53 protein-coding genes, 1 pseudogene, 2 riboswitches and 2 other annotated features (1 of these 58 running past the window's edge) are annotated in these 57,671 nt (G+C 38.5%); of the genes and pseudogenes, 36 read left to right on the top strand and 18 right to left on the bottom strand.

Annotated features, from left to right (window positions below; all coding sequences use genetic code 11):
* A protein-coding gene (locus J2Z81_RS08850) for a long-chain-fatty-acid--CoA ligase (RefSeq protein ID WP_226371176.1) crosses the window boundary here: on the bottom strand, positions 1 to 1,170 show its 5' portion. It extends 393 nt beyond the left edge of the window; only the first 1,170 of its 1,563 coding nucleotides appear in the window; the start codon lies at positions 1,168 to 1,170; the stop codon falls past the left edge of the window.
* A 394-nt stretch (positions 1,171 to 1,564) separates the two neighbouring features.
* On the opposite strand from J2Z81_RS08850, the gene J2Z81_RS08845 reads away from it, so the two are divergent.
* Positions 1,565 to 2,632, top strand: a complete 1,068-nt coding sequence (locus J2Z81_RS08845) for a DUF5105 domain-containing protein (protein WP_029269166.1) — start codon at positions 1,565 to 1,567, stop codon at positions 2,630 to 2,632.
* A 2-nt stretch (positions 2,633 to 2,634) separates the two neighbouring features.
* The gene (locus J2Z81_RS15820) at positions 2,635 to 3,768 is read left to right on the top strand and encodes a TcaA second domain-containing protein (RefSeq protein WP_226981299.1); all 1,134 of its coding nucleotides are present in this window, start codon (positions 2,635 to 2,637) and stop codon (positions 3,766 to 3,768) included.
* Positions 3,769 to 4,537: 769 nt separating this feature from the next.
* On the opposite strand, the gene J2Z81_RS08835 is transcribed toward J2Z81_RS15820, so the two are convergent.
* Positions 4,538 to 6,076 (bottom strand): AbgT family transporter, encoded by a 1,539-nt coding sequence (locus J2Z81_RS08835; protein ID WP_029271122.1) that lies wholly within the window; start codon positions 6,074 to 6,076, stop codon positions 4,538 to 4,540.
* Between the two features lie 201 nt (positions 6,077 to 6,277).
* Between J2Z81_RS08835 and J2Z81_RS08830 the strand changes: the two genes are divergently transcribed.
* On the top strand, positions 6,278 to 6,877 hold the full coding sequence (locus tag J2Z81_RS08830) for a trimeric intracellular cation channel family protein (RefSeq protein ID WP_029271123.1): 600 nt from the start codon (positions 6,278 to 6,280) through the stop codon (positions 6,875 to 6,877).
* A gap of 221 nt (positions 6,878 to 7,098) precedes the next feature.
* Here the strand turns inward: J2Z81_RS08830 and J2Z81_RS08825 are convergent, their stop codons facing one another.
* Complete coding sequence (locus J2Z81_RS08825) at positions 7,099 to 8,067, bottom strand: LLM class flavin-dependent oxidoreductase (protein WP_226371175.1); 969 nt, start codon at positions 8,065 to 8,067, stop codon at positions 7,099 to 7,101.
* Positions 8,068 to 8,516: 449 nt separating this feature from the next.
* On the opposite strand from J2Z81_RS08825, the gene J2Z81_RS08820 reads away from it, so the two are divergent.
* Positions 8,517 to 9,122 carry an alpha/beta hydrolase gene (locus J2Z81_RS08820; RefSeq protein ID WP_226371181.1) on the top strand — a complete coding sequence of 202 codons (606 nt, stop codon included), beginning with the start codon at positions 8,517 to 8,519 and terminating at the stop codon, positions 9,120 to 9,122.
* Positions 9,123 to 9,167: 45 nt separating this feature from the next.
* The gene (locus J2Z81_RS08815) at positions 9,168 to 9,566 is read left to right on the top strand and encodes a VOC family protein (protein WP_226371174.1); all 399 of its coding nucleotides are present in this window, start codon (positions 9,168 to 9,170) and stop codon (positions 9,564 to 9,566) included.
* Between the two features lie 102 nt (positions 9,567 to 9,668).
* Here the strand turns inward: J2Z81_RS08815 and speG are convergent, their stop codons facing one another.
* The 3 genes from speG to sph all read right to left on the bottom strand — a co-directional run bounded on the left by speG (position 9,669) and on the right by sph (position 11,680).
* A complete protein-coding gene (gene speG / locus J2Z81_RS08810; protein WP_029265948.1) occupies positions 9,669 to 10,181 on the bottom strand; it encodes a spermidine N1-acetyltransferase in 513 nt (170 codons plus the stop codon).
* 300 nt (positions 10,182 to 10,481) lie between these two features.
* Positions 10,482 to 10,640 (bottom strand): hypothetical protein, encoded by a 159-nt coding sequence (locus tag J2Z81_RS08805; protein ID WP_156947648.1) that lies wholly within the window; start codon positions 10,638 to 10,640, stop codon positions 10,482 to 10,484.
* 56 nt (positions 10,641 to 10,696) lie between these two features.
* Positions 10,697 to 11,680 carry a sphingomyelin phosphodiesterase gene (sph, locus tag J2Z81_RS08800; protein ID WP_029265947.1) on the bottom strand — a complete coding sequence of 328 codons (984 nt, stop codon included), beginning with the start codon at positions 11,678 to 11,680 and terminating at the stop codon, positions 10,697 to 10,699.
* Positions 11,681 to 12,086: 406 nt separating this feature from the next.
* Here sph and J2Z81_RS08795 point away from each other — a divergent pair, with 406 nt between their 5' ends.
* The 10 genes and pseudogenes from J2Z81_RS08795 to J2Z81_RS08750 all read left to right on the top strand — a co-directional run bounded on the left by J2Z81_RS08795 (position 12,087) and on the right by J2Z81_RS08750 (position 19,428).
* The gene (locus tag J2Z81_RS08795) at positions 12,087 to 12,608 is read left to right on the top strand and encodes a type 1 glutamine amidotransferase domain-containing protein (protein WP_226371173.1); all 522 of its coding nucleotides are present in this window, start codon (positions 12,087 to 12,089) and stop codon (positions 12,606 to 12,608) included.
* Between the two features lie 303 nt (positions 12,609 to 12,911).
* Positions 12,912 to 13,235: a PadR family transcriptional regulator gene (locus tag J2Z81_RS08790; RefSeq protein WP_029265943.1), complete on the top strand. Its 324-nt coding sequence runs from the start codon at positions 12,912 to 12,914 to the stop codon at positions 13,233 to 13,235.
* Positions 13,228 to 13,788 (top strand): HAAS signaling domain-containing protein, encoded by a 561-nt coding sequence (locus tag J2Z81_RS08785; RefSeq protein ID WP_029265942.1) that lies wholly within the window; start codon positions 13,228 to 13,230, stop codon positions 13,786 to 13,788. Before J2Z81_RS08790 ends, J2Z81_RS08785 begins: the two co-directional genes overlap by 8 nt.
* The gene (locus tag J2Z81_RS08780; protein WP_226371172.1) at positions 13,781 to 14,626 is read left to right on the top strand and encodes a DUF4097 family beta strand repeat-containing protein; all 846 of its coding nucleotides are present in this window, start codon (positions 13,781 to 13,783) and stop codon (positions 14,624 to 14,626) included. Before J2Z81_RS08785 ends, J2Z81_RS08780 begins: the two co-directional genes overlap by 8 nt.
* A 123-nt stretch (positions 14,627 to 14,749) precedes the next feature.
* Positions 14,750 to 15,652: a nucleoside hydrolase gene (locus J2Z81_RS08775; RefSeq protein WP_029265938.1), complete on the top strand. Its 903-nt coding sequence runs from the start codon at positions 14,750 to 14,752 to the stop codon at positions 15,650 to 15,652.
* A gap of 271 nt (positions 15,653 to 15,923) precedes the next feature.
* Positions 15,924 to 16,913, top strand: a complete 990-nt coding sequence (locus J2Z81_RS08770) for a LacI family DNA-binding transcriptional regulator (protein ID WP_319023835.1) — start codon at positions 15,924 to 15,926, stop codon at positions 16,911 to 16,913.
* Positions 16,906 to 17,805, top strand: coding sequence for a ribokinase (rbsK, locus tag J2Z81_RS08765; protein ID WP_226371170.1), 900 nt, complete (start codon positions 16,906 to 16,908; stop codon positions 17,803 to 17,805). Before J2Z81_RS08770 ends, rbsK begins: the two co-directional genes overlap by 8 nt.
* Positions 17,771 to 18,163: pseudogene (locus J2Z81_RS08760) on the top strand (substrate-binding domain-containing protein); the annotation flags it as partial. The gene rbsK and the pseudogene J2Z81_RS08760, both read left to right, overlap by 35 nt.
* A 592-nt stretch (positions 18,164 to 18,755) precedes the next feature.
* Positions 18,756 to 18,950, top strand: coding sequence for a helix-turn-helix transcriptional regulator (locus J2Z81_RS08755; RefSeq protein WP_029265926.1), 195 nt, complete (start codon positions 18,756 to 18,758; stop codon positions 18,948 to 18,950).
* Between the two features lie 31 nt (positions 18,951 to 18,981).
* Complete coding sequence (locus J2Z81_RS08750) at positions 18,982 to 19,428, top strand: hypothetical protein (RefSeq protein WP_029265924.1); 447 nt, start codon at positions 18,982 to 18,984, stop codon at positions 19,426 to 19,428.
* A gap of 203 nt (positions 19,429 to 19,631) precedes the next feature.
* Here J2Z81_RS08750 and J2Z81_RS08745 read toward each other — a convergent pair whose 3' ends face one another.
* The 6 genes from J2Z81_RS08745 to J2Z81_RS08720 all read right to left on the bottom strand — a co-directional run bounded on the left by J2Z81_RS08745 (position 19,632) and on the right by J2Z81_RS08720 (position 27,185).
* A complete protein-coding gene (locus J2Z81_RS08745; RefSeq protein ID WP_029265922.1) occupies positions 19,632 to 20,117 on the bottom strand; it encodes a small multi-drug export protein in 486 nt (161 codons plus the stop codon).
* 14 nt (positions 20,118 to 20,131) lie between these two features.
* Positions 20,132 to 20,848 carry a MerR family transcriptional regulator gene (locus tag J2Z81_RS08740; RefSeq protein ID WP_226371169.1) on the bottom strand — a complete coding sequence of 239 codons (717 nt, stop codon included), beginning with the start codon at positions 20,846 to 20,848 and terminating at the stop codon, positions 20,132 to 20,134.
* A gap of 12 nt (positions 20,849 to 20,860) precedes the next feature.
* Positions 20,861 to 21,196, bottom strand: coding sequence for a DUF4870 domain-containing protein (locus J2Z81_RS08735; RefSeq protein ID WP_029265919.1), 336 nt, complete (start codon positions 21,194 to 21,196; stop codon positions 20,861 to 20,863).
* 411 nt (positions 21,197 to 21,607) lie between these two features.
* Positions 21,608 to 23,761, bottom strand: coding sequence for a peptidase domain-containing ABC transporter (locus tag J2Z81_RS08730; RefSeq protein WP_226371168.1), 2,154 nt, complete (start codon positions 23,759 to 23,761; stop codon positions 21,608 to 21,610).
* 62 nt (positions 23,762 to 23,823) lie between these two features.
* Positions 23,824 to 26,919, bottom strand: coding sequence for a type 2 lanthipeptide synthetase LanM family protein (locus J2Z81_RS08725; protein ID WP_226371167.1), 3,096 nt, complete (start codon positions 26,917 to 26,919; stop codon positions 23,824 to 23,826).
* A gap of 86 nt (positions 26,920 to 27,005) precedes the next feature.
* Positions 27,006 to 27,185 carry a class II lanthipeptide, LchA2/BrtA2 family gene (locus tag J2Z81_RS08720; protein ID WP_029265914.1) on the bottom strand — a complete coding sequence of 60 codons (180 nt, stop codon included), beginning with the start codon at positions 27,183 to 27,185 and terminating at the stop codon, positions 27,006 to 27,008.
* A gap of 343 nt (positions 27,186 to 27,528) precedes the next feature.
* On the opposite strand from J2Z81_RS08720, the gene J2Z81_RS08715 reads away from it, so the two are divergent.
* Both J2Z81_RS08715 and J2Z81_RS08710 read left to right on the top strand, forming a co-directional pair.
* The gene (locus J2Z81_RS08715; protein WP_226371166.1) at positions 27,529 to 29,925 is read left to right on the top strand and encodes a penicillin acylase family protein; all 2,397 of its coding nucleotides are present in this window, start codon (positions 27,529 to 27,531) and stop codon (positions 29,923 to 29,925) included.
* 68 nt (positions 29,926 to 29,993) lie between these two features.
* Positions 29,994 to 31,163 (top strand): pyridoxal-phosphate-dependent aminotransferase family protein, encoded by a 1,170-nt coding sequence (locus tag J2Z81_RS08710; protein WP_226371165.1) that lies wholly within the window; start codon positions 29,994 to 29,996, stop codon positions 31,161 to 31,163.
* A 177-nt stretch (positions 31,164 to 31,340) separates the two neighbouring features.
* On the opposite strand, the gene J2Z81_RS08705 is transcribed toward J2Z81_RS08710, so the two are convergent.
* The 3 genes from J2Z81_RS08705 to J2Z81_RS08695 form a co-directional block, all read right to left on the bottom strand.
* Positions 31,341 to 32,237 carry an AEC family transporter gene (locus J2Z81_RS08705; protein WP_029265909.1) on the bottom strand — a complete coding sequence of 299 codons (897 nt, stop codon included), beginning with the start codon at positions 32,235 to 32,237 and terminating at the stop codon, positions 31,341 to 31,343.
* Between the two features lie 194 nt (positions 32,238 to 32,431).
* Positions 32,432 to 33,370 (bottom strand): HPr(Ser) kinase/phosphatase, encoded by a 939-nt coding sequence (gene hprK, locus J2Z81_RS08700; RefSeq protein WP_029265907.1) that lies wholly within the window; start codon positions 33,368 to 33,370, stop codon positions 32,432 to 32,434.
* Positions 33,371 to 33,481: 111 nt separating this feature from the next.
* Complete coding sequence (locus J2Z81_RS08695; RefSeq protein ID WP_038220798.1) at positions 33,482 to 34,426, bottom strand: c-type cytochrome; 945 nt, start codon at positions 34,424 to 34,426, stop codon at positions 33,482 to 33,484.
* Between the two features lie 280 nt (positions 34,427 to 34,706).
* Here J2Z81_RS08695 and J2Z81_RS08690 point away from each other — a divergent pair, with 280 nt between their 5' ends.
* Both J2Z81_RS08690 and ssuE read left to right on the top strand, forming a co-directional pair.
* Entirely contained in the window at positions 34,707 to 35,699 is a 993-nt protein-coding gene (locus J2Z81_RS08690; RefSeq protein ID WP_319023834.1) for an LCP family glycopolymer transferase, read from the top strand.
* Between the two features lie 160 nt (positions 35,700 to 35,859).
* Positions 35,860 to 35,967, top strand: a riboswitch (SAM riboswitch).
* 171 nt (positions 35,968 to 36,138) lie between these two features.
* A complete protein-coding gene (gene ssuE, locus J2Z81_RS08685; RefSeq protein ID WP_226371164.1) occupies positions 36,139 to 36,693 on the top strand; it encodes an NADPH-dependent FMN reductase in 555 nt (184 codons plus the stop codon).
* A gap of 76 nt (positions 36,694 to 36,769) precedes the next feature.
* On the opposite strand, the gene J2Z81_RS08680 is transcribed toward ssuE, so the two are convergent.
* The gene (locus J2Z81_RS08680) at positions 36,770 to 38,290 is read right to left on the bottom strand and encodes a recombinase family protein (RefSeq protein WP_029265899.1); all 1,521 of its coding nucleotides are present in this window, start codon (positions 38,288 to 38,290) and stop codon (positions 36,770 to 36,772) included.
* The gene (locus J2Z81_RS08675; protein WP_198020893.1) at positions 38,287 to 38,445 is read right to left on the bottom strand and encodes a hypothetical protein; all 159 of its coding nucleotides are present in this window, start codon (positions 38,443 to 38,445) and stop codon (positions 38,287 to 38,289) included. Before J2Z81_RS08675 ends, J2Z81_RS08680 begins: the two co-directional genes overlap by 4 nt.
* A 579-nt stretch (positions 38,446 to 39,024) precedes the next feature.
* Here J2Z81_RS08675 and J2Z81_RS08670 point away from each other — a divergent pair.
* Both J2Z81_RS08670 and thrS read left to right on the top strand, forming a co-directional pair.
* Positions 39,025 to 39,966, top strand: coding sequence for a phage/plasmid replication domain-containing protein (locus J2Z81_RS08670; RefSeq protein WP_318842348.1), 942 nt, complete (start codon positions 39,025 to 39,027; stop codon positions 39,964 to 39,966).
* 131 nt (positions 39,967 to 40,097) lie between these two features.
* Positions 40,098 to 40,323, top strand: a binding site (T-box leader).
* Between the two features lie 44 nt (positions 40,324 to 40,367).
* Positions 40,368 to 40,590, top strand: a binding site (T-box leader).
* Positions 40,591 to 40,644: 54 nt separating this feature from the next.
* The gene (gene thrS / locus J2Z81_RS08665) at positions 40,645 to 42,564 is read left to right on the top strand and encodes a threonine--tRNA ligase (RefSeq protein ID WP_029265895.1); all 1,920 of its coding nucleotides are present in this window, start codon (positions 40,645 to 40,647) and stop codon (positions 42,562 to 42,564) included.
* Positions 42,565 to 42,711: 147 nt separating this feature from the next.
* Here the strand turns inward: thrS and J2Z81_RS08660 are convergent, their stop codons facing one another.
* Entirely contained in the window at positions 42,712 to 43,200 is a 489-nt protein-coding gene (locus J2Z81_RS08660) for a hypothetical protein (RefSeq protein WP_029265893.1), read from the bottom strand.
* A gap of 81 nt (positions 43,201 to 43,281) precedes the next feature.
* Between J2Z81_RS08660 and J2Z81_RS08655 the strand changes: the two genes are divergently transcribed.
* From J2Z81_RS08655 to J2Z81_RS08585, 15 genes are all read left to right on the top strand, one after another.
* A complete protein-coding gene (locus tag J2Z81_RS08655) occupies positions 43,282 to 43,464 on the top strand; it encodes a hypothetical protein (RefSeq protein ID WP_029265891.1) in 183 nt (60 codons plus the stop codon).
* 35 nt (positions 43,465 to 43,499) lie between these two features.
* A complete protein-coding gene (locus J2Z81_RS08650) occupies positions 43,500 to 46,457 on the top strand; it encodes an SIR2 family protein (protein ID WP_029265889.1) in 2,958 nt (985 codons plus the stop codon).
* Between the two features lie 55 nt (positions 46,458 to 46,512).
* Positions 46,513 to 47,865, top strand: coding sequence for an LLM class flavin-dependent oxidoreductase (locus J2Z81_RS08645; RefSeq protein WP_029265887.1), 1,353 nt, complete (start codon positions 46,513 to 46,515; stop codon positions 47,863 to 47,865).
* A gap of 622 nt (positions 47,866 to 48,487) precedes the next feature.
* The gene (locus J2Z81_RS08640) at positions 48,488 to 49,330 is read left to right on the top strand and encodes a MurR/RpiR family transcriptional regulator (RefSeq protein WP_029265886.1); all 843 of its coding nucleotides are present in this window, start codon (positions 48,488 to 48,490) and stop codon (positions 49,328 to 49,330) included.
* A 20-nt stretch (positions 49,331 to 49,350) separates the two neighbouring features.
* Positions 49,351 to 50,490 carry a M20 peptidase aminoacylase family protein gene (locus tag J2Z81_RS08635; RefSeq protein ID WP_029265885.1) on the top strand — a complete coding sequence of 380 codons (1,140 nt, stop codon included), beginning with the start codon at positions 49,351 to 49,353 and terminating at the stop codon, positions 50,488 to 50,490.
* A gap of 3 nt (positions 50,491 to 50,493) precedes the next feature.
* Entirely contained in the window at positions 50,494 to 51,279 is a 786-nt protein-coding gene (locus J2Z81_RS08630; protein WP_226371163.1) for a GNAT family N-acetyltransferase, read from the top strand.
* A gap of 24 nt (positions 51,280 to 51,303) precedes the next feature.
* Positions 51,304 to 52,413 (top strand): o-succinylbenzoate synthase, encoded by a 1,110-nt coding sequence (gene menC / locus J2Z81_RS08625; RefSeq protein WP_038220804.1) that lies wholly within the window; start codon positions 51,304 to 51,306, stop codon positions 52,411 to 52,413.
* Between the two features lie 203 nt (positions 52,414 to 52,616).
* Positions 52,617 to 53,702 carry a YkvI family membrane protein gene (locus J2Z81_RS08620; protein ID WP_029265880.1) on the top strand — a complete coding sequence of 362 codons (1,086 nt, stop codon included), beginning with the start codon at positions 52,617 to 52,619 and terminating at the stop codon, positions 53,700 to 53,702.
* Between the two features lie 84 nt (positions 53,703 to 53,786).
* Positions 53,787 to 54,260, top strand: coding sequence for a PaaI family thioesterase (locus J2Z81_RS08615; RefSeq protein ID WP_226371162.1), 474 nt, complete (start codon positions 53,787 to 53,789; stop codon positions 54,258 to 54,260).
* A gap of 14 nt (positions 54,261 to 54,274) precedes the next feature.
* A riboswitch (Fluoride riboswitch) is annotated at positions 54,275 to 54,338 on the top strand.
* Positions 54,339 to 54,397: 59 nt separating this feature from the next.
* Positions 54,398 to 54,790: a fluoride efflux transporter CrcB gene (crcB, locus tag J2Z81_RS08610; protein ID WP_226981297.1), complete on the top strand. Its 393-nt coding sequence runs from the start codon at positions 54,398 to 54,400 to the stop codon at positions 54,788 to 54,790.
* Positions 54,787 to 55,143: a fluoride efflux transporter CrcB gene (crcB, locus tag J2Z81_RS08605; protein ID WP_226371161.1), complete on the top strand. Its 357-nt coding sequence runs from the start codon at positions 54,787 to 54,789 to the stop codon at positions 55,141 to 55,143. Before crcB (J2Z81_RS08610) ends, crcB (J2Z81_RS08605) begins: the two co-directional genes overlap by 4 nt.
* Before the next feature lie 156 nt (positions 55,144 to 55,299).
* Entirely contained in the window at positions 55,300 to 55,842 is a 543-nt protein-coding gene (locus tag J2Z81_RS08600; protein ID WP_226371160.1) for a phage holin family protein, read from the top strand.
* Positions 55,843 to 56,030: 188 nt separating this feature from the next.
* The gene (locus tag J2Z81_RS08595; protein ID WP_226371159.1) at positions 56,031 to 56,483 is read left to right on the top strand and encodes a GNAT family N-acetyltransferase; all 453 of its coding nucleotides are present in this window, start codon (positions 56,031 to 56,033) and stop codon (positions 56,481 to 56,483) included.
* Positions 56,484 to 56,576: 93 nt separating this feature from the next.
* Complete coding sequence (locus J2Z81_RS08590) at positions 56,577 to 57,023, top strand: ASCH domain-containing protein (RefSeq protein WP_029265871.1); 447 nt, start codon at positions 56,577 to 56,579, stop codon at positions 57,021 to 57,023.
* 34 nt (positions 57,024 to 57,057) lie between these two features.
* Complete coding sequence (locus J2Z81_RS08585; RefSeq protein ID WP_226371158.1) at positions 57,058 to 57,600, top strand: hypothetical protein; 543 nt, start codon at positions 57,058 to 57,060, stop codon at positions 57,598 to 57,600.
* The last annotated feature ends 71 nt before the right edge of the window (positions 57,601 to 57,671 follow it).

Raw genomic sequence — 57,671 nt, 5'->3', positions numbered from 1 at the left:
TTCCTCTTCATTTTTCCAGTATCCTTTCATAACGCCATTGCCTTTGACGATGACTTCTCCGACTTCTTTTCCGTCATTAGCAACATCCTGATGCATATCATTGACAACGCGTACCTTCGTTCCAATCATTTCATAACCCGCCTTTGCTTTCATATAGTAATAGTCATCTCCGGTCAGATCACCGTCTTCGGATGACATATAGGATGCCAGTGTGAGAGGGGAGGATTCGGTCATGCCGTACACTTGGTAGAATTCCCATCCGATTTCCTCTTCCACTTGTTTAATAAACGCTTGTGGCGGCGCAGCTCCTGCAAGCACAATGCGCACATCTTGTTCGATCACCGGTTTCGTTTCCATAAATTTATCAATGATTCCGTTTAGAACCGTTGGTGCCATGTGCATGACAGTTACACCATATTTTTTAACCTTATTTAAGATGGACGCGGAATCCATATACCTTTGCATGACCTGGGTTGATCCATTTGCTGTATAATAGAAAGGGGAGCCCCATCCATTGACATGAAACATTGGCAAAATGTGCATTAATGTATCTTTGTCACTCACCCGGATATGATGCATGCTGGACATCGCGTGCAAATAATTATTCCGGTGGGTGAGCATCACACCTTTTGGCTTTCCGGTTGTACCACTTGTGTAAAGCAGGGTAGCGGTATCATTTTCATCAAGGTCAGCCCGCGGAAAAGCTGTGTCTGGCTGGGAAACGAGCCACTTTGGATAGGCAATAAAGTCGCCCTTAGCTTCTGAAGCTCCGTGGATGATAATTTGTTCTACTGTTTTGAGTTGATCGATAATCGGTTCAATTAAAGAAATAAGTTCATGATCGACAAAAAGAATCTTACTACCGCTGTGATTCAGGATATATAAATAGTCATCAGGTTTCAGTCTAGTATTAAGAGACACCATAATGCCCCCTACCTGAAAAATACCATAAAAACCTTCATACATTTCCAGTGTATTTGGAGCAAGATAAGCAACACGATCTCCCTTTTCCACTCCTAATGAAGCCAGCCCATGAGATAATTGGTTCACGCGTTTATTTATTTCATGATATGTATAACGCGTCCCCTCCTCATCAATAATCGCTGGTTTCTCTCCGTATAAACGTACTGCACGATCCAAAAAATCAGTCAATACCAATGGTGTATTCATTAGAATCTCTCCCCTATCATTTTAAATTGAATGAATTGTTTAAATTATACCATATTTGCAAGCGCATACAAAATGGTATGAAGATTTTTTAGTGGTGCCTGGCACTCCTCGAATTTTGTCGAATGGAATGAAGGAGGACTTCATATTCCTTCCGTCCGTTGTGGGGGTGCTAAATCTTCCATAATTTTCAAAAATAGGATTGACCAGGTAAAGAACCTAAAGTATAGTAAAAATGATGTGCAAAAATATTATGATGATTTGATGAAAAAGGGGAGATTCTATTACGGGATAATATAGAGACTCTTTCCTGATGGTTCTTACTCTTTTTTATCCTAAATCAAGTAATAGTATCTTTGCATATTCACAAAAATCATTACTGAAAGGAAAATGTACGGTGAAAAAAATAGGAATATTTTTATTTTGTTGTTTGCTTACAATAGCATTGATGGCTTGCAGTGGATCAAAGGATAAAGAGGCAGATGCTGACTCATCAGGTAAAAGCAAAACCATTGAGGCTTCGATTGATAATGCATCCTACATATTATCCGGTAAAGATGATGGGGTATCTGAGGATGATGATCAAGATGGTGGTTTATTGATGGTTGATTTGAAAGTGAAAAACGTTTCGGATCAGCCCATTTCGGTTTTTCCTCATGCGGATATTCAGTTGTATGATGGGGACACTCAAACCGATCCTAGTAAAGATACCAACCCAAGCATTGATTTGAAAAGTGAATCGATGGGCGAAATTGGTCCGGATAAACAGAAGAATGTGACTGTCTTATTTGATGTCGACAAAGATACAAAATATGAAATTAATATTGCTCCGAAGTCTTCTGATTTTGAAAAGGACACAGAAGATGTCCAAGTTCCTCTAGACACAAGTAAATATAATGATAGCCTAAAAGCTTTACAAGATCCGGCCAAAGCCCTAAAGGCCTATATTGAGACGATTTATTTCGATAAAGATAATAGTGATTACGAGAAGTATGTCTCAGCTGACAAAGACGGTGTCCAGGATGACGCTAAAAAAGAATTTAACAAAAGCATAGAATCCATTCTCTCTAGAGATGTTTCGGATAGTAAAATGGATAAATATTATAATAGTTTCAAGCAAGCTTCTGCTGAAAAAGATGAATTGGAAGTTGAAGTGAAAGCGAACGCCAATGATAAAGCGAATGTGGAACTTGAATATTCTGCGCTTGCGATCGATGATATATCGAAGAAGGTAAAGGAATATAAAATTAAATACCGAGAAAATAATGATGATTTTGATATAGAAAAGGAACAAGAATATGCTTTATCCAAATTCGATTCTATTCTCGATAAATTGGATGCTAAATCCGCGAGTCGGGAACTAGAAATCCAAATGGTGAAAAAGGATGGAAAATGGATGATTGACGATTCCAGAGATGCAAGTGAGAGATTAATGAGAGCCTTTGCTAAAGGAAGTGTCTATTAACGATGAGTAAGAAATCGCTTATTTCCGCCGGAGGTGCGATTGTCATCATTGCAGCCCTTGTTGTCATATACGCCGTGCTGGCTAACCAGCATAAACCGGAGAAAACGGTGAATGCCTTCAACGAAGCTGTAGAAAAAAATGACACAGATACATTGAAAAAGTTGATCGATCCGGATCAAAAGGACGCGGTCATCAACAAAGAATCTTTATCTGCGTTCGTCAAATATTTGAAAACAAATAATGAGAGCTACCAAGTGATCAAAGACAGCTTGAATAAACAAATAGAAAACGAAGATTTTACGTCGTCAGCGGAACAGGTCAGTCTTGTCGAAGATGGCAAAAGCCTGGGTATGTTTCCAAACTATAAATTGAAGGCAAAGACCGTGAATTTGATAGCCAAAGGACAAGATGATAACGATAAACTTAATTTTGCTATTAAAAATTTTAAGAAATCATTGAATAAAATCGATAAAAACAAAGAAATCTACGGGCCGCTTCTTCCGGGTGAATACAAAGTGAAAGCAACCGTGAAAAACGATCTGGGGACGTTCAATAAAGAGAAAAAGAAAGATGTGTGGGGTAGTGCTGACGTCAGCTTCCTGATTGATGATGAGAAATTGGCCCGTGATAATAAACAAGTGCAAAAAGATATCATCAATGCGGCCAACAAATTTAACGAGGACATGTCGGTCTATGTCACGTCCGGTTTTGACCCCGATAAACTCACGAATGTCACCAACGATTTTAAAAAGAATCTCACCGGGATTGATGCCAACTTTAAGGCGATCAAAGAACATGTCGAAAAAATCGAGTCCCAATTCTTGGAATCGACAGTCAATATGGATGATTTAGATTTGAGTCTATTTGAAGGGGATTGGAAGGCTGAAGTGACCGTACTCGTTTCTTATAATGAAAAGATTAAAATAGAGCAAGGAAAAGATTTCGAAGACGTTTCTTATCAAGAGTTACGTAATTTTACGCTCACGTATGACAAGGATCAAGGCAAGTGGATGGTCGATGATCTTAGCGGCAAGAGTGCTGAAGGATCTGAGGCAGATGATTGGGATAATAAAAAGGAGATAAAGATCGATGATCCACCGGTACGGAAGTGGCCGAAGAAAGATTCTTTCATTTAAAAGCATAGCGAAGATTTTGAGTGGGGGAACCCACTCTTTTTTTATACATGGAATCAGAAATAAGTGGGTCTATCAGAGGTAAGCAGGAACAACGGTATACAAATGCAATAAAAGAATCAAACATATAAACGCTTGAATTGACAGGGTATGATGTTATTAAAATTCCTATGTGGGATCTTGTTTTGGTGAAGCACAATCGTTTACAAGATAATCGAATTTTGGTATAATTCTAAAAATAATAAATGTAGGAATAATATGGTTGGCGATTTGCTTAGGATTCATGACGAATACTTCATGAAAAGTAGCACAAACGGAGGTACAAAGCTTGTATACTTCTAAAATGCATCAGATAAATAGGCAGAAAATCAATGCCTCAATATACGAAAGGAGGAGAGTAGATATGAAAACAGCATTTATTTGGACGATTTTTGCAGGAGTTGTATCAACCGTAACATATAAGTGGTTACACATTCAGGCAAAGGAACGATGGCGATACACTCCATGGATTTAATACGTTGATCATACATCAATCATAATGGGGGGATATTGTTATTTTAGCAGATGGAATAATGCCCTGCGTATGACGTGCTATCAGATATATTTTTCTTCATGAAGCAATTACAAGCTATTTCATCGTTCAGCAAAAGGGAGCCATTCTTGAAAGGGGGAAGTGAGGATTGAATCAATACTTCGGGAACAAGAATGAATGTTCAGATTTGAAATAACGAGGCTCATGATAAAGAGCCCCGTTATTTATCAATTAAGCGAGTTAATATGTTAATGTTGTTCCAGGCCCTACCGGTATACCAAGTAAATACCAAATAGCGAAAAATATTGTCCAACAGATTAAAGTGACAATGGCGTATGGCAACATCAGTGATACCACTGTCCCGACGCCATTTTGTTTACCATATTTTTGTGCAAAGGCAACGATTAATGGGAAGAACGGCATTAATGGTGAGATAATATTTGTTGCAGAGTCTCCAATACGATATGCCACCTGCGTTATTTCTGGAGAAATTCCCAGTTGCATGAACATCGGAATGAAAACAGGAGCCATAATTGCCCATTTAGCCGAGTCTGCAGCTATAAAAATATTAATCATAGCTGTTATGAATATAAGTGCAATGACTAATGGAACTCCCGTCACATGGAACGACTGTAGGAGTTCTGCTCCTTTTACTGCTAGGATGGTACCTAAATTAGTGTAATTGAAAAATGCAACAAACTGAGCAGCAAAGAAAATCAATACAATAAACCCTGCCATTGATTCTAGAGAATAAGTCATTAAATTGGCAATGTCTTTGTCATTTTTGATCGTTTTTGTAATAATTCCGTAAACGATCCCTGGAATTAAGAAAATAAGCATCATAATAAAAATAATTCCGGTCATAAAAGGCGAACTCATAATGCTTCCCTCATCTCCCCGTAATACACCATTTTCGGGAATGACGAATAGTCCAATGACAATGACAGTGAAAAGTATGGAAAGGTTTGCCCAAAACAACCCTTTTTTCTCAATATCTGATATTCTTTCTATCTGTTCTATCGCATTTTCTTGTTCATATTTTCCTAATTTTGGCTCAATGACTTTATCTGTAATAAATGTTCCAATGATAACAATCAAAAAAGTTGATACAAACATAAAAAACCAATTATCGGTTGGATTGACAGTATAATTGACATCTAAAATCCGGGCTGCTTCTGTTGAAATCCCACCAAGTAATGGATCATTTGTCCCTAAAACTAAATTAGCAGAATAGCCACCTGAAACGCCTGCAAACGCGGCTGATAATCCAGCTAGTGGATGTCGTTTAAAGCCTAAAAATAGAATCGCTCCAAGTGGGACGAGAACAACATATCCTACAGAGGCAGCGACATTAGAGAGCACTCCCATGAGCACAACTAATGGTGTTACCAGTTTTCTCGGTGCTTTGGTAACGGTGTTTGTCATTAAGGCACTAATATATCCACTTTTTTCAGCAACACCAACTCCTATCATTGCTACTAGCACAGGCCCAAGCGCAACAAAAGAGGTGAAATTCGTCACTATATTAGAAAATATATAAGCAATCCCTTCAGGTACAAGTAAGCTAACCGCATTTACTGTTAGCATTTCTGTTTCCATCGTTTCCTTGTTAATTCCTTCAAATGTCACACTCGTTCCCATAAGATACAAAATATGAGATAAAATCATAACAATAAAAATAAAGATAACAAAAATAGTAACAGGATGTGGTAATTTATTTCCCTTTTCCTCGATAAGTCGTAACCATTTTATGGAACGTGCGTCTTTATCTTGTTGCATTGTTTCTCCTCCCTTAGCCTAATACCAAGTATATCTATAAGAAATATAAACTTCAATAACCAATATGGATATGCAAAAATTTAGCGACCTTGTTTCATTTCCTAGAGGAATCCATCCCATTTGATGAAAGCGTAACCCGCATTATTTGAATGGATGATCTTTATTCACCTATAATAGAGTTAAAAAGGAAGAAAAGCGTTGATGACATGGGAAGTTCTTAATATCATAGGCACGCTTGCTTTTGCCATTAGTGGTGCCATTATTGCGATAAAAGAAGATTATGACATATTAGGCATCCAAGTGCTGGGGTTCACGACAGCATTTGGTGGCGGTACGATCCGTAATTTATTAATAGGTATACCGATTGAAACCATCTGGACACAGGGTAATTTATTCATTGCCGTTTTCTTGATAAATAGTATTGTATTTATACTACCGACGCAGTGGCTACAATATTGGGATAAATGGGGGATTCTTTTTGATGCGATGGGACTGGCATCATTTGCGATCCAAGGAGCTATTAGTGCTGTTCAAGTCGGTGCACCATTAAGTGCGGTGCTCGTTGCGGCAACCTTGACGGGATCGGGTGGTGGCATGATCCGGGATGTTTTTGCAGGAAGAAAACCGATGATTTTTCGTGAAGAGATTTATGCCCTCTGGGCGACAATGGGCGGATTCGTGATTGGTTTAGGTGTCATCCAAGGACCTTGGACGACAGCAGCTCTTTTTATTGCGATTGTTACCTTGAGGATGTTATCCGTGCATTTCAAATGGAGATTACCACGACACTCCATAACATGAGGAAGATGGACGGAAAAAACGGGAAAAGCGTAGACAAAAAAGTCCGTTTGAAAAGGAAATCAACAAAAATAAAGTGGTTCTCGCGTAAGATCACGTCCCTGTTTAATCTAAAACAGACAAATGATCAAAAGTGAGCTAAATGAAAAAACCACAGAAATGCCTTCAAGGTGCTTTTCTGTGGTTGAAGAAGGTAAACGCTATACACGGCATTTACGATCATCTCATGAAAACAATTCCATGATCCGCCGGTACGACTGTTTCTTTTCTTCAAAGTCATACATATTTGTCAGAATCAGCCAATCGTTACATTGATAACGCTCAGATAGGAGAAGCAGTTCATTTTTTACTTTTTCCGGCCCGCCGATAATCATCCGCTTCCGGTTTTTTCGCATTTGCTCCTTCTCACTATCATGAAAGTACTTTGCTTTTGCTTCCTCGATACTTGGCACGCGGCTGTCGAGGCCTTTTTCCACATGTAGCAGCCAAACATCCTGGCTAATCGCAAGCTCCTGTGCATGTTCATCTGTTTCCCCGCAGATAACAAAAATAGCAGAACGCTTATCTGGATTATTCAAAAACCGTTTTCGGAAACTTGCTCGATAGGTCTGATGTGCTTCTTTCCCTCTATTTGGGTTAATGAAATGACCGTATACATAGCCAATCCCCAGTTCGCCTGCCAGTGCAGCACTATTTTCTCCCAAACCTAATGCAAATAAGTTCGGAGCATCTTCTGTACGTGGTGCGGCACGAACCCTTCCATCTTTACGCAAAAATTTGATGAGATCTTTCAATTTTTCGGGATAGTCAGCTAGTTGATTCACCTTGCCATCGGCCAGTAACGATCGAATCCTTTCCGTTCCTCCAGGAGAACGTCCGACACCGGCCTCTATTCTTCCGGGAAAAAGTGCCTGTAATTGAAATAGCTGGGTAGCAACTTTATATGCACTATACTGTGGAAGCAGGATACCACCACTGCCAACCTTCAATTTGGAAGTTTTAGCTGCGACTGCCGCCATCATAATTTCAGGAGAACTGGATACAAGTCCCTTCGTTGCATGATGTTCCGCAAACCAATAGCGTTCATACCCTAATGCTTCTACATATTGAGCCAATTCAATCGTACGATCTGTTGTCTCTTCTGCAGACACCCCCTTTGGTTGCGCCATCTGATCTAATACACCTAACTTCATTTTCAAATCTCCCCTTTTTTCCCGATAATCTCCATTTTAAATTGGACGACAATATTTTTATGAAACCCTTGATAATCATTATCATCATCATATCATGAAAATGAGATATGCCTTTGTTGTGCAGCACGGCGGAGTAAAATAAATAATGTTCTTCAAAGTACTGAAACATAGAGAGCAATGAAGATGTTTCGCAATCAGGTCATATCGTTGGAAGAGGTATTCATTTATACATCTCATTGACACGGTAAAGGAAACTGATATATAATTACTTCGAAATCGAGATAATTTGATAAAGGTATTTGGCAGGGGTTGGAAGCCGGTTCTAATGATGCGAAAAATCGATGACGTTTTTTCCATAGAGAAACCAAAATAGATTGGGGAACATGTAAAAGAATGTAAAAAGGAATAGGAGAAATAAGCGGCGAAAATAATAAAGAAGAGGAGAATTGATCATGAAACATATTTTCCAAAAAGGAAATGATTCATCCAAACCGACATTACTATTATTACATGGAACGGGAGGAACGGAACAGGACCTTCTGCCTCTTGCAGATAAGGTTGACCCAGATGCAAATATTTTAAGTGTAAGAGGTAATGTTCTGGAGAACGGAATGCCGCGCTTTTTCAGGAGATTAGCGGAAGGTGTATTTGATGAAGAAGATTTGGTTTTCCGTACAAAAGCGTTGAACGAATTTCTAGATGAAGCAGCACAAAAGTATGCATTTGACCGTAATCAGATTCTAGCAATCGGTTATTCCAATGGTGCAAATATCGCAGCAAGCTTACTGTTTCATTATCCAGATGCTATCATAGGAGCCATTCTCCATCATCCAATGGTTCCAAGACGAGGCATGAAGTTGCCGAATTTATCAGGCAGAAATGTATTTATTGCAGCAGGTACCAATGATCCTATTTGTTCACCAGGGGAATCTGAAGAATTGAGATCCTTGCTGGAAGGAGCAGGGGCAAAAGTAGACTTGCATTGGGAAAATAAAGGACATCAGTTAACGTTTCATGAAGTAGAAGCAGCTGGTAAATGGTATAAGCATATTTAAATTTTAAACAAATCAACAATAATGGTAAAGGTGTGAGAAGTAGACATGAAAAGGATAGTACCTCATATTAGGGTAGAGAATTGTAAAGAAGCAATTGAATATTATCAGGGGATTTTTGGCGGTGAAATCAAGAATACGCAACTATCTGATGGTATTGAAATGTTTAAAGGGCATGAAGGCAAGTATATCCATGCTGAATTACATATTAACGAGCATTGCATCCTTTATTTTGCAGATGTATTTGGGGAAAAGACGATAAGTGGAAGTGATATTTTGCTCGGTCCCGATCTCGACAGTGAAGATGAAATCGTTCGAATCTACGATGCTTTATCAAAAGACGGTGAGGTTAAAATGGAACTACAGGATACTTTTTGGGGTGCCAAACATGCGATAGTTACAGACAAAAACGGCATTTCATGGGAATTGAATGTTGTCAAAGGATAACAAAACACACAATTGCTTCACACCAAAAATGCAAGAATCATTTTAAACCCCGTCATCTTTTAGAACGGGAAAGAGTAATTAGTAAAAGAAGTAATAAATGACTTATTTTTTTAAATACTGCTGTTGAAACAGACACATTCGAATAGCGTTATGATAACTGCCCTCAACAAAGAATTCATCTTGTAACTCACATTCAATGGAGAAACCAACTTTTTTGTATATGTGAAGCGCCTTCTCATTTTTCGCATCTACGATCAAATAGAGTTTGTGTAGATTTAATATGGAAAAAGCATAATCCATTGCCAGATTCGTTGCAACCGTTGCATAACCGTTACCTTGTTGCTTAGGATCGATGATGATCTGAAATTCTGCATTGCGATGAATAGCGTCAATATACACTAGCTCGACAAGCCCTATCATTGTGTGCTCTTTTTCTACTATAAAACGACGCTTATCTCGGTCGTGAATATGCTTATCATATAATTCTTGCAGCGCAGCAAAATTTGCATAAGGTTCTTCAAACCAATAAGACATAATGTCGGGGTCATTATGAAGTTTATGTATAAATTTTAAGTCATTACGTTCTAGTGGGCGTAAATGAATATCGTTGCTCATTTTTAAACCTCCGTACTGTATCAAAAGTATTTTAAGCATACAATAATGAAACAAACATGTCTAGAAAAGGTGATTTTAAAGTAGCTTTCACGAACCGATATCAAAAATAACTTTAGCCCTTATTTCACTGAAAAAGGTAAAGTAGCTGGTGATAGCTTTGATTTAAAAAATAGATAATATGCATCCGAAATGCGTGAAAGAAGTATAAACCATCCAATTCCTTTCCTATAAAAAAGATACTGAAATCATTGACTTTTATGAAATACTGTGACGAAAAGATACCGTTGATACTTAAAAGTGCTAACACAAGAAGAAGGCATCAATCCATTTGATGCCTTTGTCAACGATATGAAGTTTGTGTGCGATGCAAAAAATGTGTATCCGACTGTTACTGCAGTTGTATGCTTTCGCGTATTGCTCAGCAGCAAAAATGGCATCCGCAACTTCATTCGATGCCATCTCAAGCCCCCTTTCGTAGAGGTGAATGAGAGCACTAGATGAATAGCTAACCGTTATTATTTCATTGGAACGGTTGAACCGGAGACTGGATAATGATCGGAAAAATCATTATACTTATAGGTTTTTCCCCAGGAAGTAACGGACCATTCCGATGATTTGATTTTTTTTGCATCTATATACCATTGATTCGGTTGGGCATGGTCTCTCTCAACAAAAATATAATCCAAATATTGTCCATCCATTTCAGGATAATTATAACGGGCAATGGAATTGGTTGTCGGATCCCAAGTTGCAGTGTATCCTGTATAAGCATGAGGCGGTGTTACATTTAATTGATCGATCATTGACTTATATTCATCCGTACCTTTCATGACATTTAGGTCCCCACCTATGTAGATCACTTCATCTTCTGGGATGTTCTTCCTGTCAATAAACTGCTGGATTTCTTTCATCTGCGTGGAACGAATTTCAGCAGCTTCATCGGTCGAACAAAGGGAATCTGTCGATTGCATATGCGTACCGATTGTATGATAATCATGTCCATTTTTATTTATTTTGACGTATACAAATCCTTTATTAGCCATCGCGTCACCACTACATCCTTCATCGTAAACGTACTGAATTTTTTCTTCAATCGGCCATTTACTGACAATGGCTACACCACCATCTTCCGGAACTGTATGTGAATAGTCACCAAGAGTCTGGTTCCATCCTTCTGTACTCCGGCCAAGTACAGGAGTTTGATAAGGATACTGTTCGGTTAAATCATTTAAAAGCACCTCTGAAGCTTCATTATCAAATACTTCATTTAAAATAAAGATATCATAACCCTTAATATAATCTGCGTCAGCAATAAGTTCAGCCCGTTTTACCTGGCCCCAATTCGGATACAATGCTTGTGATAACATATAGACATTTTGTGATAGCAGTTTAAAATCGTTAGGATAATTCGCTTTAGCATAGACTTTTCCCTGTGAAACGGAAAAAATAGAAAGGATTATCCCCAGTGTCATACATGCAGTTATCAATTTTTTTATCATTCTGTTCCCTCCATGAGTTCGTATTTGGAAATGGCTTATACGGTTCATTGGATATTGCACAGTCCTGTTGCTAACTGCGATCCAATGGTTACTGGTTCACATTAGCTTGTGCAGTAGTCTTGTGAAGTTGTTTTTAAAACGGTAATCCGCTTTCATTAATGTAATTAAAATTATTAAAAATATTTTTAACGTTTTGAAACAACTGATTATAATTATACTAAATCTCTATTTACTGTCAACTTCCTTAAACCAATCCTATCCAATGATTCTCAAGTTTCGTAACTGTTGTTATACTAGAAGTAGTCCCTGGGAAAGCTTAGGCACGCTTGCTAACGTCTCCTAGTATAAACACGCTTTATGTCTTTCTCGGGTGTGAAAATACTATTTTTAGAAGGAGAGAATGCAAATGGGAAAAAAAGTTGCGGTTCTTATGACAGATCTATTTGAAGAGGTTGAATATACAGATCCGGCCAAAGCTCTAGAGGAGGCGGGACATGAATTGACCGTAATTGAAAAAGAAAAAGGCAATAAGGTTACAGGCAAAAATGGAGAAGCTAAGATTACAATCGATGCTTCCATTGATGATGTAAAACCGGAAGACTTTGATGCGCTTATGATCCCTGGCGGTTTCTCACCGGATATCCTTCGTGCAGATGATCGATTTGTTGACTTTGTGAAAACTTTCATGGATGCAAAAAAACCGGTGTTCACTATTTGCCACGGTCCTCAATTACTTATTAATGCAAATGCACTCAATGGGCGCAAGGCAACAGGGTATAAGTCCATTCAAGTTGACTTAGTCAATGCCGGAGCTAACTTTGTTGACGAAGAAGTCGTCAACTGCGGGGATCAATTGGTCACAAGCCGCACGCCAGATGACCTTCCTGCATTTAATCGGGAGTGTCTTGCTGTTCTTGAAAGAGCATAAAAGATGTCGGTGATGCGGATGTTATATAACGTTAGTTAGAGACTGCAAAATAAAGAACCCTTTAAATTGGAATTCACTGTGATCCGTTTTTTCATGGTGGATTCTTTTTTATGTAACAAAGGATCGAGAAAAGTTAGCTCTTTTGTAAGCTTCTGCTCCATAAGAGCCGCGCTTCCCGTTGGGTATTCGCGGATTTTTTAATGAAAAAAATATACTACCTTGCAATAAACAGTACTGTATGGTAAATTAACTATAACAGGTACTGTTCAATACAAGGTACTGTATTGGAATGGAGTGACAACAATGAATGTGCAATTTAAAAAGGGCATCTTGGAAATTTGCGTGCTTGTCCTGCTGGATAAAAAAGATTGTTATGGCTATGAATTGGTGCAAAGAATCTCCGAAAAAATTGAAATATCGGAAGGCTCAATGTACCCGCTTTTAAGAAGATTAACGAAAGATGGTTATTTTACAACCTACTATCAGGAATCCTCAGAGGGACCCGCGCGTAAGTATTATAAACTGACAGAGAAGGGGAGGATTCATCTGCGTGAGCAAATGCAGGAGTGGAAGGAATTTTCAAATGCTGTGAATCAATTCATAGAGGAAGGTGTCAGCAGTGAATAAAGAACAATTTTTAAATCAATTGGATAAATCGCTCAAAAATCTTTCCCAAAAGGAACGGAAGGATATTATCCGAGATTTTGAGGAACACTTTGCTTTTGGGCAACAAGAAGGGAAAACAGAAGAGGAAATTGCAGCATCGCTCGGTCAGCCAAATCAAATTGCGAAAGAACTGCTCGCCACCTATCATCTAGAACAAGTAGAGGCGACTGCAACGGCCGGTAATGTCATGCGGGCCTTGTGGGCAGTGATCGGACTTGGCTTTTTCAACCTCGTCATTGTTCTCGGTCCATTTATTGGGCTAGCAGCTGTTGTCTTAGCCGGATGGACAGTCGGGGTTGTGTTTGCAGCATCACCACTTTTAGTGCTTTTCAATGCGGTTATTTATCCGGAAACATTTGTACTTTTTGATTTATTTTTTTCCATTGCGCTAACTGGTCTTGGATTATTCATAGCGATTGGAATGTATTATGTCACCCGGGTATTAACCAGCGGATTTATTCATTATTTACGTTTTAACGTCAAACTTGTCAAAGGAGGAATGAAGCATGATTAAAAAAACAGCGATGATTGCTGGAGTGCTCCTAGGGATTGGCATCATCGGAAGTGTTTTTACGTTTGCTTCCGCAAATAAGATGGAAGATTTCGAAAAAGAGAAAACCATCAAGGAAGACTTTGATGCCATTGATATCAAAGCCGGTAATGCTAAAATAGAAGTTTTACCGACTAGGGATAAAGAAGCCAGAGTAGAACTGTCAGGGAAAGGTTCGAATATCGATTTCTCTGCTAACGTCGAGCAATCCAACTTGCGGGTAGTTGTAAATGATCAGCAGAAAAAACTGATTCACTTTGATTTCATTTCATCACGTTTAGCTTTAAACGTGTATGTTCCAGAAAAACAATACCAGGCACTCAAAATTGAGAGCGATAATGGTCTTGTGGAAGCTAGCGAGCTACAGGCAAAAGCTATTCAGATCCGTACGGATAACGGAGCTATTCAATTACAAGAAATGAAGAGTGAAAAGATGAACATCGGAACAAGTAATGGAAAAATCCTTGTAAAAGATTCAGAAGCCGGTGCGGCTGATGCGAAGGCGAATAATGGGAAAATCAGTTTTGATCACGTAAAGGGAGCGCTTTCCGCTGAAGCAGATAACGGAAGTATCTCGCTCAACACAGAAAGTTTGGATCGTCCATTGGATTTTGAAACAGATAACGGCAAGATCAACATAAAGACAGAAAACAAGCCAACCAACGCTATTTTTGATGTCAAAGTAGACAACGGAAAAGTGAAGCTATTTGGTCAATCAGACTGGGATACAGTCATTGGCAATGGCGCACATAAGATAAAATTAACAACAAATAACGGAAATATTACGGTGGAAAAAATATAGGGTGCCTGTCACTTCCCGGATTTTGTCGAAAATAAATAGAGCTCACACATACATATGTGTGGGTTTTTTTGTATGATCGTTTATAATAACTTATGTAATACTATTAACATAAGGAGGACTACCATGAAACGACCAATTATCATTGATACAGATCCTGGGATTGATGATGTTGCTGCGATCACTGCAGCATTATTTTCAGATAAGCTTGACGTAAAATTAATTACAACGGTTGGTGGAAATGTCGGGATTGATAACACGACAAAAAATGCACTTGATTTGCTTACATTTTTAGAAAAAGATATACCGGTTGCGAAAGGTTGTGGCGAGCCACTAATCAATAAAATAAAGACAGCATCACAAGTGCACGGGGACAGTGGTGTTGGCAACTATCAATTTGAAAAGGAGCCAAACACTTCGCTTTTGTTAAAAGGCAATGCAATCGTCGAATTGAGAAAAGCTATTATGAGTGCAGAGGAGCCGGTGACGCTTGTGCCGATCGGTCCACTGACCAATATTGCACTTTTATTCAAAACTTTTCCGGAAACAAAAGAAAATATTAAAGAAATTGTCTTAATGGGCGGGGCTGCTGAAGGAGGAAACGCAACCCCTGTTGCAGAGTTTAATATATATGCAGATCCGCATGCTGCCAAAATCGTTTTTGATACATCGATTAATATTGTCATGTGTGGACTCGACGTGACCCGTTTAACTGGAGTGGCTGCTGACGATGTGGAAAAAGTAAAGACGCAAGGGAAAATCGGTGAAATGATCGCGCATATGATTCAGTTTTATGAGCGTGCCTATTCTAAATATTCCATTGCGATTCATGATTTGTGCACCATTCTTTACCTGACTCGACCTGAGTTGTTTAAGACAAAGCGAGCAAACGTCAATGTAGTGACAGAAGGGGAAGCGTCCGGATGTACGGTAACGCATTTCACGGAAGAAGGGAACGTGCATGTCTGTATCGATGCAGATGTGGAGGCATTTCGAAAGGCATTTACTTCCATTTTCGCGGGAATTTAGTGCTTGTGATATGGGAGGGGGCACTCCCTGGTTTTTACCTGTATGGATTGCCGGGTGGTTGGGTGGTGGATCACTTGGATATTTTTCGACATTATTCGGGGAGTGCCAGGCACCATACGCTTCCTCGTATTTTGTCGAAAGATTCCCGTTGACATGCCCACGGAACGGTTTTATTATATTCTGTAACGGGTTACATTTATTTTTTGAAACGGATGTAACCCGTTACATGCTTTTTTATTTCAAATCTTGGGAGTGATGGAGGTTGTCTACGATGAGAGATGTTGCGAAATTTGCCGATGTTTCAGTTGCTACCGTTTCACGGGTCATCAATGGGAAAGGTGATGTGAATCCGGAGACAAGAAAACGCGTGGAACAGGCGATTGAATACCTGCATTACAAACCAAATGATGTAGCCCGGACCCTTTTTAGAGGGAAGTCGAAAATGATTGCCTTATTTGTGCCGGATATTATGAATCCTTTCTTTCCCGAACTTGCCAGGGCAGTAGAGGATGTAACGAATAAATATAATTATACCTTTATTTTATGTAATACAGATGGCGATTTAGAAAAGGAATTAACATACATAGACACACTGCAGCAAAAAGCAGTGGATGGGTTTATTATTGTTTCCAGTACGATTACCGATGAAATGCTCAAGAAAATCAGTGTACCGATCATTGCCCTTGACCGGTTCTTCCATTCGGAATTGGCTTCGATTACCGTAGATAACTACCAAGGCGGAAGAGAAGCTACGGAGTATTTACAATCCATCGGTTGTCAGCGCATTGCTCATTTATGTGGGCCAGAAAGTGCCAGTAATACGATGGAGCGGCTCAGGGGGTATATGGACGTAGTCCGAGATACAGATTGGTTTCTGTCCAGTTATCTTTTATCGTGCAATTACAACATGGAACAAGCGAAAGTAATGACCATGGAAATGCTTAGGAACCATCCAGAAATCGATGGTATCTTTGCAGCAAATGATGTAATGGCAATCGGTGCAATGAAAGCTGCAGAACAATTGGGGATCCGCATCCCGGAAGATTTAGCGGTGATTGGCTTTGATGGAATTTCAGTTGGAGAGGCAACAAGCCCAACACTGACGACGATGGCTCAGCCAATTTATGATATGGGTACCCGTGCTGCTGAAATGCTCATGGAACAAATACAGACACAAGTGGCACCTAAAACAATCGAAACATTTCCTGTTCATTTATTAGAAAGAGAATCAACCAAACGAAAGAAGGTCGCACATGGATAATCAACCAACCGTTTGTATCGTCGGAAGCATAAATATGGACTTAACGATTACAACGGAAAAAATGCCAATGCAAGGAGAAACTGTTCTTGGAAAGGACTTTGCAACATATCCAGGAGGAAAGGGTGCCAATCAGGCTGTCGCTGCCTCTAGGCTAGGGGCAAATGTGCATATGATTGGAGCAGTCGGAACAGATGCATTTGGTGAAAAATTGCTTGCTCACCTTAAAAAGGAAGGAATAAATACACAAGGCATGCGTACAGATCCAAGTCAGCCAACCGGGATCGCGAACATTATCTTATCCGAAGATGATAACCGTATTATCGTTGCCCCTGGAGCAAATAAAAGCGTACTTCCTGACTTGGTGGACAAGCAAAAAGAATTAATCAAACAAAGCGATGTCATTTTAATGCAGCTGGAAATCCCAATGGAAACGGTGCTTCATACGTTAGCAATTGCCAGTAAGTTCCAGGTTCCAGTCATTCTTAATCCAGCACCCTATCAGAAGCTACCTGAAGCACTTTTAGCCAAAGCTGCTTACTTCACACCAAACGAAATTGAAGCGGAAGCAATCAAAGAGAGTCCCCTGTTTTCCTCCATTCAGAAAAAACTGATTGTGACCGAGGGGAGTGAAGGTGTCACGTTTTATGAGAATAATAGCCAGCAATGGATACCGGGACATCCTGTCGAAGTAAAAGACACTACAGGGGCTGGGGATACGTTTAACGGCGCATTTGCGGCAGAAATAGCAAACGGTGCTTCTATCCGTGAAGCAGTTACGTTCGCGAATGCAGCTGCCGCATTATCCGTTACAAAGATTGGTGCCCAGGGCGGCATGCCGACAAGGCAAGAAGTGAAGGAAAGGATTCCACAATATCGTGGACGACATGGATGATATCGAAATCGTTGCCAATCAATCCGCAGATTTTGACCGCACGAAAGGACTATCCGTGATGGAAAACATCCTCCAAAGCGAAGATGAAATTGATGCCTTATTTGCCCATAATGACGAAATGGCACTAGGCGCCGTGGAAGCATTAGAAAGTAAAAATATGCTGGACGATGTCGTTGTCGTCGGGTTTGACGCAACCGATGATGCACAAAAAGCAGTAAAAGAAGGCGACATGGACGCAACGATCGCCCAGCAGCCTAAACTCATTGCAGAGAAAGCAGTCGAAGCAGCAGGAAAAGTAGCAAACGGAGAAGAACTTGACGAATTCATCCCAGTAGAACTGGAAATGGTTACAGAATAAAGGGTCTGTCCCACTGACATATTTACAGCGTGTGCGCGTTTCACACCGTGGACTAGTACACGCTTGCGGTGGTGCTTGTCACTATTCTGTATATGTTGTTTTTGTCGACTGGAGAAAATAGAACGATAGATTTTCGCTTCATAGAATGTAAAAACTCCTTGCCAAATAGTGGTAGGGAGTTTTTGTTGAGATAAGTCACATACGATACTAGTAGACATAGGTAAGACACTTCCTTAAATACTAGATTATTTTATGATGAAATTGTTTATCAAATGTGTGAAAATAAGGTATACTATATATAAGTGTTCAGGGTGTTGAACGCTTCTGATGCTTAGAGTTTTTTTCGGTGATGTTTTTCGGAAGGTGCGAAAAGAATATCTTGGAAAAATTGCTGTATTTGCGTTTGAACAAGCATAGACGAAAAACATTTAATGAAGTACTGAGTTAATTAAAGTTTACGAATTGACATAGGAACTCCATCAACGAACTACAAATCTGCTATTTATAGTTTCAATGAGAAACTTGCAAAGGTCATACTTTATCTTAAAAGTAGATTTATTTTATCCCACTTAAGAAAAAAAGGAAAATACATATGCTCCAAAATAGCGTCAAACAGCTTAGAAAAGAACAAAAACTAACCCAAGAACAACTTGGAAAAAAAGTAAATGTGACTAGACAAACAGTTGCTTTCATTGAAAAAGGTGTATATGATCCTTCTGTTACTTTAGCAATTAAAATTTCAAATGCCTTGGGGAAGGATATTGGAGAAGTTTTTTGGATTGAATGAAAATACAAGAAGGGCTAATTGGTGGTAAAATATGATTGAGAATTTATTACGTTTTCCTTTATTTCAAATATTGCTTTTAACTGTATTAGGAACTGCCATTTTAGAACATAGTTATTCAGAGTATTTTCCACTTTTTATACAGTCAACTGATTTAAAGTTTATGTTCTTCGTGGTGTTTCTTACCTGGATTATTTTAATTACTGTATATAATATGAAGAACCCTGCAAGAAAATTTAATTTCTTTACTTTAAAGCCTACTGAATTAATAGAGGAAGATGAAGGTTTAAAATGGATGACTCTTCAGGCCTGTAGAAAAGTCTATATTTATTATTCAGTAGCAATCCCTTTAGGAATAGGTATAATAGCTTATTTTAGTAACATCCCCTTCATGCCACTTTTAATTTTAATTCTGTTAGGAATCGGCCAGTATATTATTTATTGGTTGGAGCTTAAAAAAATCATTGACACCATTAAATAAATATCTCGCATGAATGGATTTTATGGTATTTACATTTTCCCTTCACTAAAAGTTCTTTTCGTATTTAAAATTAGTTACTACCAATAAATTCAGGCAAGAGTGGATCCGAAGGGTGCGGTGTAAATATTTCATAGAAGTAGCTGCGGATTATTCGTTTCTATCGTATGAATGCAATAAACAATATTTCCTCCCCTTAGGTTAAGTTATTCCTTTAATAGATTATACACATCTATACCATAGATCAATAGAATCCCTGTACCTATTCCCCATGCTGTAATAGAAATAAACTGCCAGATGATTACTTGCCTTCTTGTTGCACCTGCCATCATTGAAACAAAAGCGCTTATATGATTAGCCCCGATGATCGGCCCCATGAGTGATAAACCTGGGACTCCGTACCTGTTAAAATAATATTGTGCCTTATTAATCCTAGAGGCTAATACGGAAGTTCCCTTTTTTTTAAACATGTTCGTTCGTAGAAAACTAGCGAACACTATAAGGAACATAACGGAAATGAAATTTGCTACGATAGCAACCAAAGTTATCGGGACAAACGGTAAATCCACAATCACCCCCAACGGAACAGCTACATGGGATTCCAAAAAGGGGACGAAGCCAATTACAAAAATCATTAATACCTGATAAAAGGACGGCAAATCTGTAATCTTCTGAATTAATTCTTCCAGCATTTTTTCACTCCTTTTTAAGAAAGCGTTTCGCGGTAATAATTATAAGCATTTTCAATAAATCTTTTTTCCTTTTCTGAAAAAGGATTATACAGGTCAATATTTAAGTTTATGTCTTTATGAACAGGATGTTTATCAATGGAGAGAGTATTTGCGACTACCTTTTCAAGCCTTCTGATTAAGTTCTGGGCTTTTTCAGAAAAGAATGGAACCTCCTTGGAAGCAAACTGCTTAAGTTCTACATAAATGTCAAAATACTCTTTATCCAATTTCACCCGCTCATCCCGTTGCAAAAAGGGTAAAGCACCATCTAATTCGGCCTTATTTTCCTCTTCCCAAATCATTGCATAAACGATAAAACAAAAAATATCTAAATAAATATAATCTCTTCCATGTATCACCTCACTCATCACGTTTAATTTTTCTACAGTTTTTTTCTTTTCATCGATCTCTTCCAAAAGTTCCTCTCTTTTATAAGAGATTATTTTTTCTATATCCGCTTGTTTCACAGTTTTATCCTTCAATAAGCCAGCAATTTCCTTTAGCGATAAACCAAGAAATTTTAAAGATTGTATTTGTCTTAATTTGTTAAGATCATTGTGTGTATAAAGACGTACTCCTCCCTCACTATGTTCACTTGATTTAAGCAAATCAATTTTGTCATAATAGTGTAACGTTCTTATAGTGACATTCGTTCGTTTCGCTACTTGGCCGATAGTGAGTAGATTCTCCATGAAGTCACTCCCCTAAATCACATTCTTTTTAATATACGTTATGGCAATTGGATAGGTATGGCTTTTTTTACGAGCAATGCGTATCATTGCATATCCAATGAAAAATAGTTCAATGACCAATACAACATAAATAAAATTTGTGTACCAGGCAGGCATGAAATAGCTGATAAAGAAAAAGGGAAAAATAGTCAAGTGAAAATTCAATGCTTTTCTACTCGCCTCCCGATAAAACATGTTGGTTTTCCTTGTTTTTAAAAACATAATGAATGGAGGCAAAAAACCAAATAGTAAAGAAATTCCAAGCATGATCTCCACCATCCAAATTTCACGTACCGAACCGTCCTTCATTATACTTCTCCTTCCATAAAGTAAAATTTACAAAGGCTCTGCTTTTCTTAGCTTACTTAAATTTTACTCTACCAACTTTAAGGAAGTATTTGTCATTAGAATAATCCTCCAACAATGGTCATTCATTTCCAGGTATTTTTGATATGGCCTATATTTCCTCCCCTCTTGCGTATCCTAAAGTTGGTGGCTGGATGCGTAACCCCAGCTCCTTCATTACCAATTATAGGGGGTAACGTGAGGTTAGGTGCAATAACAAAAATACAGAAAGTTGAATATTAAAAGCCCCAACTTCCGCATTACAGATTAGACAGGTAAACACTTCATTGGTCTGTAGCATAGATTTAATCGAGAATGCGAAAGTTGAGTTAAAAATAGCTAATACACGCAAGCCTTCCTTTCACTTCTTATAAATTATGTGGCAATCATTGATTTTTCATCATAATTAAATATTAGTTCATAGTAATATCCCTGTTTGCGTAATAAATCATTATGGGTTCCTATTTCTACAATCTTTCCGTTATCAAGGACAAAAATTTTATCCGCATTTTTAACTGTGCTCAACCTATGAGCTATTACAATTCGTGTACAATCCAAATCGGACAATATTTCATCAATCTCTTTTTCCACAATGGTATCCAACGAACTTGTAGCCTCATCTAACAATAAGATAGTGGGTTTATTGATTAATGCTCTGGCTAATGCGATTCTTTGTTTTTGCCCTCCAGAAAAATTAGTACCAAATTCGGAAATCATGGTATTATACCCCATTGGTAATGAAGAAATATCATCATGAATTTTTGCCAACTTGGCAGCTTCTTTCACATCCTCTAATTGAGCACTAGGGGAATACATTGTAATGTTTTCCATAACAGAACGATTAAAAAAATGAATATCTTGAGGAACAACTCCCACCTTCTTACGCAAAGTTGATTTATCTATTTCACTTAAAGGAATGTCGTCAAAATAAACTTCACCCTTGATTGGTTCATATAAACCAATCAATAAATTTGCAACGGTGGTTTTTCCTGAACCAGATTTACCAACTATTGCAATTTTTTCTCCTGCCTCAATATCCAACTTTATATTTTCTAGGAACAGCTCTTCCTCTGGATTTTCATTATAGCTAAAGCTTAAGTTTTCTACAGTTATATTTCCTTTTAATCTTTCTATTCTTCTCTCTCCATTTTTCTCTTCAGGCCTTTCTAAGATATCGACGACACGTTCAATATATGCTTTCATCTTTGAAAACTCGCTAAAAGAAGTAGCCAGTGATCCAAGCATTGTAAAATAAGTAACAGTAAGTGTAAAAAACGCAACCATGCTTCCTAAAGACATACTATTATTAAGAACCTGTATAGTTCCTACACCAAGAACCAGGAAAGGTGCTGTTGTTCTAATGGCAAAAATCAAAGTTTCTAAATTAGCGGCATAATAGTCTTTTTTCTTGATTGCTTCTAATTGTTCTAGGTAATATGTTTCCCAGGTTTGAAACATATTCGCTTCTAATCCGGCCATTTTTACTCCGAGAATTCCATATATCATTTCGCTTTGATGCCATTGTACTTTAGTACGCTTTGAAAGTTCTTCTTTTGTAATCTGATGCAGCCTTTTGGTTGCAACAAATATCATAAGGAAATAGAGCATTCCAATGGCAGTAATCATAATTGTTAGAAACGGTGATTGATAAAATAAGTAAAACGTAAACACTACCAATAAAGTAGAATCCAGAACACCGGCTAACGCCTGATTGGAAAGAGTTTGCCGAATCATTATATTACTATTTGCCCGAAACATTAGATCGCCAAATGATCTGCGTTGGAAAAATCCATAAGGCAAATATAGCAAATGGCTCATAAATTTTGTCATCATCTCTAAATCCAAATGATTTCTTAAAACTACGACTAAACGTGCCCGGAGAAAAGTAAATAATACTTGAAAAACAACTAAAATGGTCATAATTGCAATCAATACGTTTATCAGCTCAAAATCCCCGGGGATGATTATTGAATCAATGGTATAATTCGTCAGAATCGGAGTGGATAATAATAGTACTTGAAGCAATATTGAGAAACACAAAAGATAAAGGACCAATTTTCTTTTTGATGACAACAGTTTTAAATATGGAATCCATAAATTTTTTTCTTTTTTCTTTGAAAACAATTTGGATGGTTTCAAACACATAATTAATCCAGAAAAAAATTCTTTAAATTCCTCCGGCTCAATAGTGATTCTTCCTTGTGAGGGGTCTACTATGGTATAACCTTTTTTACTTACTTTCTCAAGTACTACGAAATGATGCCCTTTCCAATGAATAATTGCTGGTAAATGGCATTGAAATAATTTCTCACTTGGCGCGTTATACACCTTGACATCTAATCCAATATTTCCTGCAATTTCTTTCAGGGCTTGTAAGGAAATACCATTTCTTCCATTTTGATATAATTCCTGAATATCTAATAGTGTTAAATGTTTTCCATAATATCTTGAGACCATTGCTAAACAACACAAACCACAATCCGATTGTTCCTGTTGTTCAACAAAAGGCACCTTCTTATCGATAAACATAGGTTCCTCCTTCATAATCTATCTTTTTTTGAAAGGAGCCCTGTCACCATCATTTTTTAATCCTACTGTAGAACCAGAACATTAGGAATTTTATATTTCATAGACAATAGACCTAATCCGACACCTGCTGAACCTAGCATTAAGCTTGGTGTAGGGATCGCTCCAGGAAAACCACTGGTTATAGAATCATATTCAATATCATTCAAGATATCTTTTTTAAATTCACTTAAATTTTTTTCATATTTTTGGTCTATCAAAGGAGTGGCACTTAAAAGCCAGTAATTTCCTAATGCCCCATGACATAATGAATGGTTATTATACTCCATATTTGAAAAGGTTTTATTTATTGCTTTTTTAACATTGCTTTTTTGCTTTTTATCCAGTAATTCCCACATTTCAAGATAGGCAGAAATTATTCCTGATGATCCATGGCACCAACCGTAGTCTTTGTGTACTCCACCAGAGTCTGTTAGGTTCTTCCATAATGAAGTATTCGTATTAAATAGAGAATCTTGATATTTAATTGCTTGTAGACAAGTTGATAAGTATTCAGGTTTACCTGTTGCCTTGTAAAGACGATAAAGAGCCACGGCAATTCCAGCCACACCATGGGAAAATCCGCCTAATGGAATATTTAAATGTGTTGTCATCCAAGCCCTTCCTTTATTCATAGCAGTGGAATTTGTTATTAAATGATCTCCGCATTTCTTGGCTAGTTCTAGGATGTGAGGTTTTTTTGATTTCCTCCAATACTTTATTAGCACCATTAATGTCCCCGCTACCCCGCCAATCACATCATAAGATTTGTCTTTAGACACAAGTGGTGAGATCTTTTTCACTAGTGATTCAGTAATTTCCTCCATATCGGGTACGCCATGTATTTCATTTATCACAGATAACCCATATAAGATTGAAGCATACCCATGGAAACCCGATATACCTAGTTTATTTTCTGGGTAAGTTAGGTAATTAGTGATAAGCTTTATGGCTCCCTCAGACAAGTTTTTGAAATCCTTTCTTTCTGTAACCATGCTTAAATAAGCATAAAATAAAGAAATTCCGGTTAAACCATCATAAAGCCCCATAGATAAGGGAGAGAGGCTGACTTCTTCATCTTGATTCATTCCAACTCCTATCCATGTTACGTCATTTTCGGTACTTCCCCAAACCGCTTCACCAGCAACATGGTCACCTATAGCATCAGATAACTGAACAGGATTATTTATTCCTTTAATCTTCTTTAGCAGTTCTTGATCCCTATGAATAATATTTTCATCGGTTAATGTGGAAACCGAGGTTGTTATCCATTTTTTTTGCTGCATAAGGTCTAATGAATGAAGGGATTGTATTTTTTCTTTTATCAAATCCCAACCGCTGACATCCAGAAAATTGGTAATCTCCTCTCCTTTTGAGTTCCAAATACTTTTACTATTAATTTTCGTATAAAAGTATGGAACATCCCCCCTCAACAAATCTTGTACTTCAGAGTGTGTTATTAAAAAATGTTTAGAGGATAGATTACTGTAATTCCAGAATAAATCAAACAATCTCTGACGTTCTAAACCATGCTGCAAATAGTCTGTGTGTTCACTTGCTTTTAAAAATTTTGCATAGACGTGGGTGTTTTTAGCAATATACCGTATTCGGTTATTCGAAAACCTTCCTAACAAGCCGTGGTCATGTACCAAATCATCTTTATGATTTAAAAAAAGTTTATACAACTTTTCAAAACCTTCTAATATATATTTAAGATAAAACGCTGGATTGATGATTTCATTATTTATTACAGGTCGATTTTTCTTGTTCTTCATGTATGCATTTGTCTTTTCTATACTTATGTTGGGTGTTTTATTGTCTTTTATATATTCAGATTTGCCAATATACTGCCCTTTACTTCCTCCTACTCCGCTAACCTCAACATTCATACTTCCATCAGGTTTATACTGAATAGGTAGTAGTCCGGTACCTAAAGTCGACTTCATTAAAGTCTTGATAGCCTGATGTTGGGCTGTATTTTGTTCTTCCATTGGCTGCAAGGGATAACATATAGACTCTAAATCTATTAAATATGGGTGTTCTCCGTGAGCAATGATATTCTCGAAATGAAAATCCACAGCATTAAGAAGATAAAGAATGCTAAGATAACCACCTAAGCGTGTATAAAATCGCTTAACCTCCTCTTTGCTACGACATTCCTTGTATTCTATAAATTCCTGCCAACCATAGCTGCCTTTGTCTAAAATATTTAATTTAGCAAATGTAATGTCCCTTAGTTGGTCATTACACCAATTGATTAGATTTTGAAAACTCAGGTCTGTGGAAAGGGGTCTAGGTTTGTAAACTAGTTTCATTCCGTTTTCGAAAGTTAACATACTAACCATTTGCCCATTATTATGAGTATCTCCAGCTCCTGTTTCAATATTTATGAGAGGTGACGTGAAGGGGGTTACTATTTTATGTATTTCATCAAAATCATTATTAAATCGATTAACTAATTTCAGTTGGTGATTCAAACTTGATTGGGTAGTTTCTGTCAGTAGTCTGGCCAATACAGGGTATTCGCTAAGAAATTTCAGCACCCCTTCATAAGTGCTTAATTTACTTTGGATAAAATAGGCGAACTGATCTTCGTCGTTTTCTCCCGTAAGCTCTCCTTTCAGCCTGGAAATATTAATTTCTAAAATTAACGGTTTTACAGTTTTTGGGCTCAATTGATTCTTGATGTTAGAAATAATTGATTGCTTGACCGCATCTATACATACTCTACTACTAGATATAGTATTGTTTTGAAAATAGATATCAATTTGCTTTGAACTAAAATGAATAAAAGGTTCAACTAGACATTCGAAGATAGTTTTGCCTGAAGTGGAAATATTTACATCATTTGAGAAAATCTTTTCAAACAACTTTATCCATTCCAAATCTGCCGTTGGAATGTCATTTCTTTCTTTTGCATTTAAGATATTGATAAATTCTTCTATAGTCATATTTGCTTGTTTTAGTCTATCTTTTAAGGTTAACTTACTAAAACCAGTTTTCTTCATCCATTTCTGTAATGCTTCGTCCTTATCTCTTCCTTCAACATGGCTTATTGTTATCTCTTCTAGATATGCTGCAAGATTAAATTTATCCCATGGATTTTTTTTAATAGTTTCCATCTTCCAACTCCTCTATCTCTTGATATAAAGAATGTGATATAAAGAATGGATGAGAAGCACTCATCCATTCTCTAATGATGTGTTTATTAATCACAAATTGTTGTCGTTAATATGATTACACATGGCCAAGTTGTCTGTGGATTAACATCTGAACCACCTACTGCTGCTGCCAGCTCTTCCTCTGATACTTCTCCTACTGGACTTTCAAGAACACCTTCCATTCTCATCTCAGGATTTTTCCATGCAGTTTCAATTTTTTCGAACATTTTTAGTTTCCTCCATTTCAATAGAAATTGTATTATCTCTCCCGGGATATTTATATTATATGTTAAGTAAACATAACATTTCAAGTCTTTTTCAGATTTTTCATAGAAATAAAAATTATATTACTGTTTATTTACATCTAGTAAGTAAACTCCCTAGCTATAAAATGACACATTCTTTTTAGATGATTTAAGTTATAATTAGGTTGTTAAAAATATAAGTGACTACATAAGTGCCAAATAAAATAATAAATGTAAGCAACCAATGTCTCCTCTTTTATATTTCAGATAATTTGGTATTTTCCATAAAATAAGGTAATATATGGTTAGAAAGGGGGGGAAATAGATGGAAAAGCCATCAAAACAGACGCTACTTGAGCCAAGGAAAAAGAAGAGTGCCCTTAAGATTAGTCTCATTACGCTTGGTGTGCTGGTTGCGCTTGGTCTGATTGCATTTTTTGTGATTAATGCGTACATAAATAAATCGATGGCGCAATTAGAAGGAACGCTTGAAGTGCCAGGCCTGAAAGAAGAGGTTGTTGTTCTGATAGATGAAAATGGTGTGCCGCATATTCAGGCGGAGAATGAACATGATTTGTATATGGCGCAGGGATATATTCAGGCGCAAGAACGGATGGTTCAAATGGAGCTCTCAAGGAGACAGGCATCTGGTACGCTGAGTGAGGTTGTCGGTGAGAAGGCAGTCGACACAGACAAGTATTTTCGGACGCTAGGACTAAGACGGGCTGCTGAAGAATCGTATGATTTATATTCGGATGAAGCAAAACAGGTGCTCACGTGGTTTGCGGACGGGGTCAATGCTTACATGGATGACGCCAAAGAAAAGAATCGTCTCCCTGTGGAATTCACATTAATGGGAATGGAGCCAGAGACGTGGACACCACTGGATTCGCTGACCATTGGAAAGTATATGGCGTTTGACCTTGGGGGGCACTGGGAAAGACAGGCGTTCAATTACTATGCGCTCAACCAATTGGGTAAAGAAAAGGCATATGAACTATTTCCAAGTTATCCGGAACATAAGCCCGCTATTATCGATGAAGGAGAGCTGGAGGCAGCTAGCGATAGGGTTGATGTGGAGAAAAGTTTTGCAACGGCGATTATTCCACATGCTTTTAACGGAAGCAATAACTGGGTGGTAGCAGGAGACAAAACAAAAAGCGGGAAGCCTTTGCTTGCAGACGATCCCCACTTAGGACTAGCCACACCTTCCGTCTGGTATCAAATGCACCTAGAGGCAGATAATGTCAATGTGGAAGGCGTGATTTTTGCCGGCGTCCCCGGAATTATTTTGGGCCATAACGAGCAGATTGCATGGGGCGTGACAAATACAGGGCCTGATGTACAGCAATTATATATAGAAAAAAGAAATGAAGCGAATCCGAATGAATTTTTATTTGAAGATGAATGGGAAAAAGCAGATGTCATCGATGAACCGATTCAAGTAAAAGACGGGGAAACAATCGATTACCAAGTTACCGAAACGCGCCATGGACCGGTGATCTCTGAATTCGCTGAGGAGAGCGGAAAAGATATTGTCATGTCTTTAAGGTGGACTGCACTGGATCCGACAACGGAACTTCAAGCGATTTTAGAAATAAATAAAGCGAAAAACTGGGATGAATTTGAAAAAGGTTTAGAACATTTTCTGGCACCGGCGCAAAATTTTGTTTTTGCTTCCAAGGATGGAACGATTGCATATAAAGCAAATGGAAATATTCCAATCTATGAAAACGGAGATGATGCATTGCTTCCACTGCCTGGATGGGAAAAAGAACAGGAGTGGGACGGATACATTCCTTTTGATGCATTACCGCTTGTAAAAAATCCGGAAAAAGGTTTTATTGCGACAGCGAATAATAAAGTAGTCGGAGATGAATATCCTTATCACATCAGCAATGTCTGGGCGCAGCCATATCGATATGAGCGCATTGCCGAAGTGCTGGATGATGGGGACAATTTTACCTCCGAAGATATGATGCATTTACAAATGGATCAAATGAATTTGCAGGCAAGAGAATTCGTGCCATTGTTTGAAAAAACGCTGAAAGATGCTGATTTAACGGATAACGAGAAAAAAGCAATGGATGCACTCAAACAATGGGATTTCAAAGACGATGCAACAGAGGAAGCACCGCTTATTTTTCACACATGGATGAATGAAATTGAAACCGTTTTATATGACGAGGAAATTCCTGACGGGATGATGGAATTATTTACTGGAAGTGGACAGACGACAGACCAGTTATTGAGAAAAGGGGATGATGCGGTTTGGATAAGGGAAAATGGCGGTCTTGAAAAAGTATTGCATACCGCATTAGAAAACAGCCTAAAGCAATTAATCGAAGAACACGGGGATACACTTGCCAAGTGGGAATGGGGAGATTATCACCAAGTGACGTTTTCTCATCCTTTATCAGAAGCCAGTTCGATTTTAGCCTTCTTCTTTAATCCTGAAGACCCAATTCCTGTTGGAGGAAGCAGTGTCACTCCAATGGCGGCAAGTTATGACACCGAAACAGGAATTGTTGATCATGGTGCATCCTGGCGATTTGTCATTGACGTTAAAGACATGGCAAAAGGATATCACATCGTTGGACCAGGCCAGTCCGGTCATTTCAAAAGCAAGTGGTATCACGACCAAACAGAAGACTGGGTCGAAGGAAATTACCATGTAACCGACCTAAAGGAGAAAAAAGGAAAAGAACTTATCTTATATTGAAGGTGCCTGTCACTTCCCGAATAATGTCGTTTTTTGTCGAAATATAAAATTAACGGAGGGGTATTGTCATGAGAAATAAGGAAATGTTGTTGATTCCTGGACCAACGCCCGTCATTGATTCGATCTATGATGCGCTTGGTCAGGAAACATGGAGCCACACGGATCCACGGTTTGCGGAGATTTATAAAAATGCAATTGAGCAAACCAAACAATTGCTTCAGACGGATGGAGAGGTTTTTGTGATCGGAGGATCCGGTACATTAGCAATGGAAATGGCGATTCTGAATACAGTATCCGCGGGGGAAAAGCTTCTAGTCGTCAGCAATGGCTATTTCGGGGATCGCTTTATGAAGTTAGGTGAGGCATTTGGTATTGATATTGACGTGGTACAGGCTGCGTGGGGCGAGTCCGTTACCGCAGCAGAAGTAGAAGCGAAATTAAAAGAAGATACGTATAAAGCAGTGACAATCACGCACGCAGATACATCAACAGGTGTTGCTGCCGATTTAGATGAGCTCGTTCCGGTTATTAAAAAGCACGAAGCACTGGTGATTTTGGATGGTGTTTGTGCTACCGCTGCGATGGAAGAGGATATGAGCAAAGGACATGGCCTAAACAATGAAAAGATTGACGTTATTTTAACAGGGTCACAAAAAGCAATTGGCGTACCACCAGGCATTGCAGTAGTCGCCTTTAATCAGAGTGCACTGGACGTCCGCAGGCAAATGAAGCATGTTCCGGCTTATTATACAGATATTTATAATTGGCTGCCGATTATGCATCAACCGCAAAATTACTTTGCTACACCACCTGTCAATTTAGTGTACGCCTATAACGAAGGGATGAAATTGGTGCTGGAAGAAGGCATGGAAAAAAGGCATGAGCGCCATTTAAGGTTTTCAAAAGGTGTAAAAGCGGGATTAGCGGAATACGGAATGAAAGCATTAGCGGATGAAAACGTAGCTGCAACTACATTAACCTGTATCCTATATCCAAAGGGAGTGGAAGACACTCAGTTCCGAGCTAAACTAGCAGAAAAAGGAGTTGTCGTCGCAGGCGCTCTTGCACATTTATCAGGAAAAGCCTTCCGGATTGGACACATGGGCAACACGACAAAAGAAATGCTCAAAGAGGCAGTGCGTCTCATTGGAGTCACACTGCAAGAAATGGGACATGATGTAAACATCGAAAAAGCACAAGAACAATTTGAACAAGCATTCAGCAAACAAACTGTTTAGGTGCCTGTCACTTCCCGATTTTTGTCATATATTGTCGAATGATAGATGTAAAAATACTCCTCATCCAAATGTTCGATGAGGAGTATTTTTTGCCTCAGCATAGTTCCCTCCGCCCTCCTTACATGACGGGGAGGATACATGCGTTAGCAAAATTTCTAATCCAAGCAATTCGAATTCCTACACAACGATATTTAATAAAATACTTAGTGTAACAATACTCACTAGTGTCGAGATCAAGGTAATACTCGATACAAGTTCTGGCTCGGTATCGAATTCGATCGCATACATCGTTGTTGTCGCAGCAGTCGGCATCGCGGAAATAATAATGAGAACGGAAGCAATAATCGGATCCATATCCACCATGAATACAAATAGCGCAGCCACGATAGGTGCGACAATCATTTTTAACGTTACCGCTGATGAAACAACTTGCCAGTTAAGCTTCAGTCCAGTTATCGAACCAAGTTGCATGCCAAGTACGATCATCATGACCGGGATTGCCGCGTCCCCAACCATAGACATCGTGGAGTGGACGGCTTCAGGGATTTCCACGGAAAAATAATGAAAAATAAATGCGATCATTGCAGCGTAAGTTGTTGGCATTTTCATTACGTTTTCAAGTGCCCGCCTCATTCCGCTGGTGCTTCTGGATGCATAATAAATGCCGAAAAAATTATTTTGCAAAGCCTGAACGACAATGATAAAAACGGAATATGGGACTGCTGCTTCCCCTACACTAAACAGCACAACAGGCAATCCGTAATTTCCCGAATTCATGAATCCAGTTGCAAGAATCGACGCGCTTTCGATCTGGGGTTCCCACTTGAAAATTTTTGCGAGTATTTTATTTAGGAAAACCATGATATAAAATAAAACAAACATATAAACGAGGATAACGATAAATCCACGATCAAACGTAGATTCATATAGAGTTGTAAATACTAGCGCAGGTGATAGAATGTACAGAGATACAGCAGAAACCGACTTTACATCCAGCACCCGGATCCGCTGCAGGATAAATCCCGATGCAAAAACAGCCATGATTGGTAAGATAACACTTAAAAACAAACCCATTTTTTAACATCTCCATGAATAGAACTAAAGAATAGTTTAGCATATTTAGAGAATAATGTGTTTTTATGTCCGTTGAATCATGGATGGCAATCGTTGATAGCATACATTTTTGTAAGAAAAAACTCCGTACATAACATAAAAATGATCACGGGCGCGCACATTGCCCCTGATCATTTTTCTTACCAAAGATATTTCTAATGAAAATCCTCACCCGCATTCTCACTTGCTTCCGCTTCAACCCGTTCCATAAACTCTCCCATCGCACTATAACCCTGCTGCTGGAGATACCAGTTGTTCGCAGCGGCTTCAATGAGTCCAGCTACATCTCTTCCCGGTTGCAGCTGAATTTCAATAAATGGAATAGGTACCCCCATATATTCTGAATACTTTTGCTCGAGTTCCAGTTCGTTATTTAAATCATCCGCTTTCCATTTCGTGAGTTTGATATCTAATGTAATTCTTGTCTCATCCTGGAAAGCTTTGCGTCCGTAAATACGCACTACATTTAAAAGCCCGATACTGCGCAGAGCAAGAAATTCCCTATTTGTTTCGTTATGTGTGCCAAGTAGGGTCTGTGGACTGAGTTTTTTTAGCACAATCATATCATCTGCTACCAGTCGGTGCCCACGGCGGATCAGTGTATGCGCGGTTTCACTTTTGCCAACGCCCGAATCCCCGCGCAAAAGGATGCCGATCCCTGAAACATTGATACAAACACCGTGCACCGCTGTCTCTTCTGAAAGGGTTTTAATCATATGCGCATCTACCTTTGGAATAAATTCGGCAGTTGATTCCTTAGTCCATAATAATGGGATGCCTTCCTCGGTGCAAAACTTTGTCAAATACTCTAATCCCCCTTGTCCATGAGTAACAATAAAACATGGAGGGCGATACTTTACAATGTTTCCAATCCGGTGTTTTCGTTCTGCTTTCGTTAATTTATGTAAGTAGGTGATTTCTTTTCTGCCCAGCACTTGTACACGGTCCATCGGGAAAAAATCAAAATATCCAACAAACTCCAATCCCGGCCGATGTGCCTTTGGCTGGGTAATGTTTCGGTCCAATTGCTCCTTACCAGCAAGAACCTTCAAAGAAAACCTTTTCACCAAATTCCTTATTGTAATCCTCTTCATATCCGTAAACACTCCCAAAATAACTATATCACGGATAGGGGTCCTTGTCTAAAGAGGTCAGATCCCGCCTGAATTTGTCGAATCATCAAGAGGGATCTGTCTTTCTAAAAACTACTCTTCTGAAGGTACAATCGCTTCAATTTCGGTCCAATCGAATGTGCCTTCTTTGATTTTATCTTTGCGTTCTTTTGTAATGATATCCGTTGGTTTATCCCCTTTCGGCCAATCATCATCATGTCCTTCCCATTCGGGTCTTTCCTTCGATAAAATAAATGCAGCAAGGTCAGCAGCTTCTTGATCTGTTAAAGGATCTTCACCGCCAGGAGGCATATTATTTTGGATAAATCCTGCCATTTTTGACATACGCCCCATGCCAGCACCATCATTGAAAGAATTTTCTCCCCAAAGGGCAGGACCAGTATTTGGATCTATCCCTGAACCATCTGTAGCATGGCATGTCATACAGTTCTTTTCTTCATATAATGCTTCTCCATTTGCTACATTTGGCTCCGGAATTTCTTCCATTGTATTTTGCATGCGCCAAGGAATATCTTCTCCAGTCTCTATTCCCTCAGAGATGTAACTCAAATAAGCAACAATAGCACGCATTTCTTTACTTTCATGGTCTATTTTTTCCCCGTTCATACTGCGAAGCATACATCCATTAATCCTGTCCTGAATGGTAAAGACAGCATCTTCCCGCGGACGGTACTGCGGGAATTGTGTCGTAACCCCTACCATCGAGGATACTTTGTCCTTCCCGCCATCAGCATGACAGCTTTGACAGGACAGCTCATTTCCAACCTCCTCTGCCAGCACGGTGTTTGTTTCATTAAAAACTTTTTCGCCGTACTGGATCATCTCGGTCATTGGATCATCTTCATCCAAATCCTCAAGTGATGGTGGATCATAGGCGAGTTCCTCCTTTCCTGTTTCTTGTTGGTTGCCCTGGGTTTCAGTTTGGGCGTTTTCATTTTTGTCTTTAGAACATGCAACAAATATAAGTGTAAGTACAACGAATAGTAGGGAAATTTTCAACATGTTCGATCTTTTCATTTCTTTTTCCTCCCTAAATTGAATTTTCCTTACACCAATATTTTAACAATTCATAATTAACCTGTGTGAATTTTGGCAACGCTATCGCCCGGTGTGCGAATATAGTCATAAAGTAGCCATAAAATAGACAAAAAGGTGCCTGTGACAAAAAGGTGCCTGTCACTTCCCGAATTTTGTCGAAGGATATTTGTAGAAAATATGCTAAAATGCTCATAATTTCGTTTCTAATATTAGCTAGATTGTGTATAATAAGAGAATAGCAGATTCACGAGCAAGACAAGTGATTATAAAAAATAAACATTTTGCTGAAGAAAGGCAAATTTTTTTATGTACAGAAGGGGAATTGAATAATATGGGAAGGTCAAAAAGAAGAAAGTCGAAAAAAATCTGGTTAATTCCACTGGCAATCCTACTTTTACTTGTGTTAGGGATAGGTGGCTATGCTTTTTCTCTCTATAATAACGCGAAGAATACCGTAAATAATAAAATGCATGATCCGGTAGATTCGATTGATTTAAATGAAACGAAAAAGAAAATTAAGGCAAGCAAATCTCTAAATATCCTGTTAATGGGTGTTGATGCCAGAGGAGCTGATAAAGGCCGTTCCGATGCCTTAATGGTCCTAACGCTAAATCCTAAGACGGACAGTATGCAGATTGTCAGCATTCCCAGGGACACAAGAGTAGAAATAGCTGGTAGAGGAACACAGGATAAAATTAACCATGCCTATGCATTTGGCGGCGCTGATATGGCCGTTAATACGGTAGAAAATTTCCTTGATGTTGACATGGATTATTATGTAAGCATGAATATGGAAGGAATGGAAGAGCTCGTCGATCAACTTGGCGGTATTACAGTAGAAAATGATATCGAATGGCAAGATAAAAAGTATCATTTTACCAAAGGAACGACAGAGTTGGACGGGGATAAAGCGATGCATTTTGTCCGCATGCGTAAGCAAGATCCAAATGGCGACTTTGGAAGAACAACGCGTCAGCGCAAGGTCATTCAGGGAATTATTGATAAAGGTGCCAGCATCGGATCTGTGACGAAGTTTGACGGCATGATTGATATCCTTGGAAATAATATGGCTACAAATATGGACTTTGATGATATGAAAAAGCTGTTTTCCGATTATAAAAATACAAGAAAGAAGACGGAGAACTATCAGATGGAAGGAACCGGAACGAACATTGGCGGAGTCTACTATATGCAGGTGGATGACGCAGAAATTCAAAAAGTGCACAGCATGATTAAAGATATGAAAGAGTGATCGAATCCAAAGAAAGCTTTCGCAGGACGAAAAAGAAGTGTTAGCATTTTTGGAGACAGACTCCGCTCGAAATTTTGTTGAGTATTTTCTAGGAATATGCATATGCAAAAGCTGTTGACTTAATCAGACGACGGTGATATGATAAATCACAATTCAATAATTCTTATCAAGAGAAGTTGAGGGATATGGCCCGATGACACTTCAGCAACCTCTGATTCCGATCAGAAAGGTGCTAATTCCACCAAGTATTATGCTTGGAAGATAAGAGCGGACACGGACTGTAAATCGTAACCCTCTTTTCTTCCGGGAAAAGGGGGTTTGTTATTGGCAAAAAACCGTATCGATGAAAATCGTTTAAGATGTTGTAAACTTAATTCCAACTAAATCAATGTGTAATATCGAATTAAAAATTTAATCACAGAACAGGAGGGATGATCGTATGAGCGAAGTCATTCTATTATCCGGAAGTCCATCTGAACATTCACGATCACACCATGTACTGCAATATATAGGAACATTGGTGGAAGCGGAAGGGTATCGTATCAAACATATTTCCATTCGAGATATTCCAAAGGAAGATCTATTTCTAGGAAGGTATGACAGTCCCGCTGTTGCAGAAGTAAGTAGAACGTTAGAAAAAGCAAGTGGGGTTATCGTTGGTTCTCCCGTTTACAAAGCAGCATACTCTGGCGTTTTAAAAGCATTACTGGATCTGCTTCCGCAAGATATCCTGCAGCATAAACCGGCGCTTCCTATCATGACAGGCGGTAGTCCATCCCACATGCTGGCACTGGAATATACATTGAAACCGGTGCTCGCTACATTGAAAGGACAGACATTAAAAGGGGTTTATTTGCTTGACCGTCAAATCGATCGCAAACTGGAAAATCCGATTGTGGATGAAGATGTTTTAAATCGAGCCAAGAAGCAGGTGCAGTATTTAATCAGTATATTAAAAAAGCAGGAAGCCGCTCTGAATGCTTCCTATCTATAAAAAGATTGATGAGGAGGTATGCCATCGTGGTGAAAAAAAGAATTTTGTTAAATGCGTTTGAAATGAATTGTTCCGGTCACCAATCATGTGGAATGCTGTGTGTTGCTCGTAAAAAAATAGAAGATATATAAGGGTCCGAGAATCGGTAATGGATTCTCGGACTCCCATCTTCTTTTATTTCAATTTTTTCTATTAGTTTGTGGAGCATTTCTTCATCAAGGATAGGGTTTTGAACAAATTGTTCAATTTGTTGGATTAGTTTGGTAAAATCAATCTTTTGCTTTTGCTGAAGTAATCCCATTTCTAATTTAACCTTTTCCTCATTTAGTTTTGCAATCTGATTTCCATTATCTTCAATAAGCAATCTATATTCATCGTCATGTATTTCACCCCGTATTTTCATGCGAAGTGCAGCAGTTTTGTCTTTCTTGATGTTCTCAATCTCCTTGAGAATTTTAGCAAGTCGCTTCTGATCACGCTGAACGCAAGTTGTTATCTTTTTCTCAATATTTTTTTGAATGGATTTTGTGGAAAGCTCCGAAAACATTTGTTTTATATCTTCTGAAATTGCCTTAATCAAAACATTTTCCCGTACAAGATGGCTTGAACATTGTGTATGGCCATGTTTATTATATGTTCCGCAAATATATCCTTTGCGATTTGCTTTAAAGTGCATACTCTTACCGCAATCAGCACAAAGGGAGATATTTGTGAAAAGATGTTTTTTAGCATATGGCCGTTTACGTTTTCTTTCTGTGATTAATTGCTGGACTACCTGAAAATCATCTTTAGAGATAATTGCATCATGTGTGTTTTCGCTGATGATATAATTTGATGGATCATTACTTTTTCGTTTTTCAGTTGTAACACTAATTGAGGTCTCTCTTTGTTGAACCAGATTACCGATATAGTGTGGATTCTCCAGAATGTTTCGAACTGTAGATCCATGCCATATAGAGCTTGAGTTTCTTTTTCCTGCAATTTCTGATGGGGTACTAATACCTTCCTCCAAAAGCTCCCTAGCTATCCTATCAAATCCATTTCCTGAAAGATAGGAGTTGAATATTCGACGCACCACATCGGGTGTAAAATCATTTTTGATTTTTAAAACTCCATCTTGTACGTAGTACCCGTATGGTGGCACAGAACCTTTAAATTTGCCTTTTGCCCTAATTCTCAAAGCGGCCTTCACACGGTCACTTGTTCTTTGCGATTCTTGTTCATACATCCATGCGTACAACCCAAACATCTGCGTGTTTCCAGATAGTGTGTCAATGGCTCCATCCAATGTAAGGATGTGAATGCCACAATTTTCAGCAAGATTTTTAATTTCATAGGAGAGTTGTCCATTTCTTGCTAATCGTGACAATTCTTTTGCTAGAATAATGTCAAACTTCCCCATCTTTGCTTCCTCAATCATTCGTTTCAATTCAGGGCGTTTTGTCATTTTAGTTCCGGATTGGACATCTAAATAGATATCGTACAAATCCCATCCCTTTTCGGTCAGTAGATTCATAAATAATTTTTTTTGGTTTTCAAGAGATTGCTTTTGTTCTTCTTTATTTGTTGAAACACGAATGTATATTGCACATTTCATGCCACTTCCTCCTCTTTAGAAGAGTCAGCGGAATTCACCTTATTATTATCATAGAATTCCTTGATAAGTGCGTCAACTTTTTCGTTCAATATGGATTGGAAAATGTCTTCGAGGGTGATTGAGGTTGTATTATTGAAGATTTTTTCGAGGGTCATTCTGTTTTCCTCCTGCTGTTTTTATTTTTATTTTTGATGCAATCCAATTGTATGGGAGAGATGGGTAAATACCTAAGAAAATAAATTCGAGGGTGTTTTACTTTGGATTGTAAGTTAATCATACCCAAGCTCCTAATTAAAAATCAAAGTTATTAGGTTCTAGGGTGAATTTTTTTGAATTACCGTTATAAATACACTGTAAAGCTACTAGAACAATATTGAACCACAATTCCTTTATTACAACCTTCAGCAAATCCTACAATGAAACTATCAACGTAAGATAGTTCAGATAGTTCCCCTAAAACCTACCTCAAAGAGCGATCTATACCGCTTCTAGTCATTGTCCTTTCTTTGGCAAATCCATGAAGAATATAAAAACTAAATTCCACATTGCGTTCTAGCGATGTGATGAGGGTCTTTTAAATTGGTTCGGCTTGGGAAAATTTTATGTTGGAAACCCATTGATAGTGTGAACTTTTCATAGTCCCAAAATAAAAATACAGGAGTTGATGAATGATGTTACATTCGTTTGAAATGTAATTGCCAATAAGTTATGAGGATGCACGGCACTTGTTTTACATGTATGGAGTTAAAGTAGACAGATATGAACACTTTGGTGCTGCTGTAATAGCGTTGAATCAAAAAGTAAAAGATAGATTTAACGCTTATGGAATCAGGTGGTTAAGCTCCCAAGGGAAAGGAATTTGGTATCTTCATTTGAAAGTCGATGCTATCAAAATACTTAGAAAGAGTGACATTACAGACAACGACTATGCTGCAGTAGAAGCGAATATCCGCATTTTTTTGATTAAACACTTTGGCCATGCCTCATACTTTAATTCTCACCGACTTACACGAATCGACTATAGATTTGATGCAGTGGTACCAAATCCTAAAGATAGAAAGTTGTTGTTTCACTTGTTTGAAAAGTACACCAAAAAGTATGGCTTTAAAGAAATGGTCAAATGGGGAAAGGACGAAAATGGAAATCCGATCAAATATGAGACATCACAATACCATAAATGCAAGAGTGTTGAACTTTTCATCTATAGTAAAGAGGATGAACGGAAAGCAAAAGGGGAAAAAATAGAGCCTTATGACCGCAATCGAGTCAGATATGAGTTGAGATTGAAGAATGAACATTTGAATGGAATGACAAGAGATGATAAAGGGACGGGCAGACCGAAGAAACTAAGTGCTTACTTTTCGAATGCTTTATCTGAACAATATTTGACAAAACATGTTTTACCAATTGTCCACAAAGGTAATTATTACAAAATTTCCGAGGCGGAAAAGATCATAGAAAATAGTTCCTTTTCAAAATTGAAAAAGAAAAAACTCCGAGCATTCCTCATTTCCATTTCCAAGGGAAATATTGATACGCCTCTAAAAAAGGGTATGTCAAAACCCACTTATCGACAATACCTTCGTGACCTTGAAAATATTGGGGTCAATCCAATCCTCATACCAAAAAACCGCAAAGACTTCCCAAATCAACTGAAAAATCCATTTATCCTCTGAATAATTGGTTGCAAAAGTTTTGAATTCGTAATCTGTTTGAATTTAAAGAGTGAGGCTCCTAACTAAAAAGGTGTTGCAAAATGAACGGGGATAATGTAATATATGAGGAAATCAAAATTCATTTGACTATTAAAATAGCTACGACAAGGATATGAGCAACTTTTAACGGTTTACAGAGAGGGAAGTCATGTTGAAATCTTCCCAACGCAGGAAAGTTGTCTTACCACCTTTGAGCTGTATTGGGGAACCAAAGTATCTAATACCGTCAATGCTACGTTACAGCACCAGAGCCTTAAAGCTATTTTCTTGCTTTATGGGAATTTGGGTGGAACCACGGATAACACATTCGTCCCTCTATTAGGGATGGGTGTGTTTTTTTATTTTATTTCAAAATAATAACAATAATTGCTATGAAAAGGACATGAGTTACTTTTAACGGTGTACAGAGAGGGAAGTTGTGCTGAGATCTTCCTAACGCAGGAGAGTAACTTACCACCTTTGAGCTGCATTGAGGAATCAAGTATTCAATGCCGTTTATGCTACGTTACAGCACCAGAGCCATATAGCAACTTTTTGCCTTATGGGAATTTGGGTGGAACCACGGATAACACATTCGTCCCTCTTCTAGGGATGAGTGTGTTTTTTTATTAAACAAAATGATAAAGGAGTGTTTTGACTATGGAGGAAAATATCGTAAGAATTCAATTTCCAGATGGGCAGGTAAAGGAATTTCCTGTAGGTACTACTGTAGCGAAGGTGGCAGAAGTTATTAGCCTAAGTTTAAGGAAAAATGCAGAAGCGGGAAAGGTAGATAATCAAATTGTAGATTTGAGCTATGAGTTAAACCGGAACGCAAGTCTGTCTATTCTAACGCAGGATTCGGAAGATGGAATACATGTACTACGTCATACGTCAGCACATGTATTAGCACAAGCGGTCAAAAGATTATATGGAAACGTGAAACTAGGTATAGGGCCTGTTATTGAAGATGGATTTTACTATGATATGAAATTGGAGCAAAGTCTGAATTCAGATGACCTACATGCTATCGAAAAAGAGATGGAAAAAGTCATAAATGGAAATTTCGAGATTCAACGATTAGAAGTATCTTATGATGAAGCCGAAAGATTATTTGAAGAAAACGATGAACCATATAAGATAGAAATATTAAAAGGCCTTCCTAAAGGTGAAAAAATTACTTTATATAAACAAGGAGAATTCATTGACCTTTGCCGTGGCCCACATTTACCTTCTACAGGTTTCATAAAAGCATTCAAATTGACACGAGTCTCGGGTGCTTATTGGCGGGGAGATAGTGATAATGATGTTCTACAACGAGTCTATGGAGTTGCTTTTAAAAATAAAAAAGATTTGGAACAACATTTGAGCTTCTTGGAAGAAGCAGAAAAGCGAGATCATCGAAAGTTGGGAAAACAATTAGAATTATTTATGTTCTCGGAGGAAGCTCCAGGAATGCCCTTTTATTTGCCAAAAGGACAAATAGTAAGGAACGAATTGGAAAGGTTCTCCAGAGAAGTACAAAGCAGTGCATATTATGATGAAGTTCGTACACCTTTCATGATGAATCAAGAACTATGGGAGAAGTCAGGCCATTGGGACCATTACCATGAAAATATGTATTTTTCAGAAGTGGATAACACAAAATTTGCTTTGAAACCGATGAATTGTCCGGGGCACATGCTTATATTTAAAAATAACCTATACTCTTATAGAGATCTTCCCATAAGATTGGCAGAGTTTGGTCAAGTTCATCGTCATGAATATAGCGGTGCATTAAATGGGTTGCTTAGGGTTCGTACATTTTGTCAAGATGATGCTCACATATTCGTCCGAGAGAATCAAATTGAAAGTGAAATTAAGCAGGTGTTTAATTTAATTGATCAGGTTTATCGTACATTCGGTTTTGATTATTCGGTTGAACTTTCGACTCGTCCGGAAGATTCATTGGGTGATGATGCTCTTTGGGAAATCTCTGAAACAGCATTAAGAAATGTACTTGATACTCTTAATGTTGACTATCAATTAAACGAAGGGGACGGAGCATTTTATGGTCCAAAGATTGATTTTCACATCAAAGATGCTTTAAAACGAAGCCACCAATGTGGAACAATTCAGCTTGATTTTCAAATGCCTGAAAAATTTGACCTTACTTATGTAAATGAAAAAAATGAAAAGGTTCGTCCTGTTGTCATTCATCGTGCTATTTTTGGTTCTATTGATCGTTTCTTTGGGATTCTCATCGAACATTTTGCTGGAGCCTTTCCGTTATGGTTAGCACCAGTACAGGCACAAATAATACCCGTCTCAAAAGTTCACTGGGATTACTGTCTAAGTATTCAAAAGGAACTGGAAAAGTTAGGTGTAAGAGTGAAAATTGATGATCGTAATGAAAAACTTGGATATAAAATAAGGGAAGCACAGATGCAAAAAATCCCGTACATGGCAGTTGTAGGGGACAATGAAGTAAAAGAAGAAACAATAAATGTAAGAGAATATGGAGAACAACGGTCAAAGAGTGAATCATTTGGAGATTTTAAGAATAAAGTTGTTCAGCAAATAAATGAACGAAGCCTTTAGTTTGTTTGTTCTTTCCTTTTGGAAATGAAGTAAAGGGGAATGATAATGAATTGACAAAAGGGAGGCTTTTAGTTGCGATTGAGGTGATAAACTTCAATGAGTTTTATATACAAAAAGACGAAAGAACCATTTTCGGTTCTTTCGTCTTTAATGCTTGTAAGAATTCATGAAGTTGATTAAGGCCTGAGCTATCAAATCTTGCATTTTTAGATGAGGGTATTGATCATCACAAAATTTGCTGAATTCCTCATAAATATCAGTGTTCATTTTGATGCTTTTATTGACGAACCCTGCATCATTACCATAAATTCGTTCATCAAGTAACAACAACTTGTTTTTCTCGTATAGCTGAACGATATTTTTTAGGGTGTTTAGGTTCTTTTGGATAAAGGTAATCTCTGATAATTCTCCCTTTTCATTGACCTTTTTTCGCTCTTCCTCTGATCGCACGAATGGGTAATATTGTTTGTCCGACTGGTGATAAAAATAATCACCAACCCTCATTTCTTTCGTGAAAGTGCTGTACGGTATACCGACGATTTCGGCTACTTGCTTCAAGTCATACTTTTGTAATAGTTGGTTTACCTCTTTGATTCGGATAGATGGTTTCGTTGTAAAGAATGTGTCTTTATCCATAGGCACAACCCCTTTCTTTTAATGAAGATATAGTATTATAGAAAGAAAGAGATTCTTTTATTCCATATGAGGAGGAATGCAATGAAAGAAACTGAGAGAGAATTTGTATTACCTATTACTAACTATCTAAATCAAAAGATTGTTATTGACTTATTGGCAGTAATAGAGGATGGCTTTGCAGAGGTAACTAATTTAAACATCTCAACTACAAAAGGTAGCACGATAACTGGAATTGTTGATGGTGAAGGTGGATTTGGAAAGTAAAAAGGTATTCAGAAAAATAAAAAGAGGTGTTTCTCATGTTGGACAATAATGTAGTTGAATGTATAAAAGAAATCACAGAATCCTCAAGGAATGGAAAACTCGTCTTTTTTGTTGGTGCGGGAGTTTCAACACTTTCAGATTATCCTCAATGGTGGAGGTTGGTAGATAAGTATCATGAAGAGCTCTATGGGGGTCCAAAGAAAGGAAATTATTCTTCTGATGAATATCTTCGAATTCCTCAAATATTTTATAATGTCAAAGGTGAAATGGAATTTGATGGTATACTAAAAGGTTTTTTTCAGGTAGATAAGCCTACGAACCCAACACATGACAAGATATTAGCTATGAACCCTGCACATGTAATTACAACTAATTATGATAATTTGATTGATACTGCTTGTTGGAAGAGAGGGAAATATTTTAGTGTAATCAGTGCTGAAGAAGACGTTGCTAATGCCACTTCATCAAGATATTTACTAAAGGTTCATGGGGATTTTAGACGGGGTTATAAAGGGGAAAATGTAGTTTTAAAGGAAGATGACTATCTGAATTATGATCAGAATTATCCTCTTATCAGTAACCTCATGAAGACAATAATTGCAACGCATACCATTGTTTTCATAGGTTATGGTTTAGGAGATTATAATATTAATATGTTGTTAAATTGGGTAAGAAAGTTACAAAAGGACAGTTTTCATAAACCATTTTTTATTAGAACAGATCCTTCGCCCATTGAAAATGAGACTTCAATCTATTACGAGAATAAAGGATTACGAATAATTGATGCAGCTAGTTTGATAGATAGTAATGAATATGATTATTTAGAACGTTATTCAGCAGTAATGGATCTTCTTATTGAATCAAAAGAAAATAAATTTATCACTAAAGACGACGAAGTAATTGATTATATATACGGAAAAATAAGCCCATTATTTGCCCTTCAGTATATTCGTAAAATTGATCTCAAACATGTCTTTGAATACGATTATCACTTTGAAGTCAATGGTACTGTTGTTCGGCATAAGAATAAGGGCTTTGGTTACATGGAGCGTTTTTTTGAATTAAGAGAGAACTGCGATGAGAGAAGTAAACTTTCCAAAAAACAATGTGAAAGGTTTAATGCTCTTTCTAATTTCTTTGAGAAGAATGGAGTTATCTGTATGGCGAAAGATGCAGGTACTCTGAATACTTCAATAGAGATTAATAGTTTGGCGTATCACGGTAAATATGATGAAATGAAGAAATTTATTGAAGAGCAATCGGTAAATATTGAGGATGATTATAAAAAAGCATTTTTTCTTGCGTGTTTAGGTAGGTGGGAAGAATCCTATAACCTTTATTCAAATATCATCTTAAATTCTATAGATGAATCAAATTGGTGTGTACATTATCTATCACAAATAAATAGATATAGGATTTATCAATCAATAACACAAGCTGTAACACAGTTCAATGGTCTTGGTTTATTAACATTTGGGAGGCATTATAAACCATTTACTGATGAATTTCTAGCTAGGGTCGAAAGGGAAATGACAAATTTTAGTATTGATGATTTATTTAGTGGTATGCCATTTGAGTTTCAAAAGAAATATAAGATACTTGAGTTTTTAAGTGATAATCAGTTTTTATATGATGATACTGTAAAACTTTTTGAGTTGACGAATAAAGTGCGTTCTGAAATGAGTAAAGGGTCTTATTCTTTTGGAATGTCATCTGATGTTGTTGTTCTTCTTCGGCTTTATGATAATTTACGTTTTTTATATGAAAATTGCTTATGGTCTGTTTCTTTTCATGAATTTCATCAATATATGCGAAACTCAATGAGCCTACTAATTGAAAAGGCTGAATATGAGCGAACGAGGGATATTGATGAATTTGGATTCTCTTTTGGGGGAAGAAAAACAGGTTTTTTTATTGATTATTACGATTTTGTTAATATATCAAGAAACTTTAAAATTGATGACATAAAGCATCTTGAGAGAAGTTGCTCAATTGATAAAATTAGGTTTGGTGAACAGGAAAAAATAGAGGAATACTTAGTTGGTATAGCAGAAGAAATTACTAAGCAATTTTCTGCTAATGGAATGAACGTCGTTTTTTATACTCAGTTTATTACGGAAGCAAAAGCAGCACTCTATTTTGCTAAATATGTAAAACTATCTGAAGAGGGACTTAGGAAAATAGTGAAAGCATTGTTGTTTTATTTTCTTGAGAGAGATTTGGATATAGGAAAACGCTATGTATGGTTAGAGAGATTAACTATATGTAATGGATTACCCAAGTCAATAATTTCTATTATTGATGATTTTTTAGTGTTACAGGCAGAAAAACATAATGATCAAAATTTTTCAGAGGAATCATCAAATGGTTTATATTCCAGGGACTATGGTGCTTTAATTAAGCACTTTGAGAAGAGTTTCATTTCAAAAAGACTATCAGAAATCGCTTTATGTTTAACACAAGATAAGCAAAAACAAATTGACTTTTTGTTTGAATTATTACCCCTACTTTCCACTAATGCAAAAAGTCATCTATTTAGTTTTAAAAAAGTTGAAAATATAAAGGATTTAATGAATGGAATTAGAATAGGATTAATTGATGATTTCACTCCGGAGCATGAAGAATTAATTATTGAATATCTGGAGAAACGAAAGGTAGATTATATTGTTGAGAAGGAAAAGGGAATACAAACTTTTTCTTCTAACGACTATATGAGTACCTTTGGTATCTGGTATTTTCTTGAGGAAATAAATAATTCAAAAATGGAAGAGTTTATTGGAATGGATGATCAGTATGACTTTTTTGTAGACCCAGAGAATTTTGATTACAAAAAGTTTATACCATCGTGGCTAAAAAATTATAATGATAAATTACTTAGTGAAATCGCTGGAAATAAACATATGAAACATCATGTGATTGAGGCACTAAAAGAAAGAGTTGAAAACTCAAATGATAAGAGGTATTTGGAAATTCTAATGAATCACTTTATCTAAAACTCATTTGTAAATCTTTACTAAAGGTGAATTCCACTGCTCAAGAAAATTTGCTATGGTTTGTCTACACATAGCACTCTACGCACCAGGATTATGGAAACACCCAGAAGACCAATCCCATCGTTACAAAGATAGTGCTTATTGGATCGAACTCGCGAACATTTTAGAAAAAGGACGTTTTGACGCTGTATTTTTAGCGGATGTCCTTGGAACGTATGATGTTTACCAGGGTTCAAGAAATGCCGCTGTCCGCCAAGGTGCGCAATCCCCAGTAAATGATCCATTGCTCGTCGTCCCGCTCATGTCAACAGTTACCGAGCATCTGGGCTTTGGTGTAACAGCATCCGTCACGCATGAACATCCATATACATTTGCCCGCAGAATGTCGACGCTGGATCATATTACAGACGGTCGCGTTGGCTGGAACGTGGTCACATCCTATTTAAAAAGTGCAGCGGTGAATATCGGCCTAGACGATCAAGTGAAGCATGATGAACGCTACGATATCGCTGATGAGTATTTGAAAGTTTGCTATAAATTGTGGGAAGGCAGCTGGGAGGATGATGCCGTTAAGCATGATAAAGAAAACGGCATCTACACGGATCCAACAAAAGTCCACGATATTCAGCACGAAGGAAAATACTTCAAAGTGCCAGGTGCCCACTTGTGCGAACCGTCCCCGCAACGGACACCCGTCCTTTTCCAAGCAGGTGCCTCTACAAGAGGCCGTGCTTTTGCAGCAGAAAATGGCGAATTGGTATTTATCGGGTCCCCAACAAAACAAATAGCAAAAAACACGGTGAAAAAATTACGACATGATGCAGAACAAATAGGAAGGGATCCTGAGGAAATCAAGGTGCTTTCGATGTTTGTGCCAATAGTGGGCAGGACGGAAAAAGAAGCTTGGGCAAAATATGAAGACTACAAACAATATATTAGCTATGAAGGTGCATGTGCGCTACTGGGAGGCTGGACTGGTATTGATTTTTCCAAGTATGATCCAGATGAAAAACTGCGTTACGTGAAGAATGATGCCCTTCAGTCAGCGGTCGAAAATTTCACGAAAATTGATCCGGAAAAAGAGTGGACGGTAAGAGAAATTATCCAATCCGTTGGAATAGGCGGCATGGGCGCATTTGCTGTCGGCACGCCTGAGCAAATCGCAAACACGATGGAAGAATGGCTGGAAGAAGCTGATGTTGACGGCTTTAACATTGCCTATGTTGTCTCCCCAGGGACCTTCATTGATTTTGTGGATTTAGTCGTTCCTATTCTACGAGAGCGAGGATTAGTCCCGGAAAAATATGAAGGAAATACATTAAGAGATAATTTATTTGGAAATGGGGACCATCTGCCCGACCATCATCGTGGAAAGCGGTATAGCCTTGGTTCTGCTGTTGGTAAATAGATAGAGTAGAGTGAGCCCGATAGTAGATAATTTTTCTTTATCATTTATCGAATGCTAAATATAATAAAAGAAGGGCCGCTATCTTCGTTGTGGCCCTTCTTTTATCAATGATCTTTTTTATGCTTCTTTTCTATCAGATTTTGACATTTCCATCATTTCCATCTTGGATAAATGGCAAGATTATTAATTTTCCTTTATTATTAATGCACATCATTCAATCATCGATTTGTCACATCTTAAATCTTTCATTCTTCTAATTCAAAGAGTAATCGCATAAAAACATCTCAATGTATCAAAAGCGGACATTCCTATGTGTAATATGTACGATGGGAAACCTCTTATTGCTTAGTTCCAAATTGTTCCAACAGCAACACTTCAGTCATCCCCACTACGCCTTTTCCACAAAAACCACCATCAGCCACCAGGCTTTGCATCCTTATGTACACCGTATCTTCTCAGCCGATCTATTTTTCAAATAATTGGAATGGAATGTTGTCAAAATTTGCAGAATATGCTAGAATAGTGAAAATTATAAAGTGAATACTTTTTATTAAGTATCAAATAAAGCATTTACTTTATTTGGTATGAATCTTTTTACCGCACTGTGTAATGGGGGATTTGAATGGAAGGTATTTATCAAAAAATAGCGGAACACCAATCTATTTTCACGAAAAAATTTCAGAAAATTTCATCATATATCTATCATGAGCCAGAGATCATTGCTGCAAATTCGGCTACAGAGGCTGGTAAAACGATGGGAGTCAGTGAGACGACAGTGATTCGTTTCTGTCAAACACTTGGTTATCCGGGTTATCGCGCGCTTCAGGAAGAGGTGCAGAAGCATCTTTTCCAAAAAAGCAGTTTAACAGAATATGTGGAGGATAAAGCGATCGATGGCAGTCAGAACCAGCCAATCAAAGGATTAATGGCCAATGATTTGGAAGCCATTCAACAGACGATGAGGCAGATTTCAGAAGCGCATCTGGAAACAGCTGTTACGAAAATAGCTGCTGCAGATAAAGTGCTAGTGGCAGGCATCCGCACCTCCCACGCTTTAGCGAGCTGGTTTGCTTTTTCGCTTGATTTAATTATGGGAAACACCCGTCTTTATCAACCCAATGTGGATGATATTTTACTTCGAATGAGTGCGTTATCGGACCAAAGTGTTGTGGTTGCTTTTTCATTTCACCGTTATGCGATAGATACGATACGTCTTGCAAAACTCGCTAAGCAGCAGGGGGCTTTCGTGATTGCATTCACCGATTCGCCGGTTTCGCCCATTACAGGGCATGCCAGCCTTACGCTTCCGATTCCATTTCACGAAAAATCAACGCTGGATGTAGCACCGGCTGCAATGTCACTGGCAAACAGTATTGTGTCTGCAATTTCACTGCGAAATGCCGATCAATTTCAAAAACGGGCAACGCTGTTTGATTCAATTCAAGGTCAAGATTTTTTTGCTTAAATAATGGAGGATGGATAGATATGAAAAAAATAATTGAAACATTAACGCCTGATCTGGAGGATATTTTCCAGCATCTACATGAGCATCCGGAGATCAGTTGGAAAGAATTCCAGACGACGCAGTATATCCAATCATTACTGGAAAAATATGATTGCAATATAAAAACATTTGAAGATACAACAGGGCTTGTTGTAGATGTTGGAAGTGGAAAACCTGTCATCGCCTTACGAGCGGATATGGATGCATTGTGGCAGGAGGTAGATGGAACATTTCAGGCGAATCATTCATGCGGTCATGATGCACATATGACGATTGCGATTGGCGTGTTTATGCATCTCGTAGAAAAAGGTCTTCCGGAACAGGGAACATTTCGCTTTATTTTTCAGCCTGCTGAGGAAAAAGGAACAGGTGCGCTTACATTTGCGGATAAAGGTGTCATTGATGATGTGGATTTTCTGTACGGCATGCATCTGCGCCCGGTTGAGGAACTGGAAAATGGTGCATTTGCTCCAGCGATTCAGCATGGCGCGGCGAAGTTTATTCAAGCAACGGTCCAAGGGGAAGATGCGCACGGGGCTCGTCCACATCTAAACGCCAATGCGATTCAAATTGGAATGGAATTTTTTCAACATTTGAATCATATTCAAGTGAATCCGAGAATCCCTCATTCGGCTAAGATGACTACCTTTCAGGCCGGGGGAAAAAGTACCAATATTATTCCGGGAAACGCTACCTTCTCCATTGATGTACGGGCGCAAACGAATGAGGTTATCGAGATGCTGACAACAAAAATAGAGCAAATCGCGTCCATGCTTGCAGCGTACCATCAGGTGGCCATTGATTTAGAAGTCGGGGCAAATGTTGCTGCGGCGGTGCTTGATCAAGATGCGACTCGAATGATGCGGGAAGCGATTACCTCTTGTGTTGGGGGGGATAATCTTAAGCCTGTTATTACGACAACTGGCGGAGATGATTTTCATTTTTATACGATCAAACGCCCGGATCTCAAAGCCACCATGCTTGCCGTTGGCTGTGACCTGAAGCCGGGATTGCATCACCCGCACATGACATTTGATCACGCGGTTATTCCAAAAGCAGTGGATATTCTCGCAAACGCACTTCGTCAAACAGCTCAAGTTTACAGTGGAAAGAAGGAATAAATGATGGAAAAGATAGAGATTCGATCACTGACAACACTCGAAGAATTAAAACACATGCAAGAGGTGGAGGCGGAGGTTTGGCAAATGGCTCCTACACCACTGCATCAAACATTTACCGCTTTAAATAATGGCGGCATTCTTCTTGGGGCATTTCGGGATGAAAAAATGATTGGTTTTTTATATAGTTTTGCTGGTTTTGATGGAAAAATTCCTTATGTATGCTCTCATATGCTTGGTATTTTACCTGCGTATCAAACATCCGGAATTGGTGTAAAGATGAAACAAAAGCAGGCTAAAATTGCCAGGGAAAAAGGCTATCCTATGCTGACATGGACATTTGATCCGCTGGAAAGCCGTAATGCTTATCTAAATTTACACAAGCTCGGGGCAAGAGGTGTGATCTACAAGCCAAATTATTATGGTTCCATGCATGATGATTTAAACCAAGGACTGCCAACAGATCGCATTCACATTCGATGGGATCTCCATCAAACCAAAGAGGACCTGTCCTTTACCTTTGATCCGGAGCAATTATTGCTCGGTCAGGACGAGGCAGGATCTCCAGCTATCACGGAAGCTTTTCATACAAGTGATTTTCGGAAATCTGATGTTTTTTTCATGGCGATTCCAGCCACGTTTCAAGCAATAAAACAAACTGATTTTCAGTTGGCAAAAAAATGGCGTATGGAAACAAGAAAAGTTTTCCTGACGCTGTTTGAACACGGATTTCAGGCAAAAGATCTGATCCGGGGAGAACGGTCAGTTCATTATTACGTCTTTGCCAAATAAGAAGAGGAGGATTCAACATTGACCATTCCAATCAAACAAATAAAAATACGGAAACTAAATATGCGTTTAAAAAATCCATTTACAACAAGTTTTGGGACGATGCAGGACAGGGCATTTTTTATTACAGAAGCAGAAGATGAAGAAGGTAATCATGGATTTGGGGAGTCGGTAGCTTTTATCAGCCCTTGGTATAGTGAGGAAACCGTTGAGACGAACGCACATGTGATGGAAGATTTTTTAATCCCCATCCTGAAGGAAAATAAACTGACGCATCCAGATGATGTGTCGGCGCTTTTTACACCAATTAAGCGGCATAACATGGCCAAATCAGCATTGGAAGGTGCGATTTGGGATTTGTATGCCAAGCAGAAAAATATATCACTAGCTGAGGCACTTGGTGGAAAGAAAACAGAGATTGATGTCGGGATTAGTATCGGGATTCAGCCAACGGTACAAGATTTATTAAATACCGTTGATCATTACGTACAGGAAGGGTACAAGCGGATTAAAATAAAAATTAAACCAGGCTGGGATGTGGACGTATTACGTGCAGTTCGAGAGCAGTTTCCAGACACACCAATCATGGCGGATGCGAATTCTGCATATACTTTGAAGGATATCCCGCATTTACAGCAGTTGGATGATCTTGATCTAATGATGATTGAGCAACCTTTGGCACATGATGACATTGTGGACCACGCCAAACTGCAAGCCGCCATGAAAACGCCAATCTGCCTAGATGAAAGTATTCATTCTCTAGAGGATACGCGAAAGGCCATTCAACTTGGCAGCTGTAAGATCATTAATATTAAAATTGGACGTGTTGGCGGACTGACGGAAGCAAAACGGATTCATGATTACTGCCTAAAACACGATATAGCCGTTTGGTGCGGAGGTATGCTGGAAGCTGGGGTAGGACGTGCCCATAATATTGCATTAACGACATTATCCGGGTTTACATTGCCAGGAGATACGGCAGGTTCATCCCGGTACTGGGAGAAAGATATCATTACGCCTGAAGTAAAAGTGGAAAGTGGGAAAATTCATGTCCCAAGCAAACCAGGGATCGGCTATGCCATTGATAGGCAAGTGTTAGATGCATTTACCGTGGAAGAGAAGGTGTTCCATTTTTAAGGAAAGAGGAAATGCCATGTATCTTTAGCTAGCAGAAGACACCCTTCTCAAAAAACGTCAGCACTCAGGTGTGGGGGGTTCAAGTGGCTAAATCCGGTTCATACAAAAGAAGGACACCCCTCTTTGCCTTTGGGCTCGCTAGGAGCGAGTTCTTCTTTTGGGGTAAATTGTCAAAATATTATGATTAATAAAGGGAGAGATCAATGAAACAGTATTTTCAAATTGCAGGCGCATATATGGGACTGATTGTCGGAGCAGGTTTTGCATCCGGTCAGGAAGTGTTCCAATTTTTTACCAGTTTTGGTTTGTATAGTTTGATTGGGACTGCAGTAGCAACCGTTTTGTTTGCTTTCTTAGGGATGCAAATTATTCAGCTCGGGTCTCGCTTAAAAACAACTTCCCATAAAGATGTCCTTCGGCAAATGTGCGGGAAATATGTAGGGACAGGTGTTGATATTTTAGTTACTTTTTTCCTTTTTGGTGTATCTGTTGTCATGATCGCCGGAAGCGGTTCTATTTTCAAACAGCAATTTGGTATTTCTCCAATCATCGGGAGTTTTATACTTACCGTCCTTGTTATTGTAACCCTAAGTTTAAATGTGAAAAAAGTCATTTCTATTATTAGTATGATGACGCCTTTGCTGCTTATTATGATATTAATAATTACCGGATATTCGATTTTTACAAGTAATGCAAACATGGAAGAACTGGACGCAATCGCTTCGAGTCAATCATCTGGTGCACCAAACTGGCTTGTAGGCGGTATGTTGTATGTTTCTTATAATATTGTCGCAGGTTTCTCGATGCTGGCAGTGATTGGTGGAACGGTAAAAAGTGAAAAAGTGGCAAGACGCGGCGGTTTTCTTGGTGGATTAGGGCTTGGACTTCTACTTTTATTAATCAATTTGGGAATGTTTATGCATGCAGATAAAATCCAAGGGGTGGACATGCCAACCCTATTTTTTGCTAATGAGCTGTCACCAATGGTTGGATTCTTCATGGCCCTTGCATTGCTCGGAATGATTTTTAATACTGCAGTTGGTATGCTATATGCCTTTACTGCACGGTTTATCCAGCCGGAGACACCGAGATTTAAAGATAGCGTTCTGGTGATTGGTCTGCTTGCTTTTGGTGTAAGTTTTATCGGATTCGTCGAACTGGTTGGCTCTGTGTACCCAATTACAGGATATTTAGGTTTTGTGCTGATCCTGGCCATTGTACTGTCATGGATTTCCTCCCGCAGGAAAAAGGATTCGGGCAAGGACGGGAATTGGACAAAAGTGATGTGAGGAATTTTACGCAAAAAGAATGATTTTAGAGCGCTTACTAATATAGTATAATAGATAAAAAGCTTACGAGAAAGGTGGATAGAGATGGACGAGATTAAACATGCGATTCAAGATGTGTATGGTGATGATTATGCTTGGTGCTACGGATGTGGGCGCTTGAATGATTCAGGGTTGCATTTGCGAACCGGGTGGGATGGGAATCAAACGGTTACCTTGTACAATCCGCGAAAGGCGCATATGGCCATCCCTGGCTTTATCTATGGAGGACTGCTTGCATCCCTGATCGATTGTCATGGTACAGGCTCAGCTTCCCTTGCCCTGCACCGGAAAAATGGACATGAACCAGAGGATGGAGTTGAACCTCCACGCTTTGTAACAGCTTCCTTACATGTTGATTTTATGAAACCAACTCCTGACGGTGCCACGTTAAAAGCAATTGGGGAACCCGAAGAAATCCATCCAAAAAAGTGGCGAATCCAAACGGAAGTGTTTGCAGATGATGTTTGTTGTGTAAAAGGGGAAGTGATCGCTGCACTTATGCCCGATTCGTTTGGGTGAACGTTAGTCTGTACAATCAAATAGGTGATGGGGTTTACCATATAACTGCCAATCATGGCTAATGACTCCTGTCAAAGATAAAGGGATACCTATGTCTTTGGCGGGAGTTTTATTTATAATAAGAGCAGAGGAAGGTGATGAAAATAAATTTGTTATTTGTGATGATTGGTGGATTTTTTGGTGCTATCAGCAGGTATGTTTTAGGGGAATGGATACAAACAGACACCGTATTTCCTTTAGGTACTTTATTAGTGAACCTCCTCGGATGCTTTGCCATGGGTTGGTTTTTAACATTTGTGGGCAGAAGAAGGATCATAAGACCAGAACTCACCGTCATGATTGGAACCGGATTTATCGGCTCATTTACAACCTTTTCAACGTTTTCAATGGAGACGATTCATTTATTCCAAAGCGATTTTATTTTGCTTGGAATCCTCTATGTTTTAATAACCATAATAGTAGGGTTGCTACTGGCTTATTTTGGCCGAAAAGTAGCATTAGCAAATCGTAAAGAAGGCGATAGCTTATGATATGGTTCGTAGGATTGGGCGGATCTTTAGGTGCAGCTACCAGATTTTTATTAGGTACGATGTTGAATAAGTATCAAGATCAAATTCCAATCGGTACATGGATGGTGAACGTGACAGGTTCATTTTTGCTTGGAGGCTTGGCTCGTCTTTATCTGACAAACCAAGTCGATGATTGGGTCTGGTTTTTTTGGGGAGTTGGTTTTTGCGGTGCTTATACAACCTTCTCCACATTTGGATATGAAACGATCGATCTCATCCAGTCCAATCAACTAAAGGCAGCTATCATTTATGTAACTTCGTCCGTAATCGTAAGTGTGATTGTTGCAGCGATTGGTCTATCTGTTTTTAGGTAATTAACACAGCAAACGACCTAGACTTTGAATCCTGTTTAGAGGACAATCTGTGCTGTGGTAGAATAAAAGAAATACTTCCTATTTTGGGTGGGAGTTCCCTTTGAACAGGGTAAAGGGTTGAAACCATCATCCTGCATAACAAGAATGGAGGATATTATGGAGAAATCACAGGAAATGCATTTTTATGAATCGAAGATAAGATTAATTTTCCTATTGATATTAGGTGTAGTGTTTATTTTATTTGGCGTTTTAGTTGGTGTTTTTGCTTTTAACGAAGGAGATCTTGGAATGGGCGTTTTAGGTGCAGTGTTGGCCTTGTTTTTTGCATTCTGTATTGTTATGGGGCTAAAGAGACTAGGAAATCCCGGACCTTATCTCACTTTAACGGAGGAAGATTTGATTATTAATGCCTCGTCTAACAATCCGATTTATATTAAATGGGTGGATATTGAAGCGTTCAGCATTTATAAAAAGAATAATAATAAATTCATAGGGGTTATTCTATATGATGAGGAAAAATACCGTGATCTTATGTCTGACAAAATGAGAAAACTCTATCATATAAATACAGTGATGCATTTACCTTTGTATAATATTACATGGGGACAAATTAAACGCCGGGATAAAGAACGGCTGCTGGAGGAGTTAGAAGGGCGTATATCTCAAAATTTGCAAGCAGATGGCAATGATAGCGTCTGATAGGAGTGCAAGGAGAAGCTTATCAGGAGAGATGCGCCGGAAAAGATAAGCAAGGTGGATTGAAACGGCGGAGTAAACAATTGCTACTGGAAGAGCTCGACTCCGGGTTAGGTAGAAATAGGATAAACAAAAAAGGCGTAGACAATGAATTTAGGAGAAATTAGTACTGAAACGGGAGGAAGATACGATTGGAAATCAGAAAATTAGACGCAGATGAACAGCCACCAATGGAATTACTTTTAGCAGCAGACCCCATGCAGAAAATGATAGAAGCGTACCTCCAAAGAGGGCAATGCTTTGTTGCTCGTTTACATAACCGTATCATAGGTGTGTACGTTTTACTCCCAACAAGACCTGAAACAATCGAAATCGTAAACGTAGCGGTTAGTAAGGACGAACAAGGCAAAGGAACCGGAAAGCGGTTAGTGAATCATGCCAAGAAGCAAGCAAAGTCGCTAGGGTTTAAAACCATTGAAATCGGTACAGGAAATTCCAGTACTGGGCAACTGGCACTCTATCAAAAATGCGGGTTTCGGATAACGGGGATCGATAAGAATTTTTTTATTAGACATTACAAGGAAAAAATCTTTGAAAATGGCATACAAGCTGTGGATATGATTCGTTTATCCCAGGATTTATAGCGTTTTAAGTAAAAACGAAAACAGACGGGATTAGGAACATTCCGATTAAATGACTTTTGTTAGATGAATATCAATATATGGAGGATGAAAGAAATGAATCAAGAAGCGCAAGCCTACTGGGATACCTATTGGAAAGGACAAGATAAACCACGATCTGTTAGTGCATGGCAATTCGGAGCTGATCCAGACGAGTTAGCTCAATTGGTGATCGACGGCACCAAAACAGCAACATGTTCAGGTTATATTTTTTATGGAATGGAAAATGAGCCACTACCAACAACAGAGGATTACAGCGTTATCTTAAATAGTGATGACAAACCCGTAGCAATCATTAAAACGACTGAAGTTACATTAGCACCTATGAACGAGGTGACAGAGGAGTTTGCTATTGCAGAAGGAGAAGGAGATAGGACCTATTCATATTGGTGGGACGTGCATGAAAAATTTTTCAGGAATGAGTTAAGGAAAATCGGACGTGAATTTTCAGAAGATATGCTGCTAGTTTGTGAGCGTTTTAAGGTGATTGATGTAAAAAAATAATGTTCAGCCGTCTTGATTGGGTGATGTGAAACAATTGACTTATATAGGGATAAGCATATCGACCGGAGCGCGGAAGAATCGACTGACTGGATCGAGAGGAAATCGACCGGAGATGCGGAAGAATCAGCCGGAGAGAGTGCGTATCAACCAGAGGGCTGGAAGAATCGACCGGAGAGAGTGCGTATCAACCAGAGCGCTGGAAGAATCAACCGGAGAGAGTGCGTATCAACCAGAGGGCTGGAAGAATCAACCGGAGAGAGTGCGTATCAACCGGAGCGCTGGAAGAATCAGCCGGAGAGAGTGCGTATCAACCAGAGCGTGGAAGAATCAACCGGAGAGAGAACAAATCAACCAGAGCGTGGAAGAATCAACCGGTGGGAGTGCGTATCAACCAGAGGGCTGGAAGAATCGACCGGAGAGAGAACAAATCAACCGGAGGGCTGGAAGAATCGACCGGAGAGAGTGCGTATCAACCAGAGGGCTGGAAGAATCAACCGGAGAGAGTGCGTATCAACCAGAGGGCTGGAAGAATCAACCGGAGAGAGTGCGTATCAGTCAAGTCCTGAATTATGTGTAAAATAAGATACAAGGTTTTCAACCATTTATGTGTTGGTATGGAGTTTATTATATTGGGAGGGGTACCCCTCC

This window comes from Virgibacillus alimentarius (genome assembly GCF_017874635.1).
Classification (GTDB): Bacteria; Bacillota; Bacilli; order Bacillales; family Amphibacillaceae; genus Virgibacillus_B; species Virgibacillus_B alimentarius.
This window is presented reverse-complemented; position numbering and strand designations above follow the sequence as displayed.

What these genes read in the sequence shown, in the direction of transcription:
- J2Z81_RS15820 (WP_226981299.1), top strand. Translation starts at nt 2,635, where the DNA reads ATGAGTAAGAAATCGCTTATTTCCGCCGGAGGTGCGATTGTCATCATT.
- J2Z81_RS08835 (WP_029271122.1), bottom strand. Translation starts at nt 6,076, where the DNA reads ATGCAACAAGATAAAGACGCACGTTCCATAAAATGGTTACGACTTATC.
- J2Z81_RS08830 (WP_029271123.1), top strand. Translation starts at nt 6,278, where the DNA reads ATGACATGGGAAGTTCTTAATATCATAGGCACGCTTGCTTTTGCCATT.
- J2Z81_RS08825 (WP_226371175.1), bottom strand. Translation starts at nt 8,067, where the DNA reads ATGAAGTTAGGTGTATTAGATCAGATGGCGCAACCAAAGGGGGTGTCT.
- J2Z81_RS08815 (WP_226371174.1), top strand. Translation starts at nt 9,168, where the DNA reads ATGAAAAGGATAGTACCTCATATTAGGGTAGAGAATTGTAAAGAAGCA.
- speG (WP_029265948.1), bottom strand. Translation starts at nt 10,181, where the DNA reads ATGAGCAACGATATTCATTTACGCCCACTAGAACGTAATGACTTAAAA.
- J2Z81_RS08805 (WP_156947648.1), bottom strand. Translation starts at nt 10,640, where the DNA reads ATGGCATCGAATGAAGTTGCGGATGCCATTTTTGCTGCTGAGCAATAC.
- sph (WP_029265947.1), bottom strand. Translation starts at nt 11,680, where the DNA reads ATGATAAAAAAATTGATAACTGCATGTATGACACTGGGGATAATCCTT.
- J2Z81_RS08795 (WP_226371173.1), top strand. Translation starts at nt 12,087, where the DNA reads ATGGGAAAAAAAGTTGCGGTTCTTATGACAGATCTATTTGAAGAGGTT.
- J2Z81_RS08790 (WP_029265943.1), top strand. Translation starts at nt 12,912, where the DNA reads ATGAATGTGCAATTTAAAAAGGGCATCTTGGAAATTTGCGTGCTTGTC.
- J2Z81_RS08780 (WP_226371172.1), top strand. Translation starts at nt 13,781, where the DNA reads ATGATTAAAAAAACAGCGATGATTGCTGGAGTGCTCCTAGGGATTGGC.
- J2Z81_RS08775 (WP_029265938.1), top strand. Translation starts at nt 14,750, where the DNA reads ATGAAACGACCAATTATCATTGATACAGATCCTGGGATTGATGATGTT.
- J2Z81_RS08770 (WP_319023835.1), top strand. Translation starts at nt 15,924, where the DNA reads ATGAGAGATGTTGCGAAATTTGCCGATGTTTCAGTTGCTACCGTTTCA.
- rbsK (WP_226371170.1), top strand. Translation starts at nt 16,906, where the DNA reads ATGGATAATCAACCAACCGTTTGTATCGTCGGAAGCATAAATATGGAC.
- J2Z81_RS08755 (WP_029265926.1), top strand. Translation starts at nt 18,756, where the DNA reads ATGCTCCAAAATAGCGTCAAACAGCTTAGAAAAGAACAAAAACTAACC.
- J2Z81_RS08750 (WP_029265924.1), top strand. Translation starts at nt 18,982, where the DNA reads ATGATTGAGAATTTATTACGTTTTCCTTTATTTCAAATATTGCTTTTA.
- J2Z81_RS08745 (WP_029265922.1), bottom strand. Translation starts at nt 20,117, where the DNA reads ATGCTGGAAGAATTAATTCAGAAGATTACAGATTTGCCGTCCTTTTAT.
- J2Z81_RS08740 (WP_226371169.1), bottom strand. Translation starts at nt 20,848, where the DNA reads ATGGAGAATCTACTCACTATCGGCCAAGTAGCGAAACGAACGAATGTC.
- J2Z81_RS08735 (WP_029265919.1), bottom strand. Translation starts at nt 21,196, where the DNA reads ATGAAGGACGGTTCGGTACGTGAAATTTGGATGGTGGAGATCATGCTT.
- J2Z81_RS08730 (WP_226371168.1), bottom strand. Translation starts at nt 23,761, where the DNA reads ATGTTTATCGATAAGAAGGTGCCTTTTGTTGAACAACAGGAACAATCG.
- J2Z81_RS08725 (WP_226371167.1), bottom strand. Translation starts at nt 26,919, where the DNA reads ATGGAAACTATTAAAAAAAATCCATGGGATAAATTTAATCTTGCAGCA.
- J2Z81_RS08720 (WP_029265914.1), bottom strand. Translation starts at nt 27,185, where the DNA reads ATGTTCGAAAAAATTGAAACTGCATGGAAAAATCCTGAGATGAGAATG.
- J2Z81_RS08715 (WP_226371166.1), top strand. Translation starts at nt 27,529, where the DNA reads ATGGAAAAGCCATCAAAACAGACGCTACTTGAGCCAAGGAAAAAGAAG.
- J2Z81_RS08710 (WP_226371165.1), top strand. Translation starts at nt 29,994, where the DNA reads ATGAGAAATAAGGAAATGTTGTTGATTCCTGGACCAACGCCCGTCATT.
- J2Z81_RS08705 (WP_029265909.1), bottom strand. Translation starts at nt 32,237, where the DNA reads ATGGGTTTGTTTTTAAGTGTTATCTTACCAATCATGGCTGTTTTTGCA.
- hprK (WP_029265907.1), bottom strand. Translation starts at nt 33,370, where the DNA reads ATGAAGAGGATTACAATAAGGAATTTGGTGAAAAGGTTTTCTTTGAAG.
- J2Z81_RS08695 (WP_038220798.1), bottom strand. Translation starts at nt 34,426, where the DNA reads ATGAAAAGATCGAACATGTTGAAAATTTCCCTACTATTCGTTGTACTT.
- ssuE (WP_226371164.1), top strand. Translation starts at nt 36,139, where the DNA reads ATGAGCGAAGTCATTCTATTATCCGGAAGTCCATCTGAACATTCACGA.
- J2Z81_RS08680 (WP_029265899.1), bottom strand. Translation starts at nt 38,290, where the DNA reads ATGAAATGTGCAATATACATTCGTGTTTCAACAAATAAAGAAGAACAA.
- J2Z81_RS08675 (WP_198020893.1), bottom strand. Translation starts at nt 38,445, where the DNA reads ATGACCCTCGAAAAAATCTTCAATAATACAACCTCAATCACCCTCGAA.
- J2Z81_RS08670 (WP_318842348.1), top strand. Translation starts at nt 39,025, where the DNA reads ATGTATGGAGTTAAAGTAGACAGATATGAACACTTTGGTGCTGCTGTA.
- thrS (WP_029265895.1), top strand. Translation starts at nt 40,645, where the DNA reads ATGGAGGAAAATATCGTAAGAATTCAATTTCCAGATGGGCAGGTAAAG.
- J2Z81_RS08660 (WP_029265893.1), bottom strand. Translation starts at nt 43,200, where the DNA reads ATGGATAAAGACACATTCTTTACAACGAAACCATCTATCCGAATCAAA.
- J2Z81_RS08655 (WP_029265891.1), top strand. Translation starts at nt 43,282, where the DNA reads ATGAAAGAAACTGAGAGAGAATTTGTATTACCTATTACTAACTATCTA.
- J2Z81_RS08650 (WP_029265889.1), top strand. Translation starts at nt 43,500, where the DNA reads ATGTTGGACAATAATGTAGTTGAATGTATAAAAGAAATCACAGAATCC.
- J2Z81_RS08645 (WP_029265887.1), top strand. Translation starts at nt 46,513, where the DNA reads ATGGTTTGTCTACACATAGCACTCTACGCACCAGGATTATGGAAACAC.
- J2Z81_RS08640 (WP_029265886.1), top strand. Translation starts at nt 48,488, where the DNA reads ATGGAAGGTATTTATCAAAAAATAGCGGAACACCAATCTATTTTCACG.
- J2Z81_RS08635 (WP_029265885.1), top strand. Translation starts at nt 49,351, where the DNA reads ATGAAAAAAATAATTGAAACATTAACGCCTGATCTGGAGGATATTTTC.
- J2Z81_RS08630 (WP_226371163.1), top strand. Translation starts at nt 50,494, where the DNA reads ATGGAAAAGATAGAGATTCGATCACTGACAACACTCGAAGAATTAAAA.
- J2Z81_RS08620 (WP_029265880.1), top strand. Translation starts at nt 52,617, where the DNA reads ATGAAACAGTATTTTCAAATTGCAGGCGCATATATGGGACTGATTGTC.
- J2Z81_RS08615 (WP_226371162.1), top strand. Translation starts at nt 53,787, where the DNA reads ATGGACGAGATTAAACATGCGATTCAAGATGTGTATGGTGATGATTAT.
- crcB (WP_226981297.1), top strand. Translation starts at nt 54,398, where the DNA reads ATGAAAATAAATTTGTTATTTGTGATGATTGGTGGATTTTTTGGTGCT.
- crcB (WP_226371161.1), top strand. Translation starts at nt 54,787, where the DNA reads ATGATATGGTTCGTAGGATTGGGCGGATCTTTAGGTGCAGCTACCAGA.
- J2Z81_RS08600 (WP_226371160.1), top strand. Translation starts at nt 55,300, where the DNA reads ATGGAGAAATCACAGGAAATGCATTTTTATGAATCGAAGATAAGATTA.
- J2Z81_RS08590 (WP_029265871.1), top strand. Translation starts at nt 56,577, where the DNA reads ATGAATCAAGAAGCGCAAGCCTACTGGGATACCTATTGGAAAGGACAA.